Below are 57,459 nucleotides of genomic sequence, written 5' to 3'. Positions count from 1 at the left end.
CCGGCGGCGCGGTGGCAGAGATCAGCCCCACCGTGGCCGTGCAGGCCCACACCACGCCCAACGACCCGCTCTACTCGAGCCAGTGGCACCTCCCCATGGTGCAGTCGACCGAGGCGTGGACGGCGCAGCCGGCGGCCGGCAAGGGCGTGGTCGTGGCCGTGATCGACAGCGGCGCGGCCTCCCACACCCGCGGTGTGCACACCGCCGCCCCCGACCTGGCCGACACCACGTTCGTGGCCGGCTGGGACTTCGTCGAGGACGACGCCACCCCCGACGACAGCAACGGCCACGGCACCCACGTGACCGGGACCCTCGCCCAGTCGACCGACAACGGGGTCGGCGTCGCCGGCCTGTCCCACAAGGCGACGATCATGCCCATCCGGGTGCTCGACGCCAACGGCTCGGGGTCCGACTGGAACGTGGCCAAGGCCATCCGCTTCGCCGCCGACAACGGCGCCAAGGTGGCCAACCTCAGCCTCGGTGGCCCCACCGGCTCCACCGTGGTGGCCGACGCCGTCACCTACGCCAGCGGCATGGGCGTGGTCATCGTCGCCTCCACCGGCAACGAGGGCGTCTCGAGCGTCTCCTACCCCGCCGCCTTCCCCGAGGTCATCGCCGTCGGCGCCGTCCGCTACGACAAGACCCGCCCCACGTACTCCAACTACGGCGAAGAGATCGACCTCGTGGGGCCCGGCGGCGACCTCTCGGTCGACCAGAACAAGGACCGGAACCCCGACGGCGTCCTCCAGCAGACCCTCCAGGGCGGGGAGATCGGCAAGTTCTGCTACTGCTTCATGGCCGGCACCTCGATGGCCGTCCCCCACGTGTCGGCTGCCGCCGCCATGATCGTCGCCGGCGGGACCACCGACCCCGCCGCCGTGCGCCGAGCCCTCGTCGGCAGCGCCGAGGACCTCGGCCCCGCCGGGTGGGACCCGCAGTACGGCGCCGGCCTCCTCCAGACCGCCGACGCCCTCAGCTTCGCCGCCGCCGCGCTCGCCGCGCCGGAGCCCAAGCCCGAGCCGGCGCCCGAGCCTGCCGCCACCGAGCCCGAGCCCACGCTCGACTACGAGCCCGGCGTCACCGCCCGCGCGATCGACGACTCCTGCCCCGAGGGCTGGGTCGTCGAGGGCGGCTTCACCGACGTGCCGAGCAGCGACGTGCACAGCTTCCCCATCGACTGCGTCGCCACCTGGGGCATCGCCAAGGGCATCACCGCCACCACCTTCGACCCGAGCGGCACCGTGAGCCGGGCCCAGATGGCCTCCTTCGTCGCCCGGACCATCGAAGAGGCCGGCCACGCCCTGCCGGCGGACCCGCCCGACGCGTTCAGCGACGACGGCACGTCGGTCCACCACCTCCGGATCAACCAGCTCGCCGCCGTCGGCGTGGTGAAGGGCTCCGGCGACGGCCGCTACTGGCCCGAGGCCACCGTGAGCCGTGCCGCCATGGCCACCTTCCTCGTCCGGGCCCACGACCTCATCGTCGACCAGCCCATGGTCGCCACCGGCAACTGGTTCACCGACGACGACGGCCACACCCACGAGGCGAACATCAACAAGGCCGCCTCGGCCGGCATCGCCGCCGGCACCGGCGACGGGAAGTTCAGCCCCGACGCCACCGTGCGCCGCAACCAGATGGCCAGCTTCATCGCCCGCACCCTCGACCTCCTCATCGAGACCGGCGCCACCACCGCCCCCTCGTAAGGGTGGCGCGTCGGGCTGGCGCTCGACATGCTCCTGCTACTGTATGAGCATGTCGATGACCCGACGGCTGCAGATCCTGGTGGACGACGAGCGCTACGCCCGACTCGAGGCGGAGGCGGAGCGCCGGGGCTCGTCGGTGGCCGCCGTGGTGCGCCAGGCCATCGATGTGTCGCTGAGCGACGAGGTCACCCTGCGACGCCTGGCCGCCGATCGCCTGCTCGACGCTGCGCCCGCGCCCGTCGGCGAGTGGGACGAAGTCAAGGGCCAGCTCGGCGCCGACCTCGACGCACGCTACGGATGAGGCGCTTCCTCTACGACACCGCCGTCTTCGTCTACGCCCTCGGCACCGGCCACCGGTACCGAGCGCCCTGCCGCCGGCTCGTCCGACTGGCCGGCGATGGGCTCCTCGTCGGGGACGCGAGTGTCGAGCTGGTGCAGGAGCTGGCCCACGTACGGTCCCGGCGCGGTGGCGACCGACGCCAGGCCATGGCCGATGCGCACGCGGCAGCCGACCTGTGCCGGCTCCACGCCGTCGAGGTCGCCGACGTGCGCCTGGCCCTGAGCCTGGTCGCCGCCGACGACCGCCTCGACGTCCGAGACGGCATCCACGCCGCCACCGCCCTGAACCGGGGGATCGACACCATCGTCTCCCCCGACCGCGCCTTCGACGCCGTGGTGGGGCTCGAACGCATCGACCCCGCCGACGCCGAGTCGGTCCTGCTCGCCGGCTCCTGAGCCGACCCGCTGCTTCGACCTCGTCAGGCGAGGGAGTGAGCCTCGGTGGCGTGGGCGTCGGGCCCACAGGTGGCAGGCTGCTGACGCCCATGAGCGCTGCCGACGCCACCCCGACGGGGACGACCGACCGGCCCGACCAACCCGCCCGGCGGAGCGAGCGGGAGGCGGCCTCTCTGACGCTCGGCGAGATCGTCGTCGGCCTCGCCATCGTGGTCGTCGCCGTGGTGGCCGAGGTCTCGCTCGTGCTCGCCCACGCCCGCGTGTGGACCCTCGTGGGCACGGCGCTCGGTGCCACCGCCCTGCTCGGCGTGGTGGTGCTCGTGGCCCTGCGCTCCCGGGCGCGACCGGTGGTGCGCACCGACCCCGCGCAGCTCGGGGTGCTCGGCGCGCTGGTGGTGGCCGGCGGGCTGCTCCTCTTCCCCGGCTTCCCCGTGGCCATGGCCGGCTGGGACCCCGGCGTCTACGTGGCCCACGGCCTCGCCATCCCCCGCACCGGGTCGTTCGACGTGCCCGACCCCGCCCTGGCCGCCGGCGCCGACCTCCCCGGGACGGTGAACGACGAGCGGGTGCGCTTCCCCGGCCTGGCCGCCAGCACCCTCGACGAGGGCCGCAGCATCCCGGGCTTCTACCACCTGCACGCCGCACTGCTGGCGCCGCCGGGCGACGTCGCCGGGCCCGGTGGGGTGGTCAACGTCAACCCCGTCCTCGGCGTGCTGGTCGCCCTGGCCACCTGCCTGGTGGCGTGGCGCGCCTTCGGGCCGGTGGCCGGCACCCTCGCCGGCGTGGTGGCGACGGTCAACATGATCGGTGTCTGGCACGCCCGCTACCCCACCAGCGAGGTGCTCACCCAGCTGCTGCTCGTCGGGGCGGTGCTGGGCGTGGTCGTCGCCGCCCAGGCGCGCTGGCGACCCGCCGCCGGCCTGGCGGGGGTGCTCACCGGGCTGGTGTTCGTGGCCCGGGCCGACGGCATGGTGATGGTTGGCCTCGCCGTGGTCGCCCTGTCGCTGCTGGCGATCGCCGGCCGGTTCGACCGCCGGGCCACCTGGTATGCCGCCGGCCTGGCGCTGGTCATGCCCCACGCCCTGCTCCAGGCGTACCGATTCGCCGGCCACTACACCGCCGGCCAGGGCCTGCCCGACCTGCCCACCCTCATCGGCGCGCTCGCGCTCCCCATCGCCACCGCGGCCGTGGTGACCGTCGCCCGCCGTCTGGCCACCACCCCGGCCCGAGATGTGCGCGCTGGACGTCCGGAGCCGACGCCTGGCGCACACAACCCGGGAGCGAGGTCTGCCCTGGTGGGCGCCGCGGTGCGCTCGATCGACCGGGTGGTGGGCTGGGCCGGCACCCGACGAGGACGGCTGGCGCTCGGAGGCGGCACCGTGGCGCTGACCGCGCTGGTCCTCGCCTACAACGCCGCTCGCCCGCTCCTCGGCCCCGACGCGCTGGCGCCCGGGACCAACCTCAACGCCGCCGGCGACTTCTACGCCCGGCGGTCGCTGGAGCGCCTGGCGATGTTCCTCACCTGGCCGGGGATCGCCCTCGCCCTGGTGGGCGTGGCCGTCACCGCCCTGCGTCCGTGGCGGCTGAGCCGGTGGGTGGCGGTGGGGCCCGCCCTGCTCCTGCTGCCGCTGTACCTGCAGAACCCCCGCATCGCCACCCGCTTGATCTGGTGGACTCGCCGCTTCCTCCCCTACAACCTCACCGGCCTGACCATCCTCATCGCCGTCGCCCTGGCCGCCGGCCTGGTCTACCGGGGACGGGGCGCCCTCCCCCTGCGGGCCGCCAGCGCCGTGGCGACCGTGGCCCTCGTCGGGTCGATGCTCGCCATGTCGCTGCCCCTGCGCGACCACCACGAGCTGGCGGGCTCGCTCACCACCATCGACGAAGTCGTCGCCCTCGACCCCGACGGTGAGGCCCTCTTCCTGTGGTCGATGGCCGAGGGGCCGGCGGCGGGCTCGGCCAACGCCTTCGCCTCCCCCGTGCTCTACCGGACGGGCGCGGCGGTGACCCGCCTGCCGGCCGGCGCCACCCCCGCCGACGTCGGGGTCTGGCAGGAGGCGCTGCCCGGGAGGACCACCTTCCTCGTCGCCGACGGCGACGCCCTCCCCGGCCCGCTCGCCGGCCTCGACGCCGAAGAGGTGCTGCGCGTCCGGCGCAGCCTGCCGCTGTGGGAGCTCACCTACGACGAGCGTCCGTCGCGCGCCGCCGCCCTTCCCTTCCACTTCACCGTCTGGCGCCTCGGCCCCTGACGGCCCGCGGGTCTACGCTGAGCCCACCCATGAGCGCCGCCGAGACCACCGCCGCCGAGCCCACTGCCCACGACGAGCTCGACGTCACCGTCGTGCTGCCGGTCTACAACGAGAAGGGCCACCTTCGCGACGAGGTCGCCCGCATCCGGGCCGCCCTCGACGCCTCGCCCTACTCCTACGAGATCGTGGTGGTCGACGACGGCTCCGACGACGGCAGCTCCGAGCAGCTCCTCGAGCTCGAGGGGATCCGCCTCATCCGCTTCGCCCAGAACCGGGGCTCGGGCTCGGCCCGCAAGGCCGGCACCCGGGCCGCCCGCGGCCGGGTGGTGGTGTGGACCGACGCCGACATGACCTACCCCAACGACGAGATCCCCCGGATCGTCAAGGAGCTCGAGGGCTACGACCAGGTGGTGGGCGCCCGCACCTCCGAGCAGGGCACCGCCAAGGTCTTCCGCATCCCGGCCAAGTGGCTGATCCGCAAGCTGGCGTCGTTCCTGGCCGAGACCAAGATCCCCGACCTCAACTCGGGCCTGCGGGCCTTCCGGGCCGACGTGGCCCGCCAGTACCTCCACCTGCTGCCGCCCGGGTTCAGCTGCGTCACCACCATCACCATGGCGTTCCTGGCCAACGGCTACTCGGTGAAGTACGTCGACATCGACTACGCCCCCCGGGCCGGCAAGAGCAAGTTCCACTGGTGGAAGGACACCAAGCGCTACGTCACCCAGGTGATCCGCCTGATCCTGTCGTACAACCCGCTGAAGATCTTCCTGCCCATCGGCCTCGCCCTGGCCGCCTTCGGGATCGGGAAGCTCGGCTTCGACTTCGTCACCAAGGACTTCCGAGTCGCCACCAACACGCTGGTGATCCTCTTCGCCGCCTTCCAGGTGCTCGCCATCGGGCTGCTCGCCGACCTGGTGGTGCGCCTGGACAAGCCGGTCGACGAGGTCGAGCCGGCGTCGCTGTAGGCGACACCCGGTGTCTCGGCTGAGCCGACTGGGCGAGCGCGGCACCGCCCGCTCGCCACGGGCGCAGCGCCTCCTCCTCGGCGCGGCGCTGGCGGTCTTCGTCGTGAGCGGGGTGCTCGCCATCCGAGCCCTCGACGGCATCCCCCTCGCCGACGACTGGTACCTCTGGCTGCTCGTCGCCGCCGGCCTCTCGCTGGTGACCTTCGGGGTCAACGCCGCCGAGTTCGCGGTGTCGGCACTGTTCCTCGGCGTGCGCCCCGGCGTGGCCGATTCGTTGCGCGTCAGCATCCTTGCCAGTGCCGCCAACGTGATGCCCATCCCTGGTGCCGCCCTGGTGCGCACCCAGGCCCTCAAGCGCCTCGGCCTCGGCTACCGGCAGGCCCTCTCGGCCACCGCGGTGATCGGCCTCGCCTGGGTCGCCACCGGCGCCCTGGTCGCCGGTGCCCTGCTCGTTCCCTCAGCGCAGGCGCTGGTCGGCGGCCTGGCACTCGCCGCCGGCGTCGTCGGCTGGGGGGTCGCCGTCATCCTGCTGCTGCGCCAGGTGGGCACCGCCGGCACCCGCAGGGCCCTCCCCCGGGTGGCGGCCGTGGAGATGGCCTCGGTGGCCGTCGGGATCGCTCGCACCTGGGTGGTCCTGCGCGCCCTCGGCTTCGACGCCGGCCTGGCCGAGGCGGCCGCCCTCCTCGGCGCCGCCATCGTCGCCAGCGCCGCGGGCATCTTCCCCGGCGGCATCGGGATCCGGGAAGTGCTCAGCGCCGCCGTAGGCGCCGTCGTCGGCCTCCCGGCCGCGGCCGGCGCCCTGATGGCAGCGGTCGACCGCATCGTCGGCTACGCCGTGCTCGCCCTCTGCAGCGCTGTCGTGCTGGCCACCACCGGGCGCCCGGACACCGGCGACGCCGGCGACGCCGACCCTGGCGTGCCCGGCCCAGGCCCAGGTGCGAAGATCCCCTGATGGACGGCCCCTCCCACGACGACGGCACCCGCCGTCCCCACCACGACGTCGAGGCCGGCCTTCGCCTCGAGAAGTCGCGCAAGATCGTGATGATGCTCGGCCGCCGCCTCGATCTCCTCGGCGCCGACCTGCTCGAGGTGGGCACCGGTTCGGGGTACATGGCGGGCGCCTTCGCCGACGCCGTGGGGCCCGAAGGCCGGGTTCGCTCCGTCGATGCCAACGACGTGCGCGAGTCCACCGCCGGCTACGAGTTCACCAAGGTCGACGGCACCACCCTCCCCTTCGACGACGCCGCCTTCGACGCCGCGGTCTCCAACCACGTGCTCGAGCACGTGGGCACCGTCGATGACCAGGCCCACCACCTCGCCGAGATCCGCCGGGTGCTGCGACCCGGCGGGGTCGCCTACGTGGCGGTGCCCAACCGGTGGAGGGTGATCGAGCCTCACCTCCACCTCCCGCTGCTGTCGTGGCTGCCCTCGGCGCTGGCCGACCGCTACGTGCGCGCCACCCGCAAGGGCGAGTGGTACGACGTGGTGCCGCCCAGCGGGGCCACGATGCGGCGCCTGCTCGACGGCTCGGGCCTCGACTGGGAGGACGCCACCATCGAGGCCATGCGCCTGATGGCTGAGGTGGAGACGGCAGGCCCCGTGGCCCGGCGGCTGCTCACCGCCCCCGAGCGTGCGCTGCGGGCCGTGCCCGTGCTGCCCTCGCTCATCTACGTGGCCCACCGGCCGGCCGCCTGATGGACCGCCCCATGCGGGTGCTGTTCGACATCGCTCACCCTGCCCACGTCCACTTCTACCGCCACCTGCGAGCCCAGCTCGAGGACGAGGGCCACGAGACGCGGGTGATCGCCCGGGAGAAGGACGTCACCTGCGCCCTGCTCGAGCGCTTCGAGATCCCCCACCGCATCGTCGGGCGAGCCGGCTCCGGCCGCCTCCACCAGGCCCGGGAGCTCGTCACCAGGGTGACGGCGCTGGTGCGCGAAGGCAGGGAGATGGACGCCGACGTCGTCCTCACCCGAAACCCCAGCGGCGTGCAGGCCGCGACCATCTTGCGCATCCCCGGGGTGTTCGACACCGATGACGGCCCCGCCGTGGGCATCCACTGGAAGACCGCCGCCCCCTTCGCCGACATCATCACCACCCCCGACTGCCTGCCGCCCCTCGGGCCCAAGCAGCGCACCTATCCCGGCTACAAGGCGCTCGCCTACCTGCACCCCGACCACTTCACGCCCGACCCCGCGGTGCTCGACGAGCTGGGGGTGGCGCCGGGCGAACCCTTCTCCATCGTGCGGATCGTGGCTCTCCACGCCTCCCACGACCGCCAGATCACCGGTCTCGCCCCCGGCGACCGCGACCGGATCATCAAGGAGCTGCGGTCCCGGGGCAAGGTCTTCATCTCCATGGAGGGTGGACTCCCGCCCGGGCTCGACGATCTGCGCCTGCCCGTGGGACCGCACCGGCTCCACGACGCCCTCGCCTTCGCCCAGCTCTGCGTCGGCGACTCCCAGACCATGACGGCCGAGGCGGCACTGCTCGGCACGCCTGCCCTCTACCTCAGCGCCTTCCACGGCCGGGTCCCCTACCTCGTCGACCTCGAGGCGCGCTACGGCCTGGTCGAGTCGTTCGCCCCGACGGAGGCCGACGCCCTCATCGAACGCACCATCACCCTGGCCGACGACGCCGGCGCCAGGGACCGGTGGACCGAGCGCCGGGCCGCCGTGCTCGGCGACAAGGTCGACGTCTCGACGTGGTACCGCGAGCTGCTCGACGAGGTCGTCGGAGCCCGGATGGCCGCCCGCTCCTGATCCTCGGGCGAGGCGCCGGCGACGTCGCTCAGCGGGTCCGGCGCACCTCGGTCACCACCAGGTCGACCCGCAAGCGCCGCCACGACCGGTCGCCACGCGGGTGATCGGCGAGCACGGGCAGCTCGACCTCCACCACCCCGACCCGCCGCCCCACCGCCACGCCGCGCACGCGGCGACCGGCGCCGGGACGGATCACCGCGTGGGCGCCGGGGGCCACCACCTCCACCGCGAGCGCCCGCGCTTCACCCGCCTCCTCCAGCAGCTCGCCCACCCGGGCCACGTCGACGGGTCGGTCGCCGAACTGGAAGGCCGGTTGGCGGCCGTTGAGGATCCGCCGGTCGAACGACTCGATCATCGGCAGGGAGAAGACCCGGTGGGTGTTGAGGTGGAACCAGCCCTCGGGCAGGTCGGACTGCATCCCCACGAAGAGGAGCAGCTCGGGCTCGCCATCCGGGCCGGTCGTCAGCCGGTCGAGCTCGGCCATGTGGTCGTGGAACCCGGCGAAGTAGGTGTCCTGGCGCACCAGGGCGGTGCTGGCGGTCAGCTCGGCGAGCGCCACCACGACCACCACGACCACCACGGCTCCACCCACGACCCGCCCGCCCCGCCGCCCCTCGAGACGCCGGAGGCCGGCCCGGACCGCCCGCTCCCCGAGCGCCAGCCCCCACAGCGACAGGATGGCCACCACCGGGAACACCTCGCTGAAGAGGTAGCGCTCCCAGTACAGGTAGGTGAACGACTCGCGCATCTCGGGGATCCGGTAGGCGAAGAGCACGGCGAAGGCCCCGGCCACCAGCACCGCCGGCGCCAGCAGTGCCCGGGTGGGCGCGGGCTCGGTGGGCAGCGAGCGCAGCACGGCCACCGCCCCGGCGGCCGCCACCAGGCCCAGGGCGATCCCGTAGGTCCCCAGGCCGGCGCCCATGCCGGCCGGGCCCAGCACCACCACGGCGACGACACAGCCGGCCAGTGCGGCCGGCACCACCCCAACGCGCACCGCCGCCAGCACCGGCGACGACCGGGGCGGGCCCATGAGTCGGTTGAGCCCGTCGAGCGCCACCACGAGGGCGGCCGTAGCCACCAGGACCACCGCGAGGCCGACGACGAAGGCAGCGCCGCGGCCGACCTCCTCCACCACGTCGACCACCTCGCGCTGGAGGTAGCTGCGCAGGTTGTGCTCGACGAAGTACGGGTGCGAGAACCGGGTGTTGTAGGCGAACCCGACGTAGGTGGCGACCGTGGCCGCGGCCAGGAACGTCGCCAGCCGCCGGGCGTGGTCGCGAGGCACGAGCACGGCGGCCACCGCCACCCCCACGACGAGGACGGGCAGGAGGAGCAGGGCGTTGCCCCTGGTCACCATCTGCAACCCGACGAACCCCCCGGCCACGGCCGCCTCGGCGTGGTGACCGCGCTGGAGGGCCAGCAGCACGAACAGCAGGAGGGCGACGAGCAGGACGGCGTAGAGCGACTCCGACGTCGGCAGCAGCGAGAACCACACCGGCCCCACGTGCAGCGCCACGACCGCCGCCAGGGCGGTGCGCACCACCGGCCGGAAGCCCAGCTCGTAGGCGATGGTGACGAGGCCGGCGATCAGGAGCATCCCGAGGAAGGGGACGAGGTCGACCACGGCGGCCTGGCCGACCACCAGCTTCGACAGCGCCAGGGCGATGCTGAACAGCTGGAGGAACCACTGGATGAACGGACCGCCATCGGCGACGACGTTGCCCCGGTTCACGTACTCCCCGAAGTCCGCCGTCTGGGCCAGGAAGTACACCGGGTGCAGGCGCAGGGCCAGGGCGCCGATCAGCACCACGGCCATCGCCGCCCCCGGCCACGTCAGCCGGGGTCGCGGAAGCGGCCGGAGCTGGCCGCTGACGACGACCGCCACCCATCCGGCGACGGCGATCGCCGCCACCGGCAGCCCCACGCTGACCCGGCTGATGCCCACCGAGTGCGCGGTGGAGAGCGCCACCGCCAGGACCAGGCCGAGGCCGAGCAGCTGGCCCTGCACCAGCAGGCTCGACAACGACCGCGCGTGACCCCGGGCGAGGAGGATCGCCAACGGCACGCCGGGCACGGCGAGCAGCGCAGCGAACACACAGACGTGGAGCGCGGTGAGGATGGCGGTCTCCGGCGGATGAGGGGGTGGGCCATCATCCCACGGCGGTCGGTGGCGCCGAGGTCTGGCTCCTGGTCTACGGCGCCGTGCGGGCGGCGGGACGCCTACGCTCGCGCCCCGTGCCCACCGACGCCGACCGCCTCGCCGCCCTCCTGCGGACCTGGCTCGCCACCGAGCTGGTGGTGGTCGACGTCGGGGCCCGGTGGGGGGTGGGCGACCGGTGGGCGCCGTTCGGCGCCAACGTCTCGGTCATCGGCTTCGACCCCGACGAGGGCGAGTGCGCCCGCCTCAACGCCCTGGCTCGACCTCAGGTCGAGGGTGAGACCTCGGGCCCACGGGTCGTCTACGAGCCCGTCGCCCTGGGCCGGGAGGCCGACACCGCCACCCTCCACCTCACCGTCGAGCCGGCCTGCTCGTCGCTCTACCCGCCGGTGGAAGCCCTGGTCAGGCAGCGTCCCGAGCTGTCGGTGATCGCCCCCGCCGGCACCGCCGAGGTCGCCATGACCACCCTCGACCTGTGGTCGAGGGACGCTGGCGTCGACCGGGTCGACGTGATGAAGCTCGACACCCAGGGCTCCGAGCTCGGCGTGCTCGAGGGCGCCGAGGCCACCCTGGCGGGGGTGCGCCTCCTCGAGGTCGAGGTCGAGTTCAACGAGATCTACGAGGGCCAGCCCCTCTTCGGTGACGTCGACCGCTTCCTCCGCGCCCGCGGCTTCGTGCTGTGGCGGCTCCAGCAGCTCGTCCACTACGGGCTGCCCGACGCCGACGCCGCCGCCGTCGAGCTTCCCGACCGGCAGTTCTTCGATTCGGCGCCGGTGGAGGTGGCCGGCCACGGCGGACAGCTCTTCTGGGGCCACGCCTACTTCGTGGCGGCCGACCTGGCCTTCCCCGGGGCCACCACCCCCACCTGGGACCAGGCCGTGCGCGACGCCTGTGCCGCCACCGCCTTCGGCTTCACCGACCTGGCCCGCAGCGTGCTCGGGCGCGCCACCAACGCCCCCGCCGGTGCCCGGGAGGCCCTCGCAGGCTCCTAGCAGCCAGACGAACGAACCCCTACTCGACGGGGGGCTGGGTGGGGTGGGGCATGCAGAGCTCGTCGTACTCGGCGATGACGATCTCGCCGGCGTCGGGCCCGCACGCCGCGCAGGCGGGGTCGCGGTTGACCTTGAAGGTCCGGAACGACTCCTCCATGGCGTCGTAGGCCAGCAGCCGGCCGGCCAGGCTGTCGCCGAGGCCGAGGAGCAGCTTGATGGCCTCCATGGCCTGGATGGAGCCGATGATGCCGGGCAGCACGCCCAGCACGCCCGCCTCGGCGCAGCTCGGCGCCAGCTCGGCGGGGGGCGGCTCGGGGATCATGCAGCGGTAGCAGGGCCCCTCGTAGGGGTGGAACACCGTGGCCTGGCCCTCGAAGCGGAAGATCGAACCGTGCACGACGGGGATGCGCTTGAGCAGCGAGGCGTCGTTGACCAGGTAGCGGGTGGGGAAGTTGTCGGTGCCGTCGACGATGACGTCGTAGCCGTCGATGATGTCGAGGACGTTGTCGGCCCCGAGGCGGGTGTCGTAGGTGACGACGTCGACGTCGGGATTGAGCAGGGTGAGGGTCTTCTTGGCCGAGTCGACCTTGCGGTCGCCGATGCGGTCGACGTTGTGCAGGATCTGGCGCTGCAGGTTGGAGTCGTCGACGACGTCCATGTCGATGATGCCGATGGTGCCCACGCCGGCCGCCGCCAGGTAGAGCGCCGCGGGTGAGCCGAGGCCGCCGGCGCCGAGGAGCAGCGCCGAGGAGTCCAGCAGGCGCTGCTGGCCGGCGGGGCCGACCTCGGGCAGCAGCAGGTGGCGCTGGTAGCGGTTGCGCTGCTCGGCCGAGAGCGTGCGCGGGGCCTTCCAGTCGCGGCCCTCGTCCTTCCAGCGGTTGAAGCCGCCGGCCATGGAGACGACATCGGTGTAGCCGAGCTCGGCGAGGGTCTTGGCGGCGAAGGCGGAGCGGGCGCCGCCGGCGCAGTGGACCACGACCTTGGCGTCGCGGTCGGCGATGCGGTCCTCCACCTGGGCCTCGAGGTTGCCACGGGCGATGTGGACGGCGCCGGGGATGGCGCCCTGCTCGTACTCGTCGGGCTCCCGGACGTCGAGGACGACCGCTCCATCGGCGATGGCGGCCGCCGCCCCCTCGGTGTCGACCTCGGTGATCTCGGTCTTGGTCTTGGCGAGAAGGTCCCTGAAGCTGGCCATGGCACAAATCCTACCCAGTAGGTCGGGATTTGCTCAAGCCCGGACCCTCAGGCCCAGAAACCACCGAGAGCGGGCGTCTCACCACTCAAGGAGGTGGCCGAATCCGACGATGAGACTGTATGAGGATCTTGGCCCGCAGCCCCCGCAACGTGCTCGCACGGCGGCTGCTCGTCCTCGTCGCCACCCTCGCCATCGCCACCACCGGCCTGCTGGGGGCGGACACGACCGTGGCCGAGGCCCAGAGCTCCACCGCCTCCGAGATGGAGCACGAGTTCTTCACCCTCCTCAACGACGAGCGCACCGCCAGGGGCCTGGCGGCCCTCGACGCCGATTCCGGGATGGCCGGGATCGCACACGACTGGTCGGGCGTGATGTCGACCACCCACCTCCACCACCGCCCCGACCTCCTCGAGCAGGTCGAGGCCCGCGTCACCACGGAGTGGACCCGCATCGGCGAGAACGTGGGTCGCGGCGGGTCGGTGGCCACCCTCCACCAAGCCTTCATGGACTCGCCCACCCACTACGACAACGTCGTCGGGCGCTACAACCGCCTCGGCGTCGGCGTGGTCCTGAGCGGCTCGACCATCTGGGTCACCTTCAACTTCCTCGAGGGCCCGGCCCTGGCCGAGACTGCCGCCGTCAGCCCCACCCACCCGACCTTCACCGACGTGGCCCAGGACGCCTACTTCTACGGCGCGGTCGACTGGGCGTGGAAGGTCTCGATCACCACCGGCACCACCGACACCACCTTCAGCCCCAACGGGGGCGTCACCCGGGCCCAGGCCGTGACCTTCCTCTGGCGGGCCGCCGGCAGCCCGACGTCGGGCACGCACGGCTTCACCGACGTGGTCCCCGGCTCCTACTACGACCAGGCCGTGGCCTGGGCATCGACGGCCGGCATCACCACCGGCACCTCGCCGACCACCTTCGGGCCCCACCTGACGGTGAGCAGGGCCCAGATGGTGACCTTCCAGTGGCGGGCGGCAGGCCAGCCGGCCTCCGGCTCGCACCCCTTCACCGACGTCGAGGCGGGCTCCTACTACGAGCCGGCGGTGGCGTGGGCGGCGGAGCAGGGCATCACCACCGGCGCCACGCCCACCCAGTTCAACCCCATGAGCGGCGTCACCCGCGGCCAGTCGGTCACCTTCCTGTGGCGGGCGGCCGGCACCCCCACCGTCTGAGCGAGCCCTGATCCGGACCTGAGGGCCCTGAGCGACGGCGGCTCTCCTAGACGCCCACCAGCGTCGGGAGCACCCGGCCGATCTGGCCCCGCAGCACCTCGGCGGCGATGGGGTCGTAGGGCGTCGGCTGGGCGTTGACGATCACCACCGGCGCCCCGTGGTGGTGGGCCACCGACACCACCTGGGCGATGGGGTACACCGAGAGGGTGGACCCGACGGCGAGGAACAGGTCGCAGTCGGCCGCCGCCTCGTCGGCCCGCTCGAGGTCGACCGGGTCGAGCTGCTGGCCGTACGAGACCGTCGCCGACTTGAGGATGCCCCCGCAGGCCTCGCCGTCGGACCCGACCGGTGCCCGGCAGGCCGGGTCGTCCTCACCGAGGCGGACCCGGTCGAGGGCCTCGGCCATGGGGCCGCCCGCGTCGCAGGAGAGGCACACCCACCGACGCATGGTGCCGTGGGCCTCGATGACCAGGTCCGGGTCGTTGCCGGCGGCATGGTGCAGCCCGTCGACGTTCTGGGTGATGAGGGCGCGCAGCGTGCCCCGCCGCTCGAGCGCAACCAGGGCCAGGTGGCCGGCGTTGGGCTCCGCCGACCACGCCGTCGAGTCGAGGCGGCTCCGCCACGCCAGCCGCCGCACCTCGGGGTCGCGGACGTAGTAGGCGATGTTCGAGGTCGCCTCGGCCTTGGGGTTGCGGGTCCAGAGCCCCTTCGGACCCCGGAAGTCGGGGATCCCCGAGTCGGTGGAGATGCCGGCGCCGGTGAGCACCGTGATGCTCTCGGCGCCGTCCACCAGCGCCCGCGCCCGGGCCAGCGCCGCCTCGTCCACGCCGTGGTCGTCCGGCTCCGTCGCCTCACCGTCCATCCGTCGAGCATCGCAGAGGCGCCCCGCGCCCGCTCGTCGCGTTTGCGGAGCCTGTGGGCGGGTAGCGCGGAGCCATGAGAAACCTGCTGAGAACCCTGCTGACGCTCATGCTGGCCCTGGGCCTCCTTGCCGGCTGCGGCGACGACGGCGACGGCGACGCCGACGTGACCACAGACGACCTCGAGGACGTCGGCGACGACCTGCGGGACGTGGCCAACGACGCGTGGGCCAGCCTGCGGACCAACGCCGAGCGCCTGATCGACAAGGCGGCGACTGGCGACGACGAGGCCCGGGACGAGCTGCTCGCCCAGTGCCGCGACTCCCTCCAGGAGCTCCGCAAGGCCGAGGACCCCGGTGCCGATCGGCTCCAGAGCCTCTGCGACGAGATCCGCGACGCCGATGACGACACCGCCTGGGACGAGGTGCGCCGCGAGATCGAGGAGATGGGCGACGGCAGCTGACCCTCCGCCGTCGGGCGAGCAGGGGGTCGGGCGAGCAGGGGGTCGGGCAAGCAGGGGGTCGACGGACCCCTTGACGGCGACGGCGACCGGTGGCATGGTCAGCACTAGAAGAACATGAAATGACATGAACGCCGCTTCCCCGCCGCCTCGCCCCCACCGCCGTTGGAGGAACCCCATGCGTGCCGCCCTGCCCGAGCCGACCACCGACCACCTCCGCATCGTGGCCTGGTCCGATCCCGTGATCGATGCCGTCGGGCACGATCCGCGGTCGGCCTACGTCGAGACCTTCTGGCTGGGCGTCCTCGGCCCCAGCACCACCTGGTTGATCCGTCGCCTGGCCGCCGGCCTCGACGAGGCACCGGAGGGCTTCGACCTGCCCCTCGGCGACACCGCCCGCTCGCTCGGCCTCGGCGGCGAGGGGCGGCACTCCCCGTTCGTGCGGGCCCTCGGGCGCTGTGTGCAGTTCGACCTGGCTCATCCCGACGGCGACGACATGCTGGCGGTGCGCCGGCGGCTGCCGCCGCTCACCCGGCGCCAGCTGGTCCGCCTGCCCGAGTCGGTCCAGCTCGCCCACCAGCGCCACGTCGAGGCCGACCTGGCCACGCCCCCGCTCGAGAAGATGCGCCGGCGCTCCCGCCGCCTCGCCCTCTCCCTCCTCGAGCTGGGCGAGACCCTGGAGGAGACCGAGCGCCAGCTGCTGCGCTGGCGCTTCCACCCCTCGCTCTGCCACGAGTCCGCCCGCTGGGCGTGGGACCGCCACTGCGACGCCCGCGCCGCCGCCAGCGCCAAGGCGAGCAAGGCGAGCAAGGCCGGCGCCGAGGCGAGCACAGCGAGCACCGCGAGCACCGCGAGCACCGCGAGCACAGCGAGCACCGAGGCGAGCCAGGCGAGCACCGAGGCGAGCACAGCGAGCAGGGCGAGCGCAGCGAGCGAGGCCAGCCCCGCGGCGAGCACGGCGCGCGTCCCGGCTTCGGCCGCGACCGCGACCGCGAGCGTGCCCGACGACAGCCTCACCGTCCGGGCGCTTCCCACCTCGCCGGCGGACGCCGACCAACCGGTCAGGCCCGACGGTCCGGCTGCCGCCTGATCGCACCCTGCGCCCGGCGCCTCCCCCTCGGCACCGGGCGCAGGGTCGCCTCTCCCCAGCCCCAGCGCCACCACACCAGTTCTCATGGCGCTTCCTCACGGTCCAGCGCCATCGCGCCGCCCCAAAGCGGAAGGAACCGCCACGAGAGTGGGTGCACGGGCGATCATCGACGATGGGCTGCGTCGGGTGGCCCGGCGCCAGCACGGCTGCGTCACCCTGGCGCAGGCGCGAGCCGCCGGCGCCAGCCCAGCGGCCCTCAGCCGACGGGTGCGATCGGGCCGGCTCGAGCGACGGCACGCCGGCGTCTACCAGCTCCCCGACCTCGCCGACGAGCTCACCGCGGCCACGGCCATCCTGCTGGCCTGCCCAGCCGCCGTCCTGTCGCATCGGGGTGCGGCCCGCGTCCTCGAGCTGGACGGGGTCGACGGGTCCCACGCCGAGGTGACGGTCCCACCCTCCACCCACCTGCGCGCTGATGGGGTCCACCGCAGCGCCGACCTCGCGTCGCACGAGGTCATCGTCGTCGGCGGGCTGCGGACGACCGACGCCACGCGAACCCTCTGCGACCTGGGCGCGGTGTGCTCCCTCGACGTGGTGGAACAGGCGCTCGAGTCGGCGTTGCGCCGACGGCTCACCTCCCTCCCCCGACTGCGATGGCGCATCGAGGCCCTCGCCCGCAGCGGCCGGAGCGGCCCGCCGCAGCTCCGACTCGTCCTCGATCGGCGTCCTCCGGGTCCACCGACGGAGAGCATGCTCGAGACGCTCTTCGTGCAATGCGTCCGCGCCGGGGGCCTGCCGGATCCCATCCGTCAGCACCAGGTTCGTGACGCCGGCGGTCGCTTCATCGCCCGGGCCGATCTCGCGTACCCGTCGCACCGCGTGCTCATCGAGCTCGACAGCTGGGAGCACCACCACGACCGCCGCGCCTTCCAGCACGACCGGGGCCGCCAGAACGCCCTGGTGACGCTGGGCTGGACCGTCCTCCGCTTCACCTGGGAGGACGTGACCTGCCACCCCGCCGACACCGCAGGGGTGGTGCGCGCCGCCATCGCTGCCCGCCCACCGGTCTCATGACGGTTTCTGTCGCTTGAAGGCCCTCCGAGGTGCCGAAGCGGAAGAAACCGGCATCAGACAGCGCCCCCCGCCCGTCCCACACCGCTTCGGGGACCCGGAGGTGGCGGCCTCGGTAGTGTCGGCGGGGTGAGCTTCTACACGCGGAAGGGCGACGACGGCACGACCGGGCTGTTCTTCGGCGGTCGTGTGCGCAAGGACAGCGCCGCCCCCGAGGCGTTCGGCACCGTCGACGAGGCCCAGGCCGCCATCGGGCTGGCCCGAGCCGAGGCCGAGACCGGCTCCGAGCTCGACGAGCTGTGCCTCCACGTCGAGCGCGACCTCTACGTGCTCATGGCCGAGCTGGCCACCGCGGTCGAGAACCGCCGCAAGCTGGCCCCCGGCCAGACGCTGGTGACGCCGGAGATGGTGCTCGCCGTCGAGGCCCGCACCGACGACCTCGCCACCCGCTTCGAGATGCCGACCGACTTCGTCCTGCCCGGTGGCAACCGCACCTCGGCCCTGCTCGAGGTGGCGCGCACCGTCGTGCGCCGGGCCGAGCGGGCGGCGGTGCCGGCGGCGGCCGATGGGTCGTCGGTGGTGCCCTACCTGAACCGCCTCTCCTCGCTGCTGTGGGCCATGGCCCGGTGGCAGGAGGGCGGCGCCGTGCTGAGCAAGGACCAGACCAACCTGACCAACTCCCGGGAGAGCTGATGCCGATCACGATCACCGCCGCCAACGCCGTCCCCGACGACGCCGAGGTCGTCGGCGTCCCCGTCGCCGAGGGCAGCAACGGGCCCGAGGTGGTGGGCGGCGGGGCGGCCGCCGCCGGGGTCGACGTCGACGCTCTCATCGCCCGCCTCGTCGCCGAGTCGTTCGACCCGAAGGTCGGCGCCACCGCCCTCGTGGCCGGCCTGGGCGACGACGACGCCCCGAGCGTGATCGCCGTCGGGATGGGCGACACCTCCGCGCTCACCCTCGACGTCCTCCGCCGTGCCTCCGCCGCGGTCGTGCGCGCCGCATGGAAGCGCACCTCGGTGGCCACCCTCGTCCTCGACGCGGCACCGGCCGAGCTGCACCGGGGCTCGGCCGCCCAGGCCGTCGCCGAGGGCGCGGCGCTGGCCGCCTATCGCTTCACCCGCTTCAAGTCCGACCCCGACGCCTGCACGATCGAGGCCGTGACCGTGGTGGGCAAGGGCGGCAAGCCGGTGGCCGCCGGCGTCGAGCGCGGCGCCACCATCGCCGGCGGCGTGGCGCTCGCCCGCGACCTCGTCAACACCCCGCCCGGCCACCTCTCCCCCGTCGCCTTCGCCGACATCGCTGTCGAGACGGCCGGCGCCGCGGGCATCGAGGTCGAGGTGATCGACGAGAAGCAGGCGGCGAAGATGGGCCTCGGCGGCATCGCCGGCGTCGGTCAGGGCTCGGACAACCCGCCCCGCCTGGTGAAGCTGACCTACACCCCCGAGGGCAAGGCCCGCGGCCACGTGGCCCTGGTGGGCAAGGGCATCACCTTCGACTCCGGCGGGCTGTCGCTCAAGACGGGCGAGGGGATGATGACCATGAAGACCGACATGAGTGGCGCCGCCGCCGTGCTCGCCACCATGTCGATCCTGCCCGCCCTCGCCCCCAAGGTCGCGGTCACCGCCTTCCTGTGCCTGGCCGAGAACATGCCGAGCGGCAGCGCCATCCGCCCCGGCGACGTCCTCAAGATCCGCAACGGCACCACCGTGGAGGTGCTCAACACCGACGCCGAGGGGCGACTGGTGCTGGCCGACGGCCTCTCCCTGGCCGCCGAGGAGGGCGTCGACGCCATCGTCGACCTCGCCACCCTCACCGGGGCGTGCCTGGTGGCCCTGGGCCCGACCATCGCCGGCCTCATGGGCAACCACGACGGCTGGGTCGACGCCGTCGGCGAGGCGGCCGGGCGGGCCGGGGAGACGGTGTGGCACCTGCCGCTGCCCGGCGACTACCGCAAGATGCTCGACTCCGACATCGCCGACCTCAAGAACATCGGCGGCAAGCACGCCGGTGCCCTCCCCGCCGGGCTGTTCCTGCAGGAGTTCGTCGGCGACGTGCCGTGGGTCCACCTCGACATCGCCGGGCCGGCGTCAGTCGAGGAGGACCAGCCCCACGTGCCCAAGGGCGGCACCGGCTTCGGTGTGCGGACCCTCATCGAGGCCCTCGCCGGCTTCGCCAAGCCGAAGGGCCGGGGCCAGACCGCCCGCCAGGAGCCCACCCGGGCCTGAGCCCGGCCCACACCGCGCTCTCGTGGCGGTTCCTTCCGCTCCGGCGGGCGCGGACCGTCAGCAGCGGCAGCAAGCGTCACGAGAACGGACTCGCACCGGGGGTGCGTAGCCTCGGCCGCAGTGCCGACGACCCGCCCGCCCGCCGACCGGGACCCCGCGCTCGACCGGCGCCGGAGCCCGATGGCGGTGCTTGCGCTGGTCGCCCTCGTGGCGATCGCCGCCATGGTCACCCTCGGCGATGACGAAGGGAACGAGGACGACGACGACCCCGAGCAACGGGTACCTCCGGTGACCACCACCACCGAGGCACCCGAGGTCGAGGTGGTCGCCCTGCGGGAGGCACCGTGGCCGGCGGGCGAGGCCGGCCTCGTCGTGGCCCTGGTCGTCGCCGGCGGTGACCTGTGGGTGGTGGACGTCGACGCCGGCCGCGTCACGTCGCGGTTGCTGCCCGACCTGGCGGGTGGCACGACGCTGCCCCGCCTCGGCGCCGTCACCGGCGGCCACCTCGTGGCCTCGTGGTCGGGCCGGGTCCACGCCGTGCCCCTCGCCGGCGGCCCGACGGTCGACCTCGGCCCGGTGGCCTCCGACGTCCCCCAGCCCGCCGTCTTCGCCTCTGCCCGGGACGGCGCGGTGTGGGTGGTAACCGACGTCGACGACGACCACGGAGCCGGCCCGGCCACCGGCAGGGAGGTGGCGCTCGAGGAGCGTGGCGTCGACGGCTCCGTCCTCACCCGAACGACCGGCACCTTTCCGCGCGAGGCGCCGCCCTTCGCCGACAGCGGCGACGACGAGCACCGGCTGGTGACGACCGTCGACGCCGGCGACGACGGCCTCACCTACGTGCTGGTCGACCCCGACACCCACGGCCAGGTGCCGGTGGCCACCGTCGCCCGCCCGGCCATGGTCCTGGCGGCCGGCGGCGGGACCCTCGCCGTGGTCCAGCTCGACGAGTGCAGCCCCAGCTGCGAGGTGGTGCTGGTCGACCTGGCCAACCGCGTCGAGCGGCGGGTGCCCGCACCCGACGGCGCCGGGGCCCGGCTGGCGCCGGGCTCGGTGGCGCCCGGTGGTCGCTGGATGGTCCACGTGGCGTCGTCGACCGACGGCGCCGACCCCCGCCCCCGCTACGTCGTCACCGACCTCGCCACCGCCCGCAGCCGGGTGACCGAGGTGACGGTCGGGCCGGAGGTGGCCTGGTCGGCCGATGGGAGCCACTTCGTCGCCTCACCCACACCGCGGGGCGGGCGGGGGACCGACTCACGCCTGTTCGCCTACGACGTGCACGCCGGCGAGGTGATGGAGCTGCCCGTCCGGGTGCAGATCCCCGTCGCCGCCCCGTGGTACCTGGCGGGCGCCCGGCCGTGAATCGATGGCGGGGCCGACCAGGGCCCTCGGTAGCCTTGGCGCGGTGGACTTCCTCGATGCGGCACGCGAGCGGGTCGTCATCTTCGACGGCGCCTTCGGCACCTGGGTGCAGGACCGCGACCTCACCGCCGACGACTTCGGCGGCCCGGCCTTCGAGGGCTGCAACGAGATCCTCGTCGACACCCGCCCCGACGTCATCCGCACCATGCACGACGAGTTCCTCGCGGTCGGCGTCGACGCCATCGAGACGGCGAGCTTCGGGTCCTTCGCCGTGCCGCTGGCGGAGTACGGCATCGCCAACCGGGCCCACGAGCTGTCGCTGAAGTCGGCGCAGATCGCCCGGGAGGCGGCCGATACGGCGTCGACCCCCGACCGGCCCCGCTGGGTGGCGGGCTCCATCGGTCCCGGCACCAAGATGCCCACCCTCGGCCACATCCGGTTCGCCGAGCTGCGCGACCGCTACGAGGAGATGGCCCACGGCCTGCTCGAGGGCGGGGTCGACCTGTTCCTCGTCGAGACGCAGTTCGACCTGCTCGGCGTCAAGGCGGCGATGATCGGCTGCCGCCGGGCCATGGCCACGCTGCAGCGCCAGGTACCCATCCAGGTGCAGGTCACCATCGAGCTCACCGGCCGCATGCTCCCCGGCACCGAGATCGGCGCCGCCCTGCTGGCCCTCGATGCCATGCGCCCCGACGTCATCGGCCTCAACTGCGCCACCGGCCCCACGGAGATGCACGAGCACCTCCGCCACCTCAGCGCGCACGCCCGCATGCCGATCTCGGCGCTGCCCAACGCCGGCCTGCCCGAGGTCGTCGACGGGGCGGTCCACTACGACCTCACCCCCGAGGGCCTGGCCGACCACCTCGAGCACTTCGTCTCGGACCTCGGCGTGAGCGTGATCGGCGGCTGCTGCGGCACCACGCCGGCGCACCTCGCCGCCGTGGTCGAGCGCTGCGCCGGCCTCACCCCCGCCGCCCGCGAGCCCCGCCACGAACCGGGGGCAACGTCGCTGTACACCGCGGTCCCCTTCCGCCAGGACGCCAGCTTCCTGGTGGTGGGCGAGCGCACCAACGCCAACGGCTCGAAGATGTTCCGCGAAGCCATGCTCGCCGGCGACTGGGACACCACCGTGGCCATGGCCAAGGAGCAGGTGCGCGAGGGCGCCCACGTGCTCGACGTGTGCGTCGACTACACCGGCGCCGACGGCTCCGCCGACATGGAGGAGGTGGCGTCGCGCTTCGCCACCCAGGCCAGCCTGCCCCTGATGCTCGACTCCACCGAGCCCGAGGTCATCGAGGTCGGCCTGCAGTGGCTGGGCGGCAAGGCCATCCTCAACTCGGTCAACCTCGAGGACGGCGACGCGCCCGGCACCCGCTTCGACCGCTTCCTCACCCTGGCGCGCGAGTACGGCGCCGCCGTGGTGGCCACCTGCATCGACACCGAGGGCCAGGCCCGCACCGCCGAGTGGAAGCTGCGGGCGGCAAAGGCCATCCACGACCTCGCGGTGGAGCGCTACGGCCTCGAGCCGAGCGACCTGATCTTCGACCCGCTGGCCCTGCCGCTGTCGACCGGCATGGACGAGAGCCGCCGCGACGGCATCGAGACCATCGAGGGCATCCGCCGCATCAAGGCCGAGCTGCCCGGGGTGTCCACCATCCTCGGACTCTCCAACGTCAGCTTCGGGCTCACCCCCGCCGCACGCCACGTCCTCAACTCGGTCTTCCTCCACGAGTGCGTCCAGGCCGGCCTCGACGCCGCCATCGTCCACGCCGCCCGCATCCTCCCCATGGCCAAGATCGACGAGCGGGCCAAGGAGATCTGCCTCGACCTCATCTACGACCGTCGGCGCCCCGCCTCCGTGGCGAACGGAGAAGACGCCTACGACCCCCTCCAGGAGCTGCTCGCCCTGTTCGAGGGCGTGACCGCCGCCGAGCTGCGCGGCAGCGGCGAGGACAAGACCGGCTGGTCGATCGAGCGGCGACTGGAGTCGCGCATCATCGACGGCGACCGCGACGGGCTGGAGGCCGAGCTCGACGAGGCCCTCACCGGTGGGCTCACCGCCCTGACCATCGTCAACGACGTGCTGCTGGCGGGCATGAAGGTGGTGGGCGACCGCTTCGGCGCCGGCGAGATGCAGCTGCCGTTCGTGCTCCAGTCGGCCGAGACCATGAAGGCCGCCGTCGCCCACCTCGAGCCCCACATGGAGAAGGCCGACCAGGGCGGCAAGGGCACGATCGTGCTGGCCACGGTGAAGGGCGACGTCCACGACATCGGCAAGAACCTGGTCGACATCATCCTCACCAACAACGGCTACGACGTGCACAACCTCGGCATCAAGATCCCCATCGCCGAGATGATCACCAAGGCCGCCGAGGTCAAGGCCGACGCCATCGGGATGAGCGGCCTGCTCGTGAAGTCGACGCTGGTCATGCGCGAGAACCTCGAGGAGCTCAACACCCGGGGCATGGCCGAGATCCCCGTGCTGCTCGGCGGGGCGGCGCTCACCCGCACCTACGTCGAGCGCGACCTGCGCGAGGTCTACGACGGCCGCCTGTTCTACGGCAAGGACGCCTTCGAGGGCCTGCGCACCCTCGACCAGCTGCGCGACATGACCCGCAGCGGCACCGACGACCCCGCCTTCGGCCGCGAGCCCGGTGGGCGCAACCTGCCCCCGCGGCGCAGCCAACGGGTCATCCCCGACGTCGAGGTCCCCGAGCGCTCGCCCGAGGTCGCCGTCGACAACGAGGTGTTCAAGCCGCCGTTCCTGGGCTCCCGCGTCGTCAAGGGCATCGCCATCGACGAGATCGCCGACTACATCAACGAGACGGCGCTGTTCCGCAACCAGTGGATGTTCCGGCCCCAGAAGGGCGAGGACGACGCCGCCTTCAAGGACCGCGTCCGGCCGATCCTGCGCGAGAAGCTGGCCGAGGCCAAGGCGTCGGGCGTGCTCGTGCCCCAGGTGGTCTACGGCTGGTTCGCCGCCAACGCCGATGGCGACGACCTGGTGCTCTACACCGACGACACCCGCACCGAGGAGCAGACACGCTTCTCGTTCCCCCGCCAGCGCGAGGACCCGTTCCTCTGCATCGCCGACTTCTTCCGGCCGGTGTCGTCCGGCGAGGCCGACTACGCGGCGTTCCACATCGTGACCATGGGCGCCGCGGTCTCCGAGGCCACCGCCGAGCTGTTCGCCACCGACGCCTACACCGAGTACCTGCTGCTCCATGGCATCGGGGTCGAGATGGCCGAGGCCCTCGCCGAGCTGTGGCACCGCCGCATCCGCGAGGAGTGGGGCTTCGCAGACGAGGACGGGCCCAGCCTCCAGGGTCTGTTCCGCCAGCAGTACCGCGGCGGGCGCTACTCGTGGGGCTACCCGGCGTGTCCCGACCTCGAGGACAACGTCAAGGTCGCCGAGCTCCTCGGCGCCGACCGCATCGGCCTCGAGGTGAGCGAGGAGACGGGCTACCAGTTCCACCCCGAGCAGACCACCTCGGCCATCATCTGCCACCACCCGAGGGCCAAGTACTTCGTAGCACGGTAAGGGGCTCACGGGTCCTGTCACCGAGCGGGGCGCCGGTTACGGTCTGGCCGATGAGAGGTCGAGCGCTGGTGGTCGTGCTCCTCGCCGTCCTGTCGGCGTGCTCGCCAGGTGGCGACGACGAACAGCTCGCCGACCCGCGGGACGCCCTCACCCCGACCTACGAACCGGCCGGCTCAGAAGGGCAGTCGACGCCGGACGACGATCCCGATGGGTCGGGGTCCGGGAACGACGGGCCGTCCGAGGACCCGAGTGCTCCCGACGCCGGTTCGACGGCGCCTCCGCCCGGCGACGACGGCGAGGACCCGAGCGAGCTCCTGCCCGGGGACCCAGGTGATGACACCGCGGCGCGGGCGGAGCGGCCGGCGACCACGTCGTCGATGACCGACCCGGTGCGCGACCCGACCCCGGCGGTGACCACCGCCCCGCGGCCGGCGTGGGCCGACCTGGCCGGCGGCACCCTCACCATCGCCGGCGACGCCGTCGACCTGCGCATCCGCCTGGCCGCCGAGGTGCCCGCCACCGCACCCGACGACGAGCACACCATGAACGTGGCCAGCTTCTTCGACGTCGACGGCGACGGCCGGATCGACTACGAGATCTGGCTCAACCTGGGCGACGGCGGGTGGGGGCCGGGGTACTTCGGTCCCACCGGCGCCCGCTTCGGCGACGACGACGGGGTCGACATCACCCACGTCGGCGCCGAGCTCGTGGTGCGCTTCCCCCGCGATCACCTCGGCGGCGCCCGCCAGCTCCGCTGGTCGCTGGCATCGGAGTGGGGCCGCTACGAGGCCATGGGCACCGACGCCATGGCCAGGGACCAAGCCCCCGACGACGGCCAACCGGTGACCCACCCGTCCTGATCTCGGACGCTCGGTCTCGTGGCGGTTCCTTCCGCTCCTGGGCCGCGTGGGCTCCCGAACCGAAAGAAACCGCCATGAGAAGCCCACACCCGCCCTCAGACCGGGGGCTGCTCCTCGGCGGGCTGGACGCTGGTGCTGGGGAAGTCCTCGAGGATGCCGGTGCGACTGGCGTCCCAGGCCTCGAAGGTGAGGTCGGTCTGGAGGTAGACGGCGACGAGCTCGGCCATGCGGCGGATGCCGTCGAGGTGGGTGCGCTCCCAGCCGTGGCTGGCGTCGATGCCGAAGCCGATGAGGACGGCGCGGGTCTCGGCGCCGGCCTCCAGGGCCGAGGCGGCGTCGGAGCGGTAATGGCCATAGACGTCGCGGCGGTGGTCGATCTCGTGCTCCCGGCACAGGTGGAGCAGGCGCCGGGCCAGGTGGTAGTCGAACGGCCCGGTGGAGTCGCCCATGGAGATGTTGACCGTGTGCTCGGTGGAGGTCTGCCCGGGGGCCACCACGGCGGTGTCGATGGAGAGCATCTCGGCCATGTCGGCGTCGAGGCCCGAGCTGGCGCCGAGGCCGACCTCCTCGGCGATGGTCACCACCAGGTGGGCGTTGACCGGCGGGCGGATGCCGTGGTCGATGAGCGCCTTGAACGCGCCGAGGGCGCCGGCGATGCCCGCCTTGTCGTCGAGGTGGCGGGAGCGGACGTAGCCCGAGGGCGTGATCGAGGGGTGAGCCTCGAAGGCCACGAAGTCGCCGACGTGGATGCCGAGGGCGGCGACGTCGGCGGCGGTCGACACCTGCTCGTCGATGCGGACCTCGACGTGGTCCCACCCGACGGGCTGGGTGTCGACCTCGTCGCCGTAGCGGTGGCCGCTGGCCTTGAGCGGCAGGATCGTGCCGCTGTAGGTGGTCTCGAGGTCGTCGACGAAGATCGTGACCCGTGCCCCCTCGGCGAAGCGGGAGCTGTGGGTGCCGATCGGCACCACCTCGAGGCGGCCGTTCTCCTTGAGGCGGCACACCATGCACCCGATCGTGTCGGCGTGGACGACGACGGCCCGGTCGGCGGTGGCCGCCCCCGCCTCGCCCGCCAGCTCGGCTTGGAGGACTCCCCGCCGGGTGAGCACGAAGGGCATGCCCAGGCGCTTGATCTCGTCGCCGATGAACTGCATCACGGCGTCGGTGCGCCCGCTGGGGGAGGGCGTCCGCAGGAGGTGGACCATGATCTCCTGCACGTAGTCCATGTCGATCGGGAGCAGCTTGGGGGGCATCACGCCCGATGGTAGGCGGCGGCCGGGCGTCAACCGGCGTGGTGGCGCTGCTGGCCGGCGACGGTGCGACCGTGGTTGGACGGGTCCCACCCCCGCGGCAGGGCACGGGTGGAGGGGAAGAGCAGGTCGACGAAGCGCTCGGCGGTGGGCTGGGGCTCGTGGTTGGCGAGGCCGGGTCGCTCGTTGGCCTCGATGATCACGTACTCGGGCTGGTCGACGGCGGTCACCAGCAGGTCGAGGCCGGTCACCGGCAGGTCGAGCACCCGGCTGGCGGTGACCGCGGCCTCGGCCAGCGCGGGGTGGAGGTCGGCGGTGACGTCGTGGATGGTCCCGCCGGTGTGGAGGTTGGCGGTGCGGCGCACCTCGAGGGGCATCGACTCGGGCAGCACGTGGTCGAGCGACCAGCCGGCCGCCACAACGGTCTCGACCGTGCTGTCGTCGAGAGGGATGGTCGACTCGCCCCCCGTGGCAGAGGCCCGCCGCCGGCTCTGCGCCTTGATGAGCTCTTCGACGGTGTGACGACCGTCGCCGATGACGGTGGCCGGGCGCCGGACGGAGGCGGCGACCACCTCGTGGCCGATGACCACCACCCGCACGTCCTCTCCGTGGTGGCGACGCTCGATGAGCACCTCGGGGCAGTGCGACCGGGCCGCCACCACGGCGCGCTCGAGGTGGTCGGGGTCGGTCACGCCCACCGTGATGCCCCGGCCCTGTTCGCCGCGGGCCGGCTTGACCACGACCTCGCCCACCTTGTCGAGGAAGGCGGCGTCGTCCTCGGGCGTGGAGGCCGACACGCCTTCGGGGATCGACAGGCCGGCGCGGTCGAGCATCCGCCGGGTGACCCGCTTGTCGTCGCACCAGCTCACCGCCACGCCCGACGTCAGCTCGGACAGCGACTCGCGCGTCACCACCTCGCGCCCGCCGTAGCTGAGGCGCAGGAACCCGCCCTCGGCGTCGATCACGTCGACGAAGATCCCCCGGCGCCGGGCCTCGTCGGCGATGATGCGGGCGTAGGGGTTGAGCGCCTCGATGTCGCCGGGGACGGGCCCCACGAAGAGCGGCTCGTTGATCGGGTTCTTCCGCTTGACCACGAAGACCGGCACCCGCTCGAAGCCCAGCTTCTCGTAGAGGCGAATGGCGGGAAGGTTGTCGTGCATCACCGAGAGGTCGCAGAAGCGCCGGCCCCTCGACTGGAGCTCGACGAGCAGCTCCCGGGTCAGGGCCTCGCCCACGCCCGCCCGGAGGCACTGGGGGTCGACGGCGAGGCACCAGAGGCTGGTGCCGTGCTCGGGGTCGCCGAAGACCTCGTGGTGGTCGATGCCGGTGACGGTGCCGATCACCTCGCCGGTGAGGGTGTCCTCCGCCACCAGGTAGTGGAACGCCGGCGAGGTGTGGTTGGCCTCCATCACGCCGGGCGGGGCGGTGACCATGCCCGCCGCGGTGTAGATGCGGTTGATTGCCTCGGCGTCGTCGTGACCCTCGAAGAGGCGCACCCGCACCCCCGGGGCGTCACACCGCTCGACCTCGTCGGCCACGATGTCGAGCCGACGGCGGTAGGTGTGGGAGGGGTCGACGAAGAGCTGGCCGGGGTCGCGGCTGACCAGCACGTGGGGCTCGGGGTGGTACAGGCAGATGTCGCGCTGGCCGAGCTCCTCGCTGCGCAGCACCGCCGCCAGCGCGTCGCCGTCGTCGAAGGTCTGGCCGAAGACCAGACGGCCCCAGCCGCACTCGAGCGCGACGTCGTGAGCCGTCACCGCCTCGCCGCCGGGGTGGTCGTCGCTGTCGGCGTCCGAGACCGTGGGAGGTGTCATCGGTGATGCGTCCTGGGTCGGCGGCGTGTGGGAGCGGTGCTACCCGCGGGAGTGGCTACTTGATGCCGTGGGACTGGAACCAGAGCTCGAGGAGGGCGAGCTGCCACAGCTTGTTCCCCCGCAGCGGCGTCAGCTCGTCGTTCGGGTTGCGGAGGAGGGCGTCGACCGCGTCGGCCTGGAACAGCCCGCGGTCCTGGGCGGCCGGCGCGCGCAGGGCCTCGGTCACCAGCTCGAGGTACGGGCCCTCGAGGTGGGTGAGGGCCGGCACGGGGAAGTAGCCCTTGGGCCGGTCGATCACCTCGTGGGGGATGACGCGGCGGGCCGCCTCCTTGAGCACGCCCTTGCCCTCGTGGGCCAGCTTGAGGCCGGGCGGGCAGGCGGCGGCCAGCTCGACGAGCTCGTGGTCGAGGAAGGGCACCCGGGCCTCGAGCCCCCACGCCATGGTCATGTTGTCGACCCGCTTCACGGGGTCGTCGACCAGCATGATCTGGGTGTCGAGCCGGAGGGCGGCGTCGACGGCGGTGTCGGCATCGCCCTTGCCCAGGTGCTGGGCGAGGAAGGCCCGGCTGGCGTCGAGCTCGACCTGCCACTCGGGCGCCACCAGCTCGGCCATGGCCTCGTGGGGCCGGTCGACGAAGGCCCGGGCGTAGGTGTCGATGGTCGCCTCGAGGTCGCCGTCGGCCACCTCGGTCATGGGCGGGTACCAGTGGTAGCCGGCGAAGACCTCGTCGGCGCCCTGTCCGGACTGCACGACCTTGACGTGCTTGGCCACCTCCTGCGACAGGAGGTAGAACGCCACCGCGTCGTGGCTCACCATGGGCTCGCTCATCGCCGCGATGGCGCCGTCGAGGGCGGGCAGCATGCGGTCGGTGATGCGGAGCTGGTGGTGGTCGGTCTCGAAGCGCTGGGCCACCACGTCGGAGTAGACGAACTCGTCGCCCGAGCGCCCGCCGACCGCCTCGAAGCCGATGCTGAAGGTGTTGAGGCCGTGCTGGCCCTCCTCGGCCAGGAGACCGACGATGAGGCTCGAGTCGAGCCCCCCGGAGAGCAGGACGCCGACGGGGACGTCGGACACCAGCCGGCGCTGCACCGCCAGGCGCAGGGCGTCGAGGATCGCGTCCTCCCAGTCGCGCTCGCTCATGCCGGCGTGCTCGGAGCGGCGGCGGTGCGACGGCTCCCAGTAGGTGGTCGCGTGCTGTCGGCCGTCGGGCTCGATGGCGAGGATCGTGGCCGGCGGCACCTTGCGGACGCCCTCGATGATCGTGTGAGGCGCGGGCACCACCGCGTGGAAGCTCAGGTAGTGGTGCAGCGCCACCTTGTCGACGGTGGTGTCGACGCCGCCGCCCTCCACCAGCGCCGGCAGGGTGGAGGCGAAGCGCAGCGACCGGCCGACCTCGGCGGTGTAGAGCGGCTTGATGCCGAGGCGGTCGCGGCCGAGGAGCACCCGGCCGCTGTCGCGCTCGACGATGCAGAAGGCGAACATGCCGTGGAGGTGGTCGACGAAGCGGTCGCCCCAGTGGTGGTAGGCCTTGAGGAGCACCTCGGTGTCGCCGGTGGAGAAGAACCGGTAGCCCGCCTGGCGGAGCTCGTCGCGCAGCTTCGGGTAGTTGTAGATGCAGCCGTTGAAGGCGATGGTGAGCCCGAGCTCGGCGTCGACCATCGGCTGGGCGGCGTGGTCGGTGAGGTCGATCACCTTGAGGCGCCGGTGCCCGATGGCGATCGGGCCCTGCTGCCAGAGGCCCACGCCGTCGGGGCCCCGGTCGGTCATGGTGCCCGCCATGCGGGCAACCACCGCCGCGTCGGCGGGCTGGTGGTCGAGTCGGAGCTCTCCGGCGAAGCCACACATGTCGCCGTCGAGGCTATCGGCTCGGGCCCGGCGAACCGTCCGGGCGCCACGGGTGCGCCGGGCGCCAGGGTCAGGGCGAGAGGAGGATCCGGGCCACCAGGTCGGTCCCGAACGCGGTGAGGATGGCCAGGTAGAGCAGGCCGGTGGCGGCCATCACCGCCGAGTAGTAGCGCTCCCGCAGCGCCGCCCTGGTGGCGACGCACAGGACGATCGTGGCGACGGCGCACGCCACCCAGAACCACCCGAGCAGGCCGTTGTAGCCGTCGGCGATGGTGCCGTTCAGGACCGACAGCATCCCGGTGGGCAGCAGGAGGGCGATCACCTCGAGCGGCCAGATGACGGTGAGCCACCGCACCTGCTCGAGCAGCGGGGTCCGGCTCATCCCCGGCTGCACGAGGTACCAGTGCCCGAGGAGCATGGCATCGGTGACGGCGCCGAGGAACAGGGCGCCCACGAAGGTGCGCAGCAGGGCCAGGGCCGGGTCACCGGCGTCGACGGCCGCCGCGGCGAGGCCGACGACGCCGATGGCGGGCGCCACCAGGTCGAGCCACGGCGGGAACTCCGCCGCCTCCGGGTCGCGCGTGGTCGCGGCCCGGTCGATGCCGGTCATGGCCGCCACCCGGGCCTCACGGCGCTCCGTGTGCTCGTGCTGGCCGGCCACCCCGGCCCGGCGGCGGACCACCGAGACGACTAGGGCCACGCCGGCGGCAACCGCCACCCCGACGGCGGCGGCGTCGCGCAGGGCGAGGGGGTGGAAGGCGGTCCCGGCGGCCACCGCGCCCAGCGCCAGCACCAGGAACGTCGCCCGCATCAGCCAGCCGTAGCCGAGGCCCACCTCCCGGTGCCGGGTCGTGACCCAGAGGAAGAACAGCCCGCCGACCGACCACTGGAGCAGCACGGTGGCGGCGTCGAGGCGGATCACGCGACGACGGTACCGGCGCGCTCCGACGGCCGCGAAGTCGCCGGGGCGGGCGTGTCAACCGGATCCGGGGTCACGGCGTCTGTAGGGGTGATGATGGACGCGATGGCACTACGAGGGGTGAGCGAGGAGACCTCGGCCGCCTCGGCCGTGGCCGCCCTCCACGAGGCCCACTACCGCGACCTGGTCCGCCTGGCCGCCCTCCTGCTCGACGACGTGGGCGCCAGCGAGGAGGTCGTCCAGGACGCCTTCGTCTCGCTCCAGGTCGGCTGGGGCCGCCTGCGCCGGGTCGAGGCCGCCGACGCCTGGTTGCGCACCGCCGTGCTCAACGGGGCCCGGTCGCGGATGCGCCGCCGCCAGTCCGCCGCCCGCCACCCTGCCCCCGCGCCCGGCACCGCTCCCTCGGCCGAGGCCGGCGCCATGGAGGCCCGCGAGCACGACCGGGTGCTCGCCGCGCTGGCGCTGCTCCCCGAGCGCCAGCGCGAGGCGCTGGTGCTGCGCTTCTACCTCGACCTCTCCGAAGCCGAGATGGCCGACGCCATGGTCGTCAGCCGCGGCTCGATCAAGACCCACGTGCACCGCGGCCTCGCCGCACTCGAGACCATGCTGGAGGACCAGCGATGAGCACCGACGACCGCCTCCGACGCGCTCTGCGCGCCCGAGCCGACCGGGTCGAGCCCGGCCACGACAGCTGGGCGGCGATCCAGTCCGGCGTGGCCGCCGCACAGCGACGCCGCCGGTTCCGCACCGCCGGGTGGGCTGGCCTCGCCGTCGCCGCGATGGCCGCCGTCGCCTTCGTGGCCGTGCCGATGATCGGCGACGACCCGACCTCGGTCGAGACCGGCCCGGTGGCCACCTCGCCCACGTCCGGGGTGGAGGTCCCGCCGCCCGCGACCGGCGAGCCCACTGGCGAGCGCTTCGACGGCATCTGGCCCTTCACCACCCGCGAGGCGGCGGCGAGGTACGAGCCGGGCGTCGGCCCCGGAGACGGCTTCCACGGCAGCGCGGAGGTCGACTACACCGACCCCGAGGCCACCGCCGTCGACTTCGCCCGCACCTACCTCGGCTTCCCCGACCCGGTGGTGGAGGAGGGCTTCGAAGGACCCTGGTCCGTCCCGGTGGGCGAGCGCGAGACGTCTGAGGCCGGCGGGGTGGTCCTCCGCTCCCAGCCCGACTCGCCCTTGAAGACCACCGTGGGGATGCGGCGTCTCGACCAGGGCGGGTGGTTCGTGACCGGCGCTCGCGCCGCCAGCATCCCCGAGGTGCGCGTCACGACCACGGTGTTCTTCACCGCCGGGGACCGAGCGGCCGTCGACCGAGAGGTGACTGCGACCGGCACGTCGACCGCCTTCGAGGGCACCATCCAGCTGGAGGTCCGTCAGCACGGCATGGGGGCCGGCGAGTCGCTCGGCGCCACCTTCACCACCGGCGGCTCCATGGGCGAGCTCGGGCCATTCGAGGCCACGTTCACCATCGAGCGGCCCACCGCGCCGGGCGGTGCACTTGTGGTCTTCACCGACTCCGCCAAGGACGGCACCGTCCAGGAGGCCACGGTTGTTCGCATGACCTTCGACGACGGCGAGGTCGCTGGTGTCGACGATGACGATGTGCCCGGCTCGGACCCGTCGGCGACCACCGTGCCTGCCAACGAGGCGTCCTGCCCGGCCTCCGATGCCGCCGTGACGAGCGACCAGATGGTGGTCGAGGTGTTCTTCACCTGCGAGGAGCCGGGCGAGGTGGCCGTCACCCTGCGGGCGGTGCCGGCGTCACCCGGCGTCCTACGCGCCTCGCTCGATGCGCTGCTGGCCGGCCCCACCGCCGACGAGCGCGCCGACGGCTTCAGCTCCTGGTTCTCCGAGGAGACGGCGGGCGCCCTGCTCGGTGTCACCGTGGCCGACGGCCGGGCGGTGGTCGACCTCGACCCGTCGCTGCCCGACCTCATCCCCAACGCCAGCACCAGCGCCGGCAGCGCCGCCCTGCTGGCCGAGCTCAACGCCACGGTGTTCCAGTTCGGTACCGTCGACGAGGTCGAGTACCGCCTCGGCGGCAGCTGCGACGCCTTCTTCGAGTGGCTCCAGTCCAGCTGCACGATCATCACCCGCGCCGACGCCGCCTGACCGGAGCCCCCCCTCCCCACCCCACCCCGTTCTGGCACCAGAACCGCGCCGTCAGGCAGCGCGGTTCTGGTGCCAGAAGCCCTGGGGGGGGACCGCACGCCGCCCCACCCGCGCCCCTCAGAGCAGGCCGGCCACCGAGGCGCCGTCGACGCCCACCGCGGTGCCGCTGATGTAGCCAGCGGGCTCGGAGCAGAGGAAGGCCACGACCTTGCCGAAGTCTCCCGGGTCGCCAATGGGGCGGCCGCCGCCGTCGGAGCCGCCCCCGAGCTGGCGGACGCGGTCGGTGGCGTGGAGGCCGGGACAGGCCAGGTTGAGGGTGATGCCGTCGGAAACCAGGTCTTGCGCCGCGGTCTTGGCCCACCCCCAGAGCCCGGCGCGGGCGGTGTTCGACAGTGCCAGGAACGGGATGGGCTGGCGGACCGACGACGACGTGATCAGGCAGATCCGGCCCCAGCCGTTGGCCCGCAGGTGGGGCACCGCGGCGCGCACCAGCCGCACCGACGTGAGCAGGTTGGCGTTGATGGCTGCGCCAAGGGCATCGTCGTCGACGTCGAGGGCGGCACCGGGCGGCGGGCCTCCGGCGTTGCCCACCACGATGTCGAGCCGACCCCAGCGCTCGACGGCGGCCGCCACCAGCTCGGCCGGCACCGCCGGATCGGTCACGTCGGCCACGATCGGCAGCACCTCGCCGCCGGCGGCGGTGATGGCCGACGCCGTCTCGTCGAGCGCCTCACGGCCCCGGGCGCAGATGACCATCCGCGCCCCGTCGGCGGCCAGCGCCTCGGCCGACGCCCGGCCGAGGCCCTTCGACGATGCGGTGACCAGCGCCACCCGCCCCTCGATCCCGAGGTCCATCAGCGCTCCTCCCTCGTTCTGGCACCAGAAACGCTGCGAGATCCGGCGCGATCCTGGTGCCAGAAGCCCGCCACCCGGCCCTCGATCCCTAGGTCCATCAGGCGTCCACCACGATCAGGTCGTGTGAGCACCGGTTGAGCGGCTCGGGCCCGGACTCGGCGGCCACCACGATGTCCTCGATGCGTGCCCCCCAGCGGCCCTCGACGTAGATGCCCGGCTCGATGGAGAAGGCGTGGCCGGGGGCGAGCGCCTCGCAGTTGCCGCCCACCAGGTAGGGGTCCTCATGCTCCTCGAGGCCGATGCCGTGGCCGGTGCGGTGGATGAACTGGGGTCCGTAGCCGCCCTCGGTGATGAGCCGGCGGGCCACGCCGTCGACGTCCTCGCACGGCGTGCCGACGGTGGCGGCGTCGACCGCCTCGGACTGCGCCGCCTGCAGCACGGCGTAGAGGTCGCGGAACTGGGGGTCGGGCTCGCCCCCGGTCCAGACGCAGCGGGAGATGTCGGAGCAGTAGCCGTCGGGCATCGTCCCCCCGATGTCGAACAGCACCACCTCGCCCGCGGCGATGACCCGGTCGCCGGGCTCGTGATGGGGGCTGGCGGCGTTGGCGCCGGCGGCCACGATCGCGAAGTTGGGGCGGACGTGACCCTCCTCCACCAGCCGGCGGCGGATCTCGGTGGCGACCTCGTGCTCGGTCCGACCGACGAGGGGCACCTCGCCCGCCTGCAGCTGGGCGACCACCCGGTCGGCGGTGGCCGCAGCCCGGCGCAGGGCCGTCACCTCGGCGGCGTCCTTGATCGAGCGGAGCGGGCTGGTGACCTCGCTGGCCTTGCGCCAGGCGGTGCCCGGCATCGAGGCCTGCAGGTCGACGAGGAAACGGGCCCAGGTGCGATCGCCGACGGCCGCGGTCGCCGGCCGGCCGCACAGCCCAGCGACGATCTCGATGGGGTCGTCGGTCTCGCCCCACGGCAGGAGGGTGAACGCCTCGGGGCGCCCCTCCACCCGTGCCGCCTCGAGGCGGGGGACCACGAGGGTGGCGTCGCCCTCGCGTGGCACCACCAGCATGGTGAGGCGCTCGAGGGGCATGGCCTCGTACCCGGTGAGCCACGGGAGGTCGGCCCCCACGCTGATCAGGAGGGTGTCGATGCCGAGAGCCTCCATCCGCTCCCGTGCCCGGACCTGGCGCTCGGCGTACATGGCGGCCAGCCTACGGTCGTGCCCTGCCGCCCACCGAACGTGCCGTCGCCACCGACCGGTCCGTCGTAGCCTTTCGGCATGGGGAAGTCCTACGACCAGCTGACCGCCGCCCACCGCGACTTCGTGGAGGCCCAGCACCTGTTCTTCGTCGCCACCGCGCCGCTGGCCGCTGACGGCCACGTCAACCTGTCGCCCAAGGGCTACGACAGCTTCCGGGTGATCGACGAGCACACGGTGGCCTACCTCGACCTCACCGGCAGTGGCGTGGAGACCATCGCCCACGTACGGGAGAACGGCCGCATCACCTTGATGTTCTGCGCGTTCGAGGGCCAGCCCAAGATCGTCCGCCTCCAGGGCCGGGGCGAAGCCGTCCTGCCGGCCGACGACGCCTTCGAGGCGCTGGCAGCGCGGTTCCCCACCCTGCCCGGGACCCGCGCCGTGATCGTCGTGCACCTCGACCGGATCTCCAGCTCCTGCGGCTTCAGCATCCCGCTCTACTCCTACGAGGGTGAGCGGGAGCAGCTCGTGGAGTGGGCCGAGAAGCGCGGGCCCGAGGGTGTCGCCGAGTACCACGCCACCCGCAACGCCGCCAGCATCGACGGCCTCCCCGCGGTCACCCCCGCCGACGTCTGCCCCTCCACCACGTAGACACCATCGTTCTGGCACCAGGATCGCGCCGGAAAGCAGCGCGGTTCTGGTGCCAGAACACGCTGGGGTGCGGTGGTCACGAGTTCCACCGCCCAGTCTCCCAGGACCGGACACTGGGATCCGCGTCCTGCGGCCGTTTGGCGGGCAGTGTCGTCAACGTGGGCACGCCGATGACCATCGACCCGGACCCCGACGAGGAGGCCACCAACCGGGAGCGCCTCGCCGCGATCCTCGAGCGGCGCCTCGACATCCCCATGGCGGTGCTGGCCATCGTGTGGGCGGGCCTGGTGGCCTACGAGCTTGTGGCGCCGGCCCGACAGCGCGACGACCTGACGCTGGCGGGCAACATCATCTGGGGCCTCTTCGTCGTCGAGCTCGTCCTGAAGCTGGTGGTCTCGGGGCACCCCCTGCGCTTCCTGCGGCGGCGCTGGCCCTCGATCATCTTCCTCCTCCTTCCCATCCTGCGGGTCCTGCGCGTGGTTCGGGCCGTGCGCGTCCTGCGGGCGCTGCCGGCGGCGCGCGTGGTCGGCTCCTCGTACCGGGCCATCGGCACCGCCCAGTCGCTCCTCGGCGGCCGGATCTCGTTCCTCTCGGTCGTCTCGGCCGTGGTGGTCTTCTCCGGCGGCCAGCTCCACTACCTCATCGAGGGCGGGGCGGGTGAGGGCGGCGCCTCCCTCGGCGACTCCCTCTGGTGGGCGGCCAACATCGCCATCAGCGGCAACCTCGTCCTCGACCCCGCCACCCTCCTCGGCCGGTTGCTCAGCCTCGTGCTCGGCGCCTACGCCGTGGTGGTCTTCGCCTCGGTGGCCGCCACCCTCGGCGCCTTCTTCATCGAGTCCCGCGCCGAGCGCGCCACCGCCGAGGAGGCAGCCACACCCTGAGACACATCGTTCTGGCACCAGGATCGCGCCACCTTCCGGCGCGGTTCTGGTGCCCGAACGCCGGGGGGGTGCCGGTCAGACCGCGTCTACGGCGGCACGGGCCCCGTCGAGCCCCTGAAGAAGAGGCCGGCCGAAGGCCGACCTTCTACACGCCCGCGAGCGGGTGGCGCCGATGGAAGGGGCCCGGCCCGACGGAGGAGGGCTGGGAAGGATCCGATCGGCGACGGGTCCCGTCGAGCCCCACGGCGGCTGCCGATTGACGGGCGTGGTAGCTCGACCGGGTGAGGGGCGACGCCTCCACGTGACCGATGCCGAGCGACTCCCCCGCCGCCGCCAGCGTCTCGAAGGTGGCGGGCTCGACCCACCTCGCCACCGGGAGGTGGTTGGCGGTGGGCCGGAGGTACTGGCCGATGGTGACGATGTCGGTCCCCACGCCGGCGAGGTCGCCGAGGGCGCCCACCACCTCGTCGTCGGTCTCCCCCATGCCCACGATGAGGCTGGACTTGGTGGTGAGGCCCGCCGCCTTGGCGCGGGCCAGCACCGTCAGCGAGCGGGCGTAGCCGGCGGAGGGCCGCACCGCCCGCTGGAGGCGTGCCACGGTCTCGAGGTTGTGGTTGACCACGTCGGGCCGGGCGTCGAGGACGGCCTGGAGCGAAGTGGCGTCGCCCTGCAGGTCGGATATCAGGACCTCGACCGCGCAGGCGGGTGAGCGGCGGCGGATGGCCTCGATGGTGGCGGCGAAGCCGGCGGCGCCGCCGTCGTCGAGGTCGTCGCGGGCCACGGTGGTCACCACCGCGTGGGCCAGCCCCATGCGCGCCACGGCCTCGGCCACCCGCTCGGGCTCCCCGAGGTCGGGCGGCTCGGGGTGTCGGGTGTCGACCAGGCAGAACCCGCACTTCCGCGTGCAGCGCTCGCCGTTGATCATGAACGTGGCGGTGCCGTCGGCCCAGCACTCGTAGATGTTGGGACAGCCCGCCTCCTCGCAGACGGTGACCAGCGAGAGTTCGCGCATGGTCTGCTCCAACCGGAGGTAGTCGGGCCCGATCCTGGCCTTGGCCCGCAGCCAGGCGGGCTTGCGCTCCCCGATGGTGAGGCCCTGCACCACGCCGGCCTCCGCCAGCCGGCGGCCGATGCGCACCGGGGCTCCGGGTGCGGGCGCGGCCGGGGCGGCCTCAGGGTCGACCGCGGCGGCCACCGGGCCGGGGCCGAGCCCCCGCGAGAACGCCGACAGGTCGGTGTCGAGGTGGCGCCACACCACGTCCTGGCGCTCGACGACCCCTCCGCCCCACCGCTCGGCCGCCCGCGCCACCACGGCGTCGACGACCTCGCGCATGGCCACGTCGAGCCCCTCGACCGCCAGGGAGGTCACCGCTCGGTCGCTGATGCCGCACGGGACGATGTGGCCGAACATGGCCAGGTCGGGGTCGACGTTGACGGCGAAGCCGTGCATGGAGCGCCCCCGCGACAGCCGCACCCCGATGGCGGCCACCTTGCGAGGCGCGTCGCTGTCGGGGTCGACCCAGACGCCGGGCAGCCCCCGCAAGCGGCCCGCCCCAGGCAGGCCCAGGTCACCGAGCACGTCGATGACCAGCTGCTCGACCGACGCCACGTAGGCGACGGTGTCGGCCATCCCGCCGCCCCGCTTGCCCGGCACGTGCAGGAGCGGGTAGCCCACCAGCTGGCCGGGGCCGTGGTAGGTGACGTCGCCACCCCGGTCGGCGTGAACGAGGTCGGCGCCGACCGACGCCGGCGGCACGAGCACGTTGGCAGCATCGGCGCGCACACCGAGGGTGAAGACGTGCGGGTGCTCGAGCAGGAGGAGGTGATCGTCGGCCGACGACGCCACCAGCCCCCGCTGGAGGTCGAGGGCCTCCCGGTACGGAACGGTGCCGAGCCAGCGGGCGCGCAGCACTACGTGAGCTCCGCCGCCCAGTCCCGCGTCTCGAGGATCTCCTTCACCTTGGCGAGGAACGCTGCCGCGTACGCGCCGTCGAAGGCCCTGTGGTCGAACGACAGCGCCAGGGTGCCCGTCGGGTGGATGCCGATCGCGTCGCTGCCGTCGGCCGCCTCGACCACGACGGGGCGCTTCTTGACCCCGTCGGTGGACAGGATCGCCACCTGGGGCTGGTTGATGATCGGGTAGGTGACGAAGGTGCCGAACGGGCCGGGGTTGGTGATGGTGAACGTGCCGCCGGCGATGTCGTCGGGACCCAGGCGCTTGTCCCGGGTGCGGGCGGCGAGCTCGGCGATCTCGCGCGCCAGCGCCCGCAGCCGCTTGCCGTCGGCGCCGCGGACGACCGGCACCATGAGGCCCTCGAAGTCCATGTCGACGGCGATGCCGACGTTGACGTCGTGGTGGACGATCAGCTCGCCGTCGCCCACCGACGAGTTGACGTGGGGGAATTCGCGGATGGCGTCGACGAGAGCCCGGGTGATGAAGGGCAGGTAGGTGAGGCTGATGCCCTCCTCGTCCTTGAACGAGGCCCGGGCCGGCTGGCGCACCTTGTCGAGGTTGTCGTAGTCGACCTCGATGGCCACCAGGGTGTGGGCCGAGGTGGCCAGGGAGCGGACCAGGTGCTCACCGGTGCGGCGGCGGATGTTGGACAGCGGCACGACCTCGTCGCGCTCGCCAGCCGTTGCCAGGGGCATGGGCTCGGCCCGTCGCGGGCCGGCGCCCGGCTCGGTGGCCGCCGGCGCGGGCGTGGCCGAGGGAGCGGCCCTCTTGGGCTCGGCGGCGCCTCCGCCCTCGCGCTCGACGACGGCGAGCACGTCGTTGCGGGTGATCCGCCCACCGGCGCCGGTGCCCTCGATCGAGGAGGGGTCGAGGCCGTGCTCGGCGACCAGGCGCCGGACGACCGGCGACAGGAGGCGGCCGGCGGCCGACCCGTCGGGCTCACCGGTGGCGGCGTCGCTCGCCGGTGCCTGCTCACCGGCGGTGCTCGTGGCGGACGGGGCATCGTCTTCGCCCTCGGTCTTCTCTGCGGCTTCGGCGGCCGGAGCCACCGCGGCGTCGTCCGTCGGCGCCTCGTCGTCGGCGCCGCCATCCTCGGCCGGGGCGTCCCCGGACCCGGCGGCTCCGGCGGCAGCCGACTCGCCGCCACCCCCGTCGCCGTCGGAGATGACGGCGAGGCGGGTGCCCACGTCGACGGTGTCACCCTCCTGCACCAGGATCTCGGTGAGGGTGCCGGCGGCCGAGGACGGCACCTCGGAGTCGACCTTGTCGGTGGAGACCTCGAAGAGGACCTCGTCCTCCTCGACCTGGTCGCCCACCTCCTTGAACCAACGGGTGATCGTCCCCTCGGTGACGGTCTCCCCCAGCTGGGGCATCGTGATGTCGGCCATCGGACCGGGTCCTCTCCTCTGCGCGTGTCGGGTGTGGCGGGCTAGCCGTGCAGGGCCCGGCCGGTCAGCGAGAGCACGGTCTCGCCGAAGAGCTCGGACAGCGTCGGATGGGGCTGGATCAGCTCGGCGACCTCGTCGACCGACGCCTCCCAGTTGACCGCCAGGTACGCCTGACCGAGCTGCTCGGTCACCCACGGTCCGACCATGTGCACGCCGAGGATCTGCCCGGCGCGGCCGTCGGGACCCTTGGCGGCGATCACCTTCACCAGGCCGTCGGTCTCGCCCACGATCAGGGCCCGGCCGTTGCCGCGGTACTGGTGCTTGCTCACCACCACGTCGAAGCCGGCCTCCCGGGCCGACTCCTCGGAGTGGCCGACGAAGCTGACCTCGGGGTGGCAGTAGATGCACCACGGGACCTTGTCGTACTCCACCGGCGCGGGGCGCTCGCCGAGGATGTCCTTGATGGCGTTGATGCCCTCGATGAAGCCGATGTGGGCCAGCTGAGGGGTGGCGACCAGGTCGCCCACCGCCCACACGCCCTCAACGGTGGTGCGGCAGCTGCCGTCGACCTTGACGAAGCCGCGCTCGTCGACCTCGACGCCGGTGCCGTCGAGGCCCAGGCTGTCCGAGAGGGGGCGGCGGCCCACCGACACGATCACCCGCTCGACCTCGACGTCGTCGGCGCCGTCGAGGTGGACGGTGGTGGTGTCGGTGCCGGGGGTGTGGCCGGTGACCTTGGCGCCGGTGCGCACGTCGATCTTGCGCTTCTTGAAGCTGCGCAGCACCACGTTGGCCACGTCGACGTCGCAGCCGGGGAGGATCTTCGGCAGCCCCTCGAGCACGGTGACCGACACGCCGAGGTCGCTCAGGTAGGAGGCGAACTCGCAGCCGATGGCGCCGCCGCCGATCACCGCCGCCGAGCGGGGCAGGTCGACCATGTCCTGGGTGAGCTCGTCGGAGGTGAGCACGAAGCGGCCGTCGACCTCGAAGCCGGGGATGGTGCGGGGCACCGAGCCGCTGGCGAGGACCACGCTGTTGCCGACGAGGTCGGTGGTGGTGCCGTCGTCGGCGGTGACGGTGACCTTGCCGCCGCCCTCGAAGGTCCCGGTGCCGGCGAAGGTGGTGACCTTCTTGGCCTCGAGGAGGCCGGTGAGGCCCTTCACCAGCCCGTCGACGATCTTGGTCTTGCGGGCCATGGTGGCGGCGTAGTCGACGGTGGGCTCGCCGGCCTCGACGCCGAACGCCGACGCGCCGGCCACCTGGCGGAAGACGTTGGCGGTCTCGAGGAGCTCCTTGGCGGGGATGCAGCCGCGGTTGAGGCAGGTCCCCCCGACCTTGTCCTTCTCGATCATGGCGATCCGGAGGTCGGCGGCGGCGCCGTAGAGGGCGGCGGCGTACCCACCGGGGCCACCACCGATGATCACGACATCGAACTGCTCGGCCACGCTGCGCCTGCCTCCCGGACTCGTCTCGGCTCGCGGCTCAGGGTACCCGGCCGCCCGCGGCTCCCTGCCGGGCGGCCGCCACGGACGTGCAAGACGATCCCGGACGCGACGCTGCCGGGCCCGAGGGCCCGGCAACGTCTGCGGTCGGACGGTGAGGTGGTCAGACGGCGGAGCCGCGTCCTCGGAAGCCGAACACGGCGCCGACGACGAGCAGCACGAGGGAGATGACGAGGAGCCAGAACAGCCCCTCGACGAGCAGACCGACGCCTCCGAAGATCAAGGCGAGGATCAGCAGGAGGACGACGATTCCCATGGCACGGTTCCCTTCGTAGGAGTGCCTTGGGTGTACCCCTTCACCGCCGGCGCGAACCCGACCGCGTCGAGGAGCGGGTGCCGATCTGCTGTTGCTGCTGTTCCTGCTGGCTGCTGATGGTGGTGTGCGGCGCCCACGGCGACGGCTGGGGCATGACGTTGGATGGCGGCCGTCGCATCTCCACCGCCACCTCCAGCTGGGCGGCCCCCCCTCCGGAGTACATCCCCCGCAGCGGGGGGACGTCGTCGTAGTCGCGCCCGTGGCCGATCTTCACGTGGCGCATGCCCACCTCGAGTCCGTTGGTCGGGTCGAGGGCCAGCCACCCCACGCCGGGGACAGCCGCCTCGAACCAGGCGTGCGTCTGCACCTCCACCACGTCGGCATCGGTGTCGGCCCCGGTCTCGTCGGACCGGGTGAAGAGGTAGCCCGAGACGTAGCGGGCGGGGATGCCGACGCTGCGGCACATGGCCACCGCGAGGTGGGCGAAGTCCTGGCAGACGCCCTCCCCGGTGGCCATCACCTCCTCGACACCGACCCCCACGTAGGTGGAGCCGGGGACGTAGGTCATGGTGCCGCCCACCCGGCGGTGCAGGGCCAGGACCACGCTGATCACGTCGGAGCCCATCAGCTCCTGCTGGCGGCGGGCCTCCCCGGCCACGCCGGCGCCCCAGTCGGCGTGGGCGGTGGGCTGGAGGTACTCCAGGTGCTCGTCGAGGAAGGTGGGGTCGAGGAGCCGGTCCATCCGGGGCGACGACGTGAGCAGCGGCATCGGCCGGGTCTCCACCGACGCCTCGGCCACCACCTCGAGGAGGATGTGCGGCTCGCGGATCCCGAAGGTGTCGACCCTGGTCCCCCAGTAGTCGTCGAAGGAGTAGACGCGCGCCGAGGGCGTCGTCGTGACCCGGTAGCTCACCAGGCTCTGGTGGGGGTCGGACGCCGGGCAGGCGCGCAGCTCGTTCTGGCTGTGGCGGACGAGGTCGGCGTACTCGAAGGTGCAGCGGTAGCGGATGTCGAGGCGCATCTAGGAGTGCTCCAGGGCGTGGAGGTCGAACTCGTCGGCGTTGCGGAACAGCTCGAGGGCGAGCAGCTCGGCCACCCGCCGGACGTGGCCGAGGGTGGCGCGCAGGAAGGCGTTGAGGTCACCGCTGATGAGCTCGTGGACGTCGCAGTACTCGAGGTCGGCCCGGATGCGGCCGAGCACGCGCTGGGCCCGGGAGAGGCGCCCGGGGTTGCAGAGGAGACCGAGGTTCTCCTCCGCCGATCGCAGGCACCACAGCACGCTGCGGGGGAAGCCCTCGGAGAGCAACAGGAACTCGACCACGTCGGCGCGGTCCATCGACAGCGAGTAGGCGCGTCGGTAGGCCTCTGCCGCGGAGGCCGACTTGAGCACACCGATCCAGTGGTGGAAGCCGGACTGGGGGTCGAGGTCGGCCAGCTGGAGGTAGCGCACGTCGAGCAGGCGCAGCGTCATCTCCGCCCGCTCGATCATCCAGCCGAGCATCATGAACCGCCAGGCGTCGTCGTGGGGCATGGTCTCGACCGCCGAGCCGGCCACCGCCTGGCAGCGACCCTTGACCATGGAGTACAGCTGCGATGGCTGGTTCTCGATGTCGTAGGTCAGGTCGTGGCCACCGAGCTCGAGGTAGAAGGCGTTGACCGCCTCCCACATCTCGGTAGAGACCAGCTCCCGCACCGACCGCACGTTCTCGCGGGCCCGCCCCACCAGCGAGACCACCGAGCCGGGGTTGTCGGTGTCGATGGCGAGGAACCGGCTGACCGTGGCCTCGCTCACGTCGTCGGCGTGGCGGGCGGCGAACGACGGGCCGGTACCGAGCACCTCCAGCAGGTCGAGCCAGGCGCGCTGGACCTCCTGGGGAGGCGACTCGAGCAGGCCGTGGTAGGTCACGTCGAGCATGCGGGCGGTGTCGCTGGCGCGCTCGACGTAGCGCCCGGCCCAGAAGAGGCTCTCGGCGTGGCGGGCCAGCATCAGCGCGACCCCCCGTCCCCGGCGAGGACCCAGGTGTCCTTCGAGCCGCCGCCCTGGCTGGAGTTGACCACGAGCGAGCCCTTGCGAAGCGCCACCCGGGTGAGCCCCCCGGGGATGACCTCGACCCGGTCGCCGGAGATGACGAAGGGCCGCAGGTCGATGTGGCGGCCCTCGAGGTGGTCGTCGATGAGCGTGGGGTGCCTCGACAGCGACACCACCTCCTGGGCGATGTAGCCGCGCGGGTCGGCCTCGATCCGCTTGGCGATGGTGGCGAGCTCCTCGTCGGTGGCGTGCGGGCCGATGCACATGCCGTAGCCACCCGATTCGGCCACCGGCTTGACCACCAGCTCGTCGAGGCGGTCGAGCACCGCCTTGCGCTGGTCGGCGTCCCACAGGAGGTAGGTCTCGCAGTTGGCGAGGATGGGCTCCTCTCCCAGGTAGTAGCGGATGAGCTCGGGGACGAAGGCGTAGACGGCCTTGTCGTCGGCCACGCCGTTGCCCATGGCGTTGGAGATTGTCACGTTCCCGGCACGCGCCGCCGCCATGAGCCCCGGCACGCCGAGGGTGGAGTCGCGCCGGAAGACCACCGGGTCGAGGAAGTCGTCGTCGATCCGCCGGTAGATGGCGTCGACGCGCTCGAGGCCCCTGGTGGTGCGCATGTAGACGACGTGCTCGTCGACCACGAGGTCGCGGCCCTCCACCAGCTCCACACCCATCTGGCGGGCGAGGAAGGCGTGTTCGAAGAACGCGCTGTTGTAGGAGCCCGGGGTGAGGACCACCACGTTGGGGTTGCCGGCCGACGGCGGTGCGGTGTGGCGCAGCGCCCGCAGGAGCGAAGCCCCGTAGTGGTCGACGGGGCGCACCGCCATCTTCCCGAAGACCCGCGGCAGCACCCGGGTCATGGCGGCCCGGTTCTCGAGCACGTAGGAGATGCCGCTGGGGTTGCGCAGGTTGTCCTCGAGCACCCGGTAGGTGCCCTCGGCGTCGCGCACCAGGTCGATGCCCGCCACCAGGCAGTGCGCCGCCTGCGGGACGGGCACGCCGAACGCCTGACGGCAGAAGCCGCTGGCGCTCAGCAGCAGCCAGCTGGGGACGATGCGGTCGTGGAGGACCGCTCGGTCGCCGAGGTAGAGGTCGTTGAGGAAGCGGTTCAGGGCCGTGACCCGCTGGATCAGACCCGTCTCGATGTGGTCCCACTCGTCGGCCGGGATGATGCGCGGCAGCAGGTCCATCGGGAACGTGCGCTCCACGCCCTGTGCCTCGCCGTAGACCGTGAAGGTGATCCCGGCCGACCGGAAGGCGGCGTCGCGGAGCCGCTCGCGCCGGGCCAGGTCCTCGTGGGTGATGTCGCCGAGGCGGGCGAAGAGGTCGCGGTAGTGGGGCCGAACCTCGCCGCTCGCGGTGAACGCCTCGTCGAAGAACCCCTCGTGGGCGTAGCCGTCGAAGAGGTCTGCGGGCATGGGGGAACCTTAGGGGCGCGACCGGACAGCCTGCCGCCAGGGGTTCTCAGCGGACCAGCAGCACCTGGAGGGTGAAGGCGACCAGGATGGCGAGCCCGCACAGCAGGGCGGCGACGATCAGCGCACGGGTGCTCATGGGCACGGCATCCTACGGAGCGCCCGGCGCGTGGCTCACATGCGGTCGAGGACCTCGATGCCGAGCAGGGCCAGTCCCTGGCGCAGCGTGGCGGCGGTGCGCTCGCACAGCGCCAGCCTCGAGGTCCGCAGCGGCTCCTCGACCCGCAGCACCGGACAGTGCTCGTAGAGCTGGTTGTAGGCCTGGGAGAGGTCGAAGAGGTAGGCGCAGAGGTGGTTGGGCGCCAGGTCGTCGCGCACCCGCCCGACCACGTCGGACGCCTCCACCAACCGCTTGGCCAGCTCGAGCTCCTGGGGCGCCTCGAGCCGGATCGCCAGCTCGGCACCGGGCGGCGGGCCGTCGGTCCAGCCCGCCTCGCGCAGGATCGAGTGGATGCGGGCGTAGGCGTACTGCAGGTAGGGCGCGGTGTTGCCCTTGAGGCTGAGCATCTTGTCGAAGGAGAACACGTAGTTGCTCTGGCGGTTCTGGCTGAGGTCGGCGTACTTCACGGCGCCGATGCCCACCACCTCGCCGATGACGTCGATGTCGTCGGGCAAGGGCTGGTCGCGCTCCTCTGCCCGGTCGACCAGGAACGCCCGGGCCCGCTCGACGGCCTCGCCCAGCAGCTCGGCCAGGCGGACGTTGTCGCCGGAGCGGGTGCGCAGCCGCTTGCCCCCCTCGCCCAGGACCAGACCGAAGGGCACGTGCACGATGTGGACCGAGTCGTCGACCCACCCGGCCATGCGGGCGACGGCGAAGACCATCTCGAGGTGTTGGGCCTGGTCGGCGGCCACCACGTAGAGGATGCGGCGGGCCCCGATGTCGGCCACCCGGCGGCGCACGGCGGCGAGGTCGGTGGTGGCGTAGTTGTAGCCGCCGTCGGCCTTGCGCACGATGAGCGGCAGGGGGTCGCCCTCGCGGTTGGTGAAGCCCGGGACGAACACGCAGGTGGCGCCGGCATCCTCCACCGTGAGGCCGGCGGCGTCGAGGTCGGCGACCACGTCGGCGAGCTCGTCCTCGTAGCTGGACTCGCCGTGCTCCTCGAGCCCCTCGATGCCCAGCAGGCCATAGACCCGCTCGTTCTCGCGCCGCGACATCCCGACGAGCACCGCCCACGCCGCGCGGGCGGTGGGCTCCTTGGTCTGGAGGTCGACGACCCGTCGCCGGGCCCGCTCCTTGAACTCGTCGTCGGCGGTGAAGCGGGCGTTGGCCTCCCGGTAGAACGCAACCACGTCGCCGAGGTCGGCGTCGCCGCCGAGCTCGAGTGCCTCGGGGTGGGTGTCCTCGAGGTGGGCGACGAGGAGGCCGAACTGGGTGCCGTAGTCACCGATGTGGTTGATGCGCCGCACCGTGTTGCCGAGGAAGGCGTCGACGTTGGCCAGTGCGTCCCCGATGATCGTGGAGCGCAGGTGCCCGACGTGCATCTCCTTGGCCATGTTGGGCCCGGCGTAGTCGACGACCACCGTGACCGGCGACGGGGTGGGCTCGATGCCGAGGCGGTCGTCGCCGACCTGGGCGGACAGGCGTGCCGCCAGCCACTCGGGACGCAGCCGGAGGTTCACGAAGCCCGGTCGCACCACCTCGGGCGCCTCGCACACGTCGTCGACCCGCAGCGCCGCCGCCAGGCGCTCGGCAAGCTCCGGCGGCGGGGCGCCCAGCACCTTGGCCAGCGACATCGCCACCGGCACGGAGTAGTCGCCGTGGCGGGGGTCCTTGGTGGGCAGCACGGGGGCGTCGGGGACCGCGACCTCGGGACCGAATGCGGTGCGCACCGCGTCGGCCACCCGGTCGGCGAGGAGGGTCAGCAGGGGCTCGGCCATGGGCGGACAACCCTACGGCCCACCCGCGACCGGCACGGAACGAGATGTCGCACCAGACCGAGGGCCAGCGCACACTGGTGTCGCGCGCACTGGTGCTGCGCACACCCGAACGAGGAGCGAAGGACCGTGGACGTCGCCATCACCGGATCGAGCGGGCTCATCGGCTCCGCCCTCGTCACCGCCCTCGAGGCGGGTGGCCACACCGTCCGCCGGGTCGTCCGCTCGGGGACGAGCGGCCCCGGACGTGTGCGCTGGTCCCCCACCGAGGGCCGCATCGACACCGACGCCCTCGCCGGCGTCGACGCCGTGGTCAACCTGGCCGGGGAGGGCATCAGCGAGAAGCGCTGGACCGACGAGCAGAAGCGCCGGATCCGCGAGAGCCGGACTCAGGGCACGCGACTGCTCGCCGAGGCCCTCGCCGTCCTCGAGCCGCGCCCGTCGGTGCTCCTGTCGGGCTCCGGGATCCACTACTACGGCTGCCGCGGCGACGAGGAGCTCACCGAGGACGACGACCACGGCGAGGGGTTCCTCACCGAGGTGGTCGTCGACTGGGAGGCCGCCACCGCCCCAGCGACGGACGCGGGGATCCGCACCGTGGCGCTCCGGAGCGGGATCGTGCTCGCCGCCGAGGGCGGGGCGCTGGCCAAGCAGCTTCCGCTGTTCAAGCTCGGCCTCGGCGGCCGGCTCGGTGACGGGAAGCAGTGGTGGCCATGGATCGCGATCGACGACGAGGTGGGCGCCATCGTGCACCTGCTCACGTCCGAGGTGAGCGGGCCGGTGAACCTCACCGCCCCCGGCGTGGTCACCAACGCCGACTTCACCCGCACGCTCGGCCGGGTGCTGGGCCGCCCGACGGTCCTACCGACCCCCTCCCTCGGCCCGCGGCTGGTCCTCGGGAAAGAGCTGGCCGACAGCCTCCTGCACTGCTCGATCCGAGCCGTCCCCCGCGCCCTGCTCGACAACGGCTACCGCTTCACCCAGCCCGAGCTCGAGGGCTCCCTGCGCCACCTCCTCGACCGCTAGCGGTCGCCGGTGTCGATCTCGTCGGGGGGGCCGAGGGCGCTGAGCACGTCGGCCGCCGCGATGTCGGCCTCGGGTCCGAACATGGTGACGAGGGCGCCCTTGGCATCGCAGCGGGGGCAGGTCAGACCCACCACCGCCGCCATGTCGGCAGGGTCGGAGGCGCCCTCGGTGCGGCGGAGCTCGCCGACGTGGAACGACCCGGCCGGCGAGGTCGCGCCGCAGGAGCCGCAACGGACGTCGCCGCCCTCGAGGGCGGTCATGTCGCCGGTGTACCCGTCGGCCCGCAAGCCGTCGAGGAGCTGCTCAAGGCCCGACGCGTCCCGCGCGTATCGCCCCTCGCCCTCGGTGCTCGAAGGCCCCTGGTCGGTCACAGGAGGGACCCGGAGCCTGCGGAGGGTGTGGGAGGGACCAGCTCGCTGACGGGCCCCGCGAGCCCTCGGAAAGGAGGCCTCGGCCGAAGGCCGAGACCGCTCAACCGCCCGCGAGCGGGTGGCAGCGAGGGGAGGGACCCGGAGCCTGCGGAGGGTGTGGGAGGGACCAGCTCGCTGACGGGCCCCGCGAGCCTCATTTGGGCTGCATCCGCACGCCGCCGTCGACGCGGAGGGTCTCGGCGTTGAGGTAGGTGTTGGAGATGAACTCCAGCGCCATCGAGGCGAACTCGTCGGAGGTGCCGAGGCGCTTGGGGAACAGCACGTCGCGCTTGAGCTTGTCCTTGAACTGCTCCGACGCCTCGCCCTCGCCGTAGATGGGCGTGTCGATGAGCCCGGGGGCGATGCAGTTGACCCGCACGCCGATGGCCGCCAGGTCGCGGGCGATGGGCAGCGTCATGCCGACCACCCCGCCCTTGGAGGCCGAGTAGCTGGCCTGGCCGATCTGGCCGTCGAAGGCGGCCACGGAGGCGACCGTGACGATGGCGCCGCGCTGGCCGTCGTCGTCGTAGGGGTCGGTCTGGCTCATGGCGGTGGCGGCGAGGCGGATGCAGTTGAAGGTGCCGACGAGGTTGACCTCGACGACCTTCTTGAAGATGTTCAGGTCGTGGGCGGAGGCGTACTGGCCGTCGCGGCCGACCGTGCGGGTGGCGAAGCCGATGCCCGCCGCCGTGACGAGGCTGCGCAGCGGGCCCATCTCCTTGGCGGTCTCGACCGCCTGGATGACCTGCTCGGCGTCGGCCACGTCAGCCTTGACGAAGGCGCCACCGATGTCGCCGGCGACGGCCTGGCCCTTGTCCTCCTGCAGGTCGACGACGCAGACCTTGGCCCCGCGCGAGGCGAGGAGGCGGGCGGTGGCCTCACCGAGGCCGGAGCCACCGCCGGTGACGATCGAGGACGTTCCGTTGAGATCGAGCATGACCGGACTCTAGGGACGCCACCGGCCCGCGCACCAACCTTGACGGCCCTGTCAGTCGGACGGGTGGCTCACCCGGCGCGACGCCGAGCCTCGGCCACCATGGCGACCATGGCCCGGCGCACCTCGTCGCCGGTGGCGCACGGCTCGGGGAAGCCGAGTCGGACGGCGGCACGGCCGGAGGGAGCGACCGCGATCATCTCGAAGCCGTACCGGTCGACGGCCGACATCGTGGCCTCGGTGGTCTCGGGCCGGCCGGCCAAGTGGCGGCAGAACAGCACCTGGGCCTCGGCGTGGTCGTCGTTCATGTGGGCGATGATCCCCGCCGCCGCACCCGCCAGCGGGTCGGGCTCGGCCGCCGCGTAGCCGGCCGCGTCCACCCAGCTCATGCGGCCGTAGCCGCCGACGTAGCGGATGTCGCGCACGGCGAGGCGGTAGAAGGCGAAGTCGCCGAAGTCGATGTAGTAGGCGGCGGTGGGGTTGGCCTCGAGGTAGCGCTGGCGGACCTCGTCCCGGTCGGCGTCGGCCACCTCGGTGAGGTCGCCGAGCAGCGTGGCCCTCCCGCTGGCCAGCGGGTCGGCTCCGTCGGGGACGGGCTCGGCCACCAGGAGGCTGGCGCGCGGGTCGCGGATGGCGTTCTGGGTGTGCTCGGCCATGAGGCTCACGAAGAACAGCGGGTCGCCGGCGGCGTCGAGGGCGTAGCTGGCCACCGACCCGTAGGGGTAGCCCTCGGGTGCCGACGCCAGGGTGCACAGGGCGCCGCGCGACTGCGAGGCCACGAGGGTGCGGCAACGCTCGGCGTGGGTCGGCTCGGGCGCCGGCGGCCCGGGGGGCCCGTCGGCGGGGGCGCCGCCCTCGGTGCCTGCGGGGACGTCGTGGCCTGCGGGTCGCTGCGACATGGCCACCAACCTACGGCCGGTGCAGCGGCCTGGCTGCCGCCAGGCGACGCCCGGAGGGTGAGAGCACGGCTCCGGCGACCCCGGCCACGGTGACCAGGCCTCCGAGCAGGTGCAGGGGGGTGATGACCTGGCCGAGCACGAGCCAGGCCAGGCCGCCGGCGAGGAACGGCATGGTCAGCTGGATGACGGGCGGCACGTTGGCGCCCAGCCACCGCAGGGGCCACGTCGACACGAAGTGGCCGAGGGCGCCCGGCACCAGGGCGATGGCGGCGGCGAGCGCCAGGTCGCGACCCGTCGCCGACCCGGGTGCCTCCCCCGCCACCACCACGTAGGCGGTGACGGTGAGGCCGGCGGCCACCACGACGCCGAGCAGGAACGGCACCACGTCGATGTGGTCGCGGGCCCGCTTCGACCACACGAAGTACACCGCGAAGAAGCCCACGTTGAGCACCGCCAGCGCCATGCCGAGCGGCGCCCCCTCGGGCCCCGAGGCGCCGGCGAGCACCACGGTGGCCGCTCCCAGCACGGCGACCAGGGACCAGAGGCGGAAGGTCACGCCCGGGCGCTCCCCGAAGAGCGGGATGGCGAGCACGGCGACGAACATCGGGGCCAGGACCTGCATGAGCGTGACGTCGACCACCGAAGTGGCCTTGATGGCCGACATGAACGCCAGCTGGTGGAGCCCGAAGGCCACACCGGCCCGCGCCGCCCACGACCAGCCGGTCCGGTCGGGGACCCGGCCGCTGACGCGAACGTGGACGAGCGTGGCCGCGCCCATGACCACGACGCCGATCCAGAGCCGCCAGAACGACAGCACGGGGCCCGACACCGACGAGGCGCCGACCATGACCGGCCCGGTGCTGTAGAGGAGCACGCCCAGCCAGACGAGGGCCACCGGCCGGCGCGCGCCGGCGGCGGCGAGGCGCGCACCGGCTCCGGTCGGTCCGCCGGATGGGAGGTGCTCGAGGGGCGACATGGGCCCGCTCAGGCTACGGGTGGGAACCTCGTGTCGGGCCCATCGACGGTTGGTAGCCTCGACCTCGAACGAGCCGGACCATGAGCTGGGCGGCCCCATCGATCGACAAGTACCTGGTCTGGGAGAAGTTCTGTGCCATCAGCCGGGCGACGACGGCGGGCGGGCGCCGCGCAGGTGGAGGCAAGCGGGTCAGCACCGAGAAGGTCTCGAAGGCGGCGTGGCCAGCGAGGCCCAGCACCAGGCCGTCGAGCGCCTCCACGGTGCGCTCGTGGAGCTCGTGGTCGCCAAGGGTCAGGGCCACCGCGACGCTGGTGTCGACGAGCAGGTCTGGCTGGCTAGCGCCGGTCGGCATCGCGCAGCGCCTCGACCTCCGCGACGGTGATCGGTTCGCCCGAGGCCGGGATCACCAGTCGACCTCCGCGCTCCTCGACGGCTTCGGCGGAGACCGGCTCGATGCGAAGCGCCGAACCGTCGGCAGTCAGCTCCACCGCACCAGGCCTGATCCCGAGCCGGTCGCGCAGTGGCTTGGGGATGACCAGCCGTCCTGCCTTGTCGATGGTTGCTCGCGTACCATCACACTACCAATCCGAATGGCAGACGGGTTCAGCCGCGCACCACCGTGACCACGGCGGTGCGCTGATCTCGACGTCATCGACGACCTCGAGCGCGTCGATCCCCTCCAGCAGCGCAGCGCGCATGGCAGCTCGCCCGGTCTCGTGACTGACAGCGGCGTCACCCTACTGGCGGCAGCCCTCCACTGGTTTCGTCGGTGTGACAGAGGGCACAGCAAAGGGGACCGCAGAACCGAGGGGAACCATGAGCCACACGTTCGTCGACAAGATGATGGCCGCGCTGCGCGACGGAGACATCGAGTCCCCCGTCGAGCGCCTGATCGGCATGCGCCTGGTGGACTTCGACCGAGGTGCCGCCTGCTACGAGCTCGAGGTGCGCAAGGACCACACCAACCCCATGGGCATGGTCCAGGGCGGCATCGCCGCGATCATGGCCGATGCCGCCATGGCCATGGCCACCACCACCATGCTCACCAACGACGAGATGCGCGTCAGCGCCGTGACCACCGCCGACCTCTTCTCCCGGTTCCTCAAGCCGATCAACGCCAAGAAGGTGAAGTCGCTTCGCGCCGAGGCGCGGGTGGTGAAGTCGGGTCGCCTCATCATGTGGGCCGAGTGCGACCTCATGGCCGACGGCGAGTGCGTCGGCAAGTTCACCGCCACCGGCATCCGCGTGTCGTTCGACCAGAAGGACTCGGCCATGACGTCGACCGCGGCCGCCGCCTCCGCCAGCCCTGACGGCGAGCGCGACGGTGCAGGAGCGCGGGGATGACGGCCGTGCCCTCGACGGGCCCCGGTGCGGCCGGCGAGCTCGTCGGCGCCTGGACCCTGACCAGGTGGGACTACACGGTCGACGGAGAACCTCGGGGGTTCCCCCTCGGGGAGGACGCAGAGGGCCAGATCATCTACTCGCCCGAGGGCCACATGTCGGCCATCTTGATGCAGGCCCAGCGCCCGGCCTTCGACCAGCCCCAGTTCCACCAGGGCACGCCCGAGCAGCGGGAGGTTGCTGCGCTCACCTACGTCTCCTACGGCGGCACCTACGAGCTGCGCGGCGACGTCGTGGTCCACCACGTGGCCTACGCCCTCTTCCCCGACTGGATCGGGACCGACCTCGTGCGAGAGGTCTCGTGGCAGGGAGACGAGCTGGTGCTGACCGCCCTGCCCGAGACCAGCCGCACGGGGAAGGTCGTGGTCAACCGGTTGTTCTGGGCCCGCGCCGGCTAGGAGGATGACATGGCCCTCGCCCCCCTCTTGGCTCTCGCTCTGGTCGGCGTGATCGCCTGGCTGGTGGGCTCACACATGGCCGCCACCGCGGAGCCGGCGATGACGTCCCGGCCCTTCGACAGCGTCGGCCCTCCGGCCATCCCCCGGCGGTCGGTGCCGCCAGCGACGACCGCGGCGCTCCAGCGCACCGCCGCTCCCCCGGCGGCCCGCCCCAGTTGCCCCCTCGCTGCTTCCCAGGTGCTCTTCGCCGGCCCGGTGCGCGACAGCATCGTGGTCGACGGCGTGCTGGTGATCTCACCCCCGTGACGCCCCCCATCCGCCGCCGCCCGGTGTGAGCATCCGCAGCACGTCGCCCGCCTGCATCCGGATCGTGCACTTGTCGAGCAGGCGCTCCGCCCGGGTCTCGTCACCCTGCGGCAGGAGCCAACCCTCACCGGCGGCCCCCGGTCCGCCTCCGTCGATGCCCCAGGGCTGCGACACCCGCCGCTCGGTGATCAACGACACCGTCACATCCTCGAGCATCAGCAGGTCGCGCTCGATCCCCTCACCGCCGGGGTGTGCGCCCACCCCCCCGCTGCCCTCCCGCAGCCGGTAGCGGACGACCCGCAGGGGGAAGGCCCGCTCGAGGGCCTCGATGGGCGTGTTCTTCGTGTTGGTCATGGCGGTGTGCACACCGCTCATGCCGGGGCGGGCGGGGCCGCCGCCCTGTCCGCCGGCCACCGTCTCGTAGTAGACCCACCCGGCGCCGCCGATGAGGAGGTTGTTCATCGTCCCCTGGCCGGCCGCGCCCACCCGTCCCGGCCGGGCCAGGGCGAGGGCCCCCTGGCACACGTCGGCCACCCGCTGGCTGACCTCTACATTGCCGGCGCCCACCGCGGCCGGCGGGCGGGCGGCGACGATGCTGCCGGCCGGCGCCACCACCGTCACCGGCCGCATGGCCCCACCGTTGGCCGGGATGGTCGGGTCGAGGGCTGCCCGCAGAGCGAAGGCCACGGCGCTGACCGTCACCGCCTCGACGGCGTTGACGTTGCCCCGTCGCTGGGGATCGGTGCCGGTGAAGTCGAAGGTCGCCTCCTCGCCGTGGATGGTGAGGGTGAGGGCGACGGTGGCCGGGCGCTGCTGCTCGGGGGCGGGTCCGGTGGAGTCGAGCACGTCGCTGAACCGCCAGGTGCCGTCGGCCACGCCGGCAAGCGCCGCTCGCATGCGCCGCTCGCCGTAGGCGGTGACCTCGTCGAGCGGCGCGCCGGCGAAGGCGGAGAGGCGCCCGACCCCGAGCACGTTGGCGCCCACCTGGGCGGCGAGGTCGCCCCGCCGCTCCTCGGGGGTGCGAGACGACGCCAGGAGGATCGCCTCCACACCCTCGGTGAGGAGCACCGGCGGGAGGCGCAGACCCTCCTGGTGGATCTCGGTCGCCTCCGGCGGGATCGAGCCTGGGACCATCCCGCCCACGTCGGCGTGGTGGGCGCGGTTGGCGGCCCATCCGACGAGGCGGCCGTCCACGCGACACGGGGCCACGAGGGTGATGTCGTTGAGGTGGGTGCCGCCGGCGAAGGGGTCGTTGAGGATCACCTGCCCGCCCGGCGGCACCCCGTCGGGCCCGAAGGCGTCAATGGCGGCGGCCACCGATGCCGGCATGGAGCCGAGGTGCACCGGGATGTGCTCGGCCTGGACGAGCAGCTCGCCCTCGGGGGTGAACAGAGCGGCCGAGCAGTCGGCCCGCTCCTTGATGTTCGGGCTCGACGCGGCGCGGCGGAGCACCGCGCCCATCTCCTCGGCCACGCCGGTGAGCCGCGAGACCAGGATCTGGAGGGCTGCGGGGTCGAGGGTCATCGCACGCTCCCGTTCTCGGCACGTCCGCTGCTCCCCTGAGCCGCCTGGCGTACCGAGAACGCCGGGTGCGCTCCGCAATCGAGGGTCGTCACGTCCCGACCCGCGTCAGGATGAGGACGCCGACGGGGCCGGGGTCGGCCCGCCAGCCGTCGGCGACCCAGATCGTGCAGTCGGCCTCGGCGATCACCGCCGGCCCCACCGCAGCGGTGCGTTCCGGCGGCGCCGGCAGGTCGACGACCTCCAGCGGGGCCGGCCGCACGGCCCGTGCACGAAGGGCCACCACCTCGATCGGCGCGCCGGGGCGGGTGAAGCCGTTGCGGCGGCGGTGCTCGGCCTCGAAATCCGCCACGGTCGGCACCGTCAGCTCGTGGCTCTGCCCGGCGTAGCGGCAGTCGACGGCGGTGCTCACCTCGACCTCCGCACCCCTGCCGCCTCCCGATTGCGCGCGCCCGGCCCCCTCCTGGGTGGTCGAGCGCGCGGAGGCAGCGACGGCGGCCGCAGCGTCGGCGGCGAGAGCGTCGAGCGCCGCCGCCAGGCCTCCGTGGTCCGACGGGGTGGGCCAGGAGGCGACGGCATCGTGCGCCACCGGGGAGCACAGGAGCCCCACCGCCGAGAAGACCCCGGCTCGGGGCGGAACGATCACCGCGGGCATCCCGAGGGCGTCGGCGAGGGCGCAGGCGTGGAGCGGTCCGGCGCCGCCGAACGCCACCAGCGCCAGGGTCGACGGGTCGACCCCCTTGGCCACCGACACCTGGCGCAGCGCCCGCTCCATCGCCTCATCGACCACGGCGACGACCCCCTCCGCCGTCACCCCGGCGTCGTCGAGGGCGGCCCGGGCGGCCCGGTCGTCGAGGGCGCCGAGGCCAGGGAGCTCGGCCCCCGACAGGATGCGCCCGAGGACCAAGTCGGCGTCGGTGACCGTCGGGCGGGTGCCGCCCCGGCCGTAGCAGGCCGGTCCCGGCTCGGCCCCGGCCGACTCCGGGCCCACGACCAGGGCGCCCCCCGGGTCGATGCGGGCGATCGAGCCGCCGCCCGCACCGATGGTGCGGATGTCGAGGCTGGGCAGGCGGATGGGAAAGCCCGCCGCCTCCCGGCCGGGCGCTGGCTCGGGCAGACCGCCGCGCACCAGGCACACGTCGGTGCTGGTGCCGCCCATGTCGAAGGTGAGGGCGTCGGCCCACCCGCAGGCGGCCGCCACCGCCGCGCCGGCGCGGACGCCGCCGGCCGGGCCGGAGAGCAGGAGCGCCACCGGCAGCTCGGCCGCGCCGGAGGCGGGGACCAGCCCACCGGCCGAGGTCATCACCAGCACCTCGTCGGCCACGCCGTCGAGGCCCCGCAGGTAGTCCCGGCACGCCGGGCGCAGGTAGGCGTTGACCACGGTGGTGACCGTGCGCTCGTACTCGCGGAACTCCGGCGACACGTCGCTCGAGCAGGTCACGTCGTGCCCGCGGGCGGCCAGGACCTCGGCCACCGCCCGCTCGTGGGCAGGGTCGAGGTCGGCGTGGAGCAGCACCACCGCCACCGACGCCACCGCCGGGTCGATGATCGGGATGCCGTCGTCGACGGGGACCGGGGCCAGCTCCGAGCCGTCGGCAGCGAGTCGGCCACCCACCTCGTAGCGCCACGCCCGCGGGACCAGCGGCTCGGGCCGGACGGCGTCGGGGTCGTACAGCGACGGGCGGTCCTGGCGGGCGATCTCGATCACGTCGGCCAACCCCTCGGTGGTGACCAGCCCCACCGCCGCCCCCCGCCGCTCCAACAACGCATTGGTAGCCACCGTGGTCCCATGCGCCAACAACGAAGGCGAACCAGCGACGGCCGACAAGACCCCAGACCGAACAGCCAGACCAGGATCCGATGGAGTGGAGGGAACCTTCACAACAGTCCCGTCCTCAGAGACGACATCAGTGAACGTCCCGCCCGTATCCACCCCAACCCGCATCCACCCGAACGTAGACCGCCGAGAACGAGGCGGCGGGTGCGCCCCCCAGCCACCAAGGAGTCGACCGTGGACCGTCGAGGACGAGGCGGCGGGTGGCACCGATGGAAGGGGCCCGCCGCCCCACCGCCTAGAGGACACGAGCCGAGCCCGGAGCGGGAGCGGGGCGCCCCACAGCGCCAGGCGGCGGGTGGCACCGAGGGGAGGGGCCCGCCGCCGGAGCCTGCGGAGGC

At 73.1% G+C, this 57,459-nt stretch carries 51 protein-coding genes (1 of these 51 only partly in view); 26 read left to right on the top strand and 25 right to left on the bottom strand.

The features are described 5' to 3' along the window. The 8 genes from VMN58_01720 to VMN58_01685 all read left to right on the top strand — a co-directional run. Positions 1-1,703, top strand: partial view of a S8 family serine peptidase gene (locus VMN58_01720; protein HUF31909.1) — the 3' portion only. The gene continues 250 nt to the left of window position 1, outside the view; 1,703 of the gene's 1,953 nt are visible here — the last part of the coding sequence; the start codon falls outside the window, past its left edge; its stop codon occupies positions 1,701-1,703. Between the two features lie 49 nt (positions 1,704-1,752). Then, positions 1,753-2,004 (top strand): ribbon-helix-helix protein, CopG family, encoded by a 252-nt coding sequence (locus VMN58_01715; protein HUF31908.1) that lies wholly within the window; start codon positions 1,753-1,755, stop codon positions 2,002-2,004. Further along, positions 2,001-2,438, top strand: coding sequence for a type II toxin-antitoxin system VapC family toxin (locus VMN58_01710; GenBank protein HUF31907.1), 438 nt, complete (start codon positions 2,001-2,003; stop codon positions 2,436-2,438). The genes VMN58_01715 and VMN58_01710 overlap by 4 nt, the downstream gene beginning before the upstream one ends. Before the next feature lie 89 nt (positions 2,439-2,527). Continuing rightward, positions 2,528-4,687 carry a hypothetical protein gene (locus VMN58_01705; protein HUF31906.1) on the top strand — a complete coding sequence of 720 codons (2,160 nt, stop codon included), beginning with the start codon at positions 2,528-2,530 and terminating at the stop codon, positions 4,685-4,687. 29 nt (positions 4,688-4,716) lie between these two features. Further along, the gene (locus VMN58_01700; protein HUF31905.1) at positions 4,717-5,652 is read left to right on the top strand and encodes a glycosyltransferase family 2 protein; all 936 of its coding nucleotides are present in this window, start codon (positions 4,717-4,719) and stop codon (positions 5,650-5,652) included. 10 nt (positions 5,653-5,662) lie between these two features. Next, positions 5,663-6,604, top strand: coding sequence for a lysylphosphatidylglycerol synthase domain-containing protein (locus tag VMN58_01695; GenBank protein HUF31904.1), 942 nt, complete (start codon positions 5,663-5,665; stop codon positions 6,602-6,604). Continuing rightward, positions 6,604-7,347 carry a class I SAM-dependent methyltransferase gene (locus VMN58_01690; protein HUF31903.1) on the top strand — a complete coding sequence of 248 codons (744 nt, stop codon included), beginning with the start codon at positions 6,604-6,606 and terminating at the stop codon, positions 7,345-7,347. Before VMN58_01695 ends, VMN58_01690 begins: the two co-directional genes overlap by 1 nt. Further along, positions 7,347-8,414: a DUF354 domain-containing protein gene (locus VMN58_01685; GenBank protein HUF31902.1), complete on the top strand. Its 1,068-nt coding sequence runs from the start codon at positions 7,347-7,349 to the stop codon at positions 8,412-8,414. Before VMN58_01690 ends, VMN58_01685 begins: the two co-directional genes overlap by 1 nt. A gap of 28 nt (positions 8,415-8,442) precedes the next feature. Here VMN58_01685 and VMN58_01680 read toward each other — a convergent pair whose 3' ends face one another. Beyond that, positions 8,443-10,509, bottom strand: a complete 2,067-nt coding sequence (locus VMN58_01680) for a hypothetical protein (GenBank protein HUF31901.1) — start codon at positions 10,507-10,509, stop codon at positions 8,443-8,445. Between the two features lie 47 nt (positions 10,510-10,556). On the opposite strand from VMN58_01680, the gene VMN58_01675 reads away from it, so the two are divergent. Next, on the top strand, positions 10,557-11,564 hold the full coding sequence (locus tag VMN58_01675; GenBank protein ID HUF31900.1) for an FkbM family methyltransferase: 1,008 nt from the start codon (positions 10,557-10,559) through the stop codon (positions 11,562-11,564). A gap of 19 nt (positions 11,565-11,583) precedes the next feature. Here the strand turns inward: VMN58_01675 and moeB are convergent, their stop codons facing one another. Beyond that, positions 11,584-12,759, bottom strand: coding sequence for a molybdopterin-synthase adenylyltransferase MoeB (gene moeB / locus VMN58_01670; protein HUF31899.1), 1,176 nt, complete (start codon positions 12,757-12,759; stop codon positions 11,584-11,586). Positions 12,760-12,878: 119 nt separating this feature from the next. Here moeB and VMN58_01665 point away from each other — a divergent pair, with 119 nt between their 5' ends. Further along, positions 12,879-13,940 (top strand): S-layer homology domain-containing protein, encoded by a 1,062-nt coding sequence (locus VMN58_01665; GenBank protein HUF31898.1) that lies wholly within the window; start codon positions 12,879-12,881, stop codon positions 13,938-13,940. A gap of 46 nt (positions 13,941-13,986) precedes the next feature. On the opposite strand, the gene VMN58_01660 is transcribed toward VMN58_01665, so the two are convergent. After that, on the bottom strand, positions 13,987-14,802 hold the full coding sequence (locus VMN58_01660; GenBank protein ID HUF31897.1) for a Sir2 family NAD-dependent protein deacetylase: 816 nt from the start codon (positions 14,800-14,802) through the stop codon (positions 13,987-13,989). A 74-nt stretch (positions 14,803-14,876) separates the two neighbouring features. Between VMN58_01660 and VMN58_01655 the strand changes: the two genes are divergently transcribed. The 8 genes from VMN58_01655 to VMN58_01620 all read left to right on the top strand — a co-directional run bounded on the left by VMN58_01655 (position 14,877) and on the right by VMN58_01620 (position 25,409). Beyond that, entirely contained in the window at positions 14,877-15,263 is a 387-nt protein-coding gene (locus VMN58_01655) for a hypothetical protein (protein HUF31896.1), read from the top strand. Between the two features lie 175 nt (positions 15,264-15,438). After that, positions 15,439-16,350, top strand: a complete 912-nt coding sequence (locus VMN58_01650) for a hypothetical protein (GenBank protein HUF31895.1) — start codon at positions 15,439-15,441, stop codon at positions 16,348-16,350. Between the two features lie 186 nt (positions 16,351-16,536). Next, on the top strand, positions 16,537-17,424 hold the full coding sequence (locus tag VMN58_01645; GenBank protein ID HUF31894.1) for a type IV toxin-antitoxin system AbiEi family antitoxin domain-containing protein: 888 nt from the start codon (positions 16,537-16,539) through the stop codon (positions 17,422-17,424). A 126-nt stretch (positions 17,425-17,550) separates the two neighbouring features. After that, positions 17,551-18,114 carry a cob(I)yrinic acid a,c-diamide adenosyltransferase gene (locus tag VMN58_01640; protein HUF31893.1) on the top strand — a complete coding sequence of 188 codons (564 nt, stop codon included), beginning with the start codon at positions 17,551-17,553 and terminating at the stop codon, positions 18,112-18,114. Next, a complete protein-coding gene (locus VMN58_01635; protein ID HUF31892.1) occupies positions 18,114-19,646 on the top strand; it encodes a leucyl aminopeptidase in 1,533 nt (510 codons plus the stop codon). The genes VMN58_01640 and VMN58_01635 overlap by 1 nt, the downstream gene beginning before the upstream one ends. A gap of 120 nt (positions 19,647-19,766) precedes the next feature. Further along, positions 19,767-21,008, top strand: a complete 1,242-nt coding sequence (locus VMN58_01630) for a hypothetical protein (GenBank protein HUF31891.1) — start codon at positions 19,767-19,769, stop codon at positions 21,006-21,008. A gap of 43 nt (positions 21,009-21,051) precedes the next feature. Next, on the top strand, positions 21,052-24,549 hold the full coding sequence (gene metH / locus VMN58_01625) for a methionine synthase (GenBank protein HUF31890.1): 3,498 nt from the start codon (positions 21,052-21,054) through the stop codon (positions 24,547-24,549). A gap of 50 nt (positions 24,550-24,599) precedes the next feature. Then, complete coding sequence (locus VMN58_01620) at positions 24,600-25,409, top strand: hypothetical protein (GenBank protein HUF31889.1); 810 nt, start codon at positions 24,600-24,602, stop codon at positions 25,407-25,409. 95 nt (positions 25,410-25,504) lie between these two features. On the opposite strand, the gene VMN58_01615 is transcribed toward VMN58_01620, so the two are convergent. The 4 genes from VMN58_01615 to VMN58_01600 all read right to left on the bottom strand — a co-directional run bounded on the left by VMN58_01615 (position 25,505) and on the right by VMN58_01600 (position 31,241). Next, a complete protein-coding gene (locus VMN58_01615) occupies positions 25,505-26,662 on the bottom strand; it encodes an osmoprotectant NAGGN system M42 family peptidase (GenBank protein ID HUF31888.1) in 1,158 nt (385 codons plus the stop codon). Positions 26,663-26,691: 29 nt separating this feature from the next. After that, positions 26,692-28,473, bottom strand: coding sequence for an N-acetylglutaminylglutamine synthetase (gene ngg / locus VMN58_01610; GenBank protein ID HUF31887.1), 1,782 nt, complete (start codon positions 28,471-28,473; stop codon positions 26,692-26,694). A 55-nt stretch (positions 28,474-28,528) separates the two neighbouring features. Next, a complete protein-coding gene (locus VMN58_01605; protein HUF31886.1) occupies positions 28,529-30,319 on the bottom strand; it encodes an N-acetylglutaminylglutamine amidotransferase in 1,791 nt (596 codons plus the stop codon). A 70-nt stretch (positions 30,320-30,389) separates the two neighbouring features. Further along, positions 30,390-31,241: a hypothetical protein gene (locus VMN58_01600; GenBank protein ID HUF31885.1), complete on the bottom strand. Its 852-nt coding sequence runs from the start codon at positions 31,239-31,241 to the stop codon at positions 30,390-30,392. Positions 31,242-31,343: 102 nt separating this feature from the next. On the opposite strand from VMN58_01600, the gene VMN58_01595 reads away from it, so the two are divergent. After that, complete coding sequence (locus VMN58_01595) at positions 31,344-31,862, top strand: SigE family RNA polymerase sigma factor (GenBank protein HUF31884.1); 519 nt, start codon at positions 31,344-31,346, stop codon at positions 31,860-31,862. Next, positions 31,859-33,355, top strand: a complete 1,497-nt coding sequence (locus VMN58_01590; protein HUF31883.1) for a Gmad2 immunoglobulin-like domain-containing protein — start codon at positions 31,859-31,861, stop codon at positions 33,353-33,355. Before VMN58_01595 ends, VMN58_01590 begins: the two co-directional genes overlap by 4 nt. Before the next feature lie 117 nt (positions 33,356-33,472). Here the strand turns inward: VMN58_01590 and VMN58_01585 are convergent, their stop codons facing one another. Together VMN58_01585 and VMN58_01580 are read right to left on the bottom strand one after the other, a co-directional pair. Next, on the bottom strand, positions 33,473-34,210 hold the full coding sequence (locus VMN58_01585) for an SDR family oxidoreductase (GenBank protein ID HUF31882.1): 738 nt from the start codon (positions 34,208-34,210) through the stop codon (positions 33,473-33,475). Between the two features lie 97 nt (positions 34,211-34,307). Beyond that, complete coding sequence (locus tag VMN58_01580) at positions 34,308-35,405, bottom strand: Xaa-Pro peptidase family protein (protein HUF31881.1); 1,098 nt, start codon at positions 35,403-35,405, stop codon at positions 34,308-34,310. Positions 35,406-35,483: 78 nt separating this feature from the next. Between VMN58_01580 and VMN58_01575 the strand changes: the two genes are divergently transcribed. Together VMN58_01575 and VMN58_01570 are read left to right on the top strand one after the other, a co-directional pair. Then, entirely contained in the window at positions 35,484-36,053 is a 570-nt protein-coding gene (locus VMN58_01575; protein HUF31880.1) for a pyridoxamine 5'-phosphate oxidase family protein, read from the top strand. Between the two features lie 158 nt (positions 36,054-36,211). Continuing rightward, positions 36,212-36,934 carry an ion transporter gene (locus tag VMN58_01570; protein HUF31879.1) on the top strand — a complete coding sequence of 241 codons (723 nt, stop codon included), beginning with the start codon at positions 36,212-36,214 and terminating at the stop codon, positions 36,932-36,934. Between the two features lie 145 nt (positions 36,935-37,079). On the opposite strand, the gene lipA is transcribed toward VMN58_01570, so the two are convergent. The 8 genes from lipA to argS all read right to left on the bottom strand — a co-directional run bounded on the left by lipA (position 37,080) and on the right by argS (position 47,416). Then, positions 37,080-38,846: a lipoyl synthase gene (gene lipA / locus VMN58_01565; GenBank protein ID HUF31878.1), complete on the bottom strand. Its 1,767-nt coding sequence runs from the start codon at positions 38,844-38,846 to the stop codon at positions 37,080-37,082. Further along, complete coding sequence (locus VMN58_01560) at positions 38,846-40,276, bottom strand: dihydrolipoamide acetyltransferase family protein (GenBank protein HUF31877.1); 1,431 nt, start codon at positions 40,274-40,276, stop codon at positions 38,846-38,848. Before VMN58_01560 ends, lipA begins: the two co-directional genes overlap by 1 nt. 41 nt (positions 40,277-40,317) lie before the next feature. Beyond that, positions 40,318-41,721: a dihydrolipoyl dehydrogenase gene (lpdA, locus tag VMN58_01555; GenBank protein HUF31876.1), complete on the bottom strand. Its 1,404-nt coding sequence runs from the start codon at positions 41,719-41,721 to the stop codon at positions 40,318-40,320. A 160-nt stretch (positions 41,722-41,881) separates the two neighbouring features. Continuing rightward, positions 41,882-42,034 (bottom strand): hypothetical protein, encoded by a 153-nt coding sequence (locus VMN58_01550; GenBank protein ID HUF31875.1) that lies wholly within the window; start codon positions 42,032-42,034, stop codon positions 41,882-41,884. A 40-nt stretch (positions 42,035-42,074) separates the two neighbouring features. Continuing rightward, on the bottom strand, positions 42,075-43,055 hold the full coding sequence (locus VMN58_01545) for a transglutaminase family protein (GenBank protein HUF31874.1): 981 nt from the start codon (positions 43,053-43,055) through the stop codon (positions 42,075-42,077). Continuing rightward, complete coding sequence (locus VMN58_01540; GenBank protein ID HUF31873.1) at positions 43,056-44,021, bottom strand: alpha-E domain-containing protein; 966 nt, start codon at positions 44,019-44,021, stop codon at positions 43,056-43,058. Further along, positions 44,021-45,481, bottom strand: a complete 1,461-nt coding sequence (locus VMN58_01535; GenBank protein HUF31872.1) for a circularly permuted type 2 ATP-grasp protein — start codon at positions 45,479-45,481, stop codon at positions 44,021-44,023. Before VMN58_01535 ends, VMN58_01540 begins: the two co-directional genes overlap by 1 nt. Positions 45,482-45,652: 171 nt before the next feature. After that, positions 45,653-47,416, bottom strand: coding sequence for an arginine--tRNA ligase (argS, locus tag VMN58_01530; GenBank protein HUF31871.1), 1,764 nt, complete (start codon positions 47,414-47,416; stop codon positions 45,653-45,655). 126 nt (positions 47,417-47,542) lie between these two features. Here argS and VMN58_01525 point away from each other — a divergent pair, with 126 nt between their 5' ends. After that, on the top strand, positions 47,543-48,439 hold the full coding sequence (locus VMN58_01525; GenBank protein ID HUF31870.1) for a TIGR01777 family oxidoreductase: 897 nt from the start codon (positions 47,543-47,545) through the stop codon (positions 48,437-48,439). Here VMN58_01525 and VMN58_01520 read toward each other — a convergent pair. From VMN58_01520 to VMN58_01495, 6 genes are all read right to left on the bottom strand, one after another. Beyond that, entirely contained in the window at positions 48,436-48,810 is a 375-nt protein-coding gene (locus VMN58_01520) for a hypothetical protein (GenBank protein HUF31869.1), read from the bottom strand. The two genes, VMN58_01525 and VMN58_01520, sit on opposite strands and share 4 nt — an antisense overlap. Positions 48,811-49,003: 193 nt before the next feature. Then, the gene (locus VMN58_01515; protein HUF31868.1) at positions 49,004-49,786 is read right to left on the bottom strand and encodes an SDR family NAD(P)-dependent oxidoreductase; all 783 of its coding nucleotides are present in this window, start codon (positions 49,784-49,786) and stop codon (positions 49,004-49,006) included. Between the two features lie 68 nt (positions 49,787-49,854). After that, positions 49,855-50,682, bottom strand: a complete 828-nt coding sequence (locus VMN58_01510; GenBank protein HUF31867.1) for a DUF2470 domain-containing protein — start codon at positions 50,680-50,682, stop codon at positions 49,855-49,857. 10 nt (positions 50,683-50,692) lie between these two features. After that, positions 50,693-51,658 (bottom strand): DMT family transporter, encoded by a 966-nt coding sequence (locus VMN58_01505; protein ID HUF31866.1) that lies wholly within the window; start codon positions 51,656-51,658, stop codon positions 50,693-50,695. A 13-nt stretch (positions 51,659-51,671) separates the two neighbouring features. Continuing rightward, the gene (locus VMN58_01500) at positions 51,672-52,010 is read right to left on the bottom strand and encodes a PIN domain-containing protein (GenBank protein ID HUF31865.1); all 339 of its coding nucleotides are present in this window, start codon (positions 52,008-52,010) and stop codon (positions 51,672-51,674) included. Beyond that, on the bottom strand, positions 51,994-52,215 hold the full coding sequence (locus VMN58_01495) for an AbrB/MazE/SpoVT family DNA-binding domain-containing protein (protein HUF31864.1): 222 nt from the start codon (positions 52,213-52,215) through the stop codon (positions 51,994-51,996). The genes VMN58_01500 and VMN58_01495 overlap by 17 nt, the downstream gene beginning before the upstream one ends. Before the next feature lie 259 nt (positions 52,216-52,474). On the opposite strand from VMN58_01495, the gene VMN58_01490 reads away from it, so the two are divergent. From VMN58_01490 to VMN58_01480, 3 genes are read left to right on the top strand one after another with little or no spacing between them, the layout of a single operon-like run. Continuing rightward, positions 52,475-53,002 carry a PaaI family thioesterase gene (locus VMN58_01490; GenBank protein HUF31863.1) on the top strand — a complete coding sequence of 176 codons (528 nt, stop codon included), beginning with the start codon at positions 52,475-52,477 and terminating at the stop codon, positions 53,000-53,002. Further along, positions 52,999-53,457: a lipocalin-like domain-containing protein gene (locus tag VMN58_01485; protein ID HUF31862.1), complete on the top strand. Its 459-nt coding sequence runs from the start codon at positions 52,999-53,001 to the stop codon at positions 53,455-53,457. The genes VMN58_01490 and VMN58_01485 overlap by 4 nt, the downstream gene beginning before the upstream one ends. 9 nt (positions 53,458-53,466) lie before the next feature. Next, on the top strand, positions 53,467-53,763 hold the full coding sequence (locus VMN58_01480) for a hypothetical protein (GenBank protein HUF31861.1): 297 nt from the start codon (positions 53,467-53,469) through the stop codon (positions 53,761-53,763). Here the strand turns inward: VMN58_01480 and VMN58_01475 are convergent. Both VMN58_01475 and VMN58_01470 read right to left on the bottom strand, forming a co-directional pair. After that, the gene (locus VMN58_01475; GenBank protein HUF31860.1) at positions 53,752-55,287 is read right to left on the bottom strand and encodes a hydantoinase B/oxoprolinase family protein; all 1,536 of its coding nucleotides are present in this window, start codon (positions 55,285-55,287) and stop codon (positions 53,752-53,754) included. The two genes, VMN58_01480 and VMN58_01475, sit on opposite strands and share 12 nt — an antisense overlap. Positions 55,288-55,375: 88 nt before the next feature. Next, entirely contained in the window at positions 55,376-57,229 is a 1,854-nt protein-coding gene (locus VMN58_01470) for a hydantoinase/oxoprolinase family protein (protein HUF31859.1), read from the bottom strand. Positions 57,230-57,459: the final 230 nt, after the last annotated feature.

The organism is Acidimicrobiales bacterium (genome assembly GCA_035512495.1).
Taxonomy (GTDB): Bacteria; Actinomycetota; Acidimicrobiia; order Acidimicrobiales; family CADCSY01; genus DATKDW01.
This window is presented reverse-complemented; position numbering and strand designations above follow the sequence as displayed.

Bases quoted from the DNA above. Each gene is read 5' to 3' on its own strand.
- VMN58_01590 (HUF31883.1), top strand. From the start codon at position 31,859: ATGAGCACCGACGACCGCCTCCGACGCGCTCTGCGCGCCCGAGCCGAC.
- VMN58_01475 (HUF31860.1), bottom strand. From the start codon at position 55,287: ATGACCCTCGACCCCGCAGCCCTCCAGATCCTGGTCTCGCGGCTCACC.
- VMN58_01585 (HUF31882.1), bottom strand. From the start codon at position 34,210: ATGGACCTCGGGATCGAGGGGCGGGTGGCGCTGGTCACCGCATCGTCG.
- VMN58_01560 (HUF31877.1), bottom strand. From the start codon at position 40,276: ATGGCCGACATCACGATGCCCCAGCTGGGGGAGACCGTCACCGAGGGG.
- VMN58_01480 (HUF31861.1), top strand. From the start codon at position 53,467: ATGGCCCTCGCCCCCCTCTTGGCTCTCGCTCTGGTCGGCGTGATCGCC.
- VMN58_01710 (HUF31907.1), top strand. From the start codon at position 2,001: ATGAGGCGCTTCCTCTACGACACCGCCGTCTTCGTCTACGCCCTCGGC.
- VMN58_01705 (HUF31906.1), top strand. From the start codon at position 2,528: ATGAGCGCTGCCGACGCCACCCCGACGGGGACGACCGACCGGCCCGAC.
- VMN58_01505 (HUF31866.1), bottom strand. From the start codon at position 51,658: ATGTCGCCCCTCGAGCACCTCCCATCCGGCGGACCGACCGGAGCCGGT.
- VMN58_01620 (HUF31889.1), top strand. From the start codon at position 24,600: ATGAGAGGTCGAGCGCTGGTGGTCGTGCTCCTCGCCGTCCTGTCGGCG.
- VMN58_01545 (HUF31874.1), bottom strand. From the start codon at position 43,055: ATGCGCCTCGACATCCGCTACCGCTGCACCTTCGAGTACGCCGACCTC.
- ngg (HUF31887.1), bottom strand. From the start codon at position 28,473: ATGACACCTCCCACGGTCTCGGACGCCGACAGCGACGACCACCCCGGC.
- VMN58_01500 (HUF31865.1), bottom strand. From the start codon at position 52,010: ATGCCGACCGGCGCTAGCCAGCCAGACCTGCTCGTCGACACCAGCGTC.
- VMN58_01700 (HUF31905.1), top strand. From the start codon at position 4,717: ATGAGCGCCGCCGAGACCACCGCCGCCGAGCCCACTGCCCACGACGAG.
- VMN58_01510 (HUF31867.1), bottom strand. From the start codon at position 50,682: ATGTCGCAGCGACCCGCAGGCCACGACGTCCCCGCAGGCACCGAGGGC.
- VMN58_01665 (HUF31898.1), top strand. From the start codon at position 12,879: ATGAGGATCTTGGCCCGCAGCCCCCGCAACGTGCTCGCACGGCGGCTG.
- VMN58_01580 (HUF31881.1), bottom strand. From the start codon at position 35,405: ATGTACGCCGAGCGCCAGGTCCGGGCACGGGAGCGGATGGAGGCTCTC.
- VMN58_01595 (HUF31884.1), top strand. From the start codon at position 31,344: ATGGCACTACGAGGGGTGAGCGAGGAGACCTCGGCCGCCTCGGCCGTG.
- VMN58_01470 (HUF31859.1), bottom strand. From the start codon at position 57,229: ATGCGGGTTGGGGTGGATACGGGCGGGACGTTCACTGATGTCGTCTCT.
- moeB (HUF31899.1), bottom strand. From the start codon at position 12,759: ATGGCCAGCTTCAGGGACCTTCTCGCCAAGACCAAGACCGAGATCACC.
- VMN58_01515 (HUF31868.1), bottom strand. From the start codon at position 49,786: ATGCTCGATCTCAACGGAACGTCCTCGATCGTCACCGGCGGTGGCTCC.
- VMN58_01490 (HUF31863.1), top strand. From the start codon at position 52,475: ATGAGCCACACGTTCGTCGACAAGATGATGGCCGCGCTGCGCGACGGA.
- VMN58_01550 (HUF31875.1), bottom strand. From the start codon at position 42,034: ATGGGAATCGTCGTCCTCCTGCTGATCCTCGCCTTGATCTTCGGAGGC.
- VMN58_01485 (HUF31862.1), top strand. From the start codon at position 52,999: ATGACGGCCGTGCCCTCGACGGGCCCCGGTGCGGCCGGCGAGCTCGTC.
- argS (HUF31871.1), bottom strand. From the start codon at position 47,416: ATGGCCGAGCCCCTGCTGACCCTCCTCGCCGACCGGGTGGCCGACGCG.
- VMN58_01615 (HUF31888.1), bottom strand. From the start codon at position 26,662: ATGCCCCCCAAGCTGCTCCCGATCGACATGGACTACGTGCAGGAGATC.
- VMN58_01605 (HUF31886.1), bottom strand. From the start codon at position 30,319: ATGTGTGGCTTCGCCGGAGAGCTCCGACTCGACCACCAGCCCGCCGAC.
- VMN58_01635 (HUF31892.1), top strand. From the start codon at position 18,114: ATGCCGATCACGATCACCGCCGCCAACGCCGTCCCCGACGACGCCGAG.
- VMN58_01540 (HUF31873.1), bottom strand. From the start codon at position 44,021: ATGCTGGCCCGCCACGCCGAGAGCCTCTTCTGGGCCGGGCGCTACGTC.
- VMN58_01715 (HUF31908.1), top strand. From the start codon at position 1,753: ATGTCGATGACCCGACGGCTGCAGATCCTGGTGGACGACGAGCGCTAC.
- VMN58_01575 (HUF31880.1), top strand. From the start codon at position 35,484: ATGGGGAAGTCCTACGACCAGCTGACCGCCGCCCACCGCGACTTCGTG.
- VMN58_01685 (HUF31902.1), top strand. From the start codon at position 7,347: ATGGACCGCCCCATGCGGGTGCTGTTCGACATCGCTCACCCTGCCCAC.
- VMN58_01655 (HUF31896.1), top strand. From the start codon at position 14,877: ATGAGAAACCTGCTGAGAACCCTGCTGACGCTCATGCTGGCCCTGGGC.
- VMN58_01690 (HUF31903.1), top strand. From the start codon at position 6,604: ATGGACGGCCCCTCCCACGACGACGGCACCCGCCGTCCCCACCACGAC.
- VMN58_01650 (HUF31895.1), top strand. From the start codon at position 15,439: ATGCGTGCCGCCCTGCCCGAGCCGACCACCGACCACCTCCGCATCGTG.
- VMN58_01535 (HUF31872.1), bottom strand. From the start codon at position 45,481: ATGCCCGCAGACCTCTTCGACGGCTACGCCCACGAGGGGTTCTTCGAC.
- VMN58_01660 (HUF31897.1), bottom strand. From the start codon at position 14,802: ATGGACGGTGAGGCGACGGAGCCGGACGACCACGGCGTGGACGAGGCG.